54 protein-coding genes (1 of these 54 running past the window's edge) are annotated in these 57671 nt (G+C 66.4%); 40 read left to right on the forward strand and 14 right to left on the reverse strand.

Annotation, left to right across the window (positions count from 1 at the left end):
* Positions 1-112, forward strand: a 112-nt coding sequence (locus BGO47_RS09490) for an integrase core domain-containing protein (protein WP_292711368.1), incomplete at its 5' end; no start/stop codon positions are given.
* 59 nt (positions 113-171) lie between these two features.
* Positions 172-1362 carry a helicase-related protein gene (locus tag BGO47_RS09495; RefSeq protein WP_292711185.1) on the forward strand — a complete coding sequence of 397 codons (1191 nt, stop codon included), beginning with the start codon at positions 172-174 and terminating at the stop codon, positions 1360-1362.
* Positions 1363-1376: 14 nt separating this feature from the next.
* Here the strand turns inward: BGO47_RS09495 and BGO47_RS09500 are convergent, their stop codons facing one another.
* Positions 1377-1841, reverse strand: a complete 465-nt coding sequence (locus BGO47_RS09500; protein ID WP_292711188.1) for a hypothetical protein — start codon at positions 1839-1841, stop codon at positions 1377-1379.
* A 12-nt stretch (positions 1842-1853) separates the two neighbouring features.
* Here BGO47_RS09500 and BGO47_RS09505 point away from each other — a divergent pair, with 12 nt between their 5' ends.
* From BGO47_RS09505 to rpsA, 6 genes are all read left to right on the forward strand, one after another.
* Positions 1854-4139, forward strand: a complete 2286-nt coding sequence (locus BGO47_RS09505; RefSeq protein WP_292711191.1) for a DNA methyltransferase — start codon at positions 1854-1856, stop codon at positions 4137-4139.
* 91 nt (positions 4140-4230) lie between these two features.
* The gene (locus BGO47_RS09510) at positions 4231-5025 is read left to right on the forward strand and encodes a hypothetical protein (protein ID WP_292711194.1); all 795 of its coding nucleotides are present in this window, start codon (positions 4231-4233) and stop codon (positions 5023-5025) included.
* Positions 5018-6124 (forward strand): XRE family transcriptional regulator, encoded by a 1107-nt coding sequence (locus tag BGO47_RS09515; RefSeq protein ID WP_292711197.1) that lies wholly within the window; start codon positions 5018-5020, stop codon positions 6122-6124. Before BGO47_RS09510 ends, BGO47_RS09515 begins: the two co-directional genes overlap by 8 nt.
* Complete coding sequence (locus BGO47_RS09520; RefSeq protein WP_292711201.1) at positions 6121-7584, forward strand: hypothetical protein; 1464 nt, start codon at positions 6121-6123, stop codon at positions 7582-7584. Before BGO47_RS09515 ends, BGO47_RS09520 begins: the two co-directional genes overlap by 4 nt.
* Positions 7581-8759: a TIGR02391 family protein gene (locus BGO47_RS09525; RefSeq protein ID WP_292711203.1), complete on the forward strand. Its 1179-nt coding sequence runs from the start codon at positions 7581-7583 to the stop codon at positions 8757-8759. Before BGO47_RS09520 ends, BGO47_RS09525 begins: the two co-directional genes overlap by 4 nt.
* A 201-nt stretch (positions 8760-8960) precedes the next feature.
* A complete protein-coding gene (gene rpsA / locus BGO47_RS09530; protein WP_292711206.1) occupies positions 8961-10436 on the forward strand; it encodes a 30S ribosomal protein S1 in 1476 nt (491 codons plus the stop codon).
* A 509-nt stretch (positions 10437-10945) separates the two neighbouring features.
* Here rpsA and BGO47_RS09535 read toward each other — a convergent pair.
* Positions 10946-11419: a DUF6326 family protein gene (locus tag BGO47_RS09535; RefSeq protein ID WP_292711209.1), complete on the reverse strand. Its 474-nt coding sequence runs from the start codon at positions 11417-11419 to the stop codon at positions 10946-10948.
* 85 nt (positions 11420-11504) lie between these two features.
* On the reverse strand, positions 11505-12491 hold the full coding sequence (locus BGO47_RS09540; protein WP_292711211.1) for an NAD(P)-dependent alcohol dehydrogenase: 987 nt from the start codon (positions 12489-12491) through the stop codon (positions 11505-11507).
* 132 nt (positions 12492-12623) lie between these two features.
* Here BGO47_RS09540 and BGO47_RS09545 point away from each other — a divergent pair, with 132 nt between their 5' ends.
* The 5 genes from BGO47_RS09545 to BGO47_RS09565 all read left to right on the forward strand — a co-directional run bounded on the left by BGO47_RS09545 (position 12624) and on the right by BGO47_RS09565 (position 16111).
* Positions 12624-13322: a DUF2306 domain-containing protein gene (locus BGO47_RS09545; RefSeq protein ID WP_292711213.1), complete on the forward strand. Its 699-nt coding sequence runs from the start codon at positions 12624-12626 to the stop codon at positions 13320-13322.
* Between the two features lie 4 nt (positions 13323-13326).
* The gene (locus tag BGO47_RS09550; RefSeq protein ID WP_292711216.1) at positions 13327-14442 is read left to right on the forward strand and encodes a histidine kinase; all 1116 of its coding nucleotides are present in this window, start codon (positions 13327-13329) and stop codon (positions 14440-14442) included.
* Entirely contained in the window at positions 14439-15128 is a 690-nt protein-coding gene (locus BGO47_RS09555; RefSeq protein ID WP_292711219.1) for a response regulator transcription factor, read from the forward strand. The genes BGO47_RS09550 and BGO47_RS09555 overlap by 4 nt, the downstream gene beginning before the upstream one ends.
* A 124-nt stretch (positions 15129-15252) precedes the next feature.
* Complete coding sequence (locus BGO47_RS09560) at positions 15253-15687, forward strand: hypothetical protein (protein ID WP_292711222.1); 435 nt, start codon at positions 15253-15255, stop codon at positions 15685-15687.
* Positions 15688-15754: 67 nt separating this feature from the next.
* Positions 15755-16111 (forward strand): VOC family protein, encoded by a 357-nt coding sequence (locus BGO47_RS09565; RefSeq protein ID WP_292711225.1) that lies wholly within the window; start codon positions 15755-15757, stop codon positions 16109-16111.
* Positions 16112-16120: 9 nt separating this feature from the next.
* Here the strand turns inward: BGO47_RS09565 and BGO47_RS09570 are convergent, their stop codons facing one another.
* Positions 16121-16969 carry a helix-turn-helix transcriptional regulator gene (locus tag BGO47_RS09570; protein WP_292711227.1) on the reverse strand — a complete coding sequence of 283 codons (849 nt, stop codon included), beginning with the start codon at positions 16967-16969 and terminating at the stop codon, positions 16121-16123.
* A gap of 100 nt (positions 16970-17069) precedes the next feature.
* Between BGO47_RS09570 and BGO47_RS09575 the strand changes: the two genes are divergently transcribed.
* Entirely contained in the window at positions 17070-17840 is a 771-nt protein-coding gene (locus BGO47_RS09575; protein ID WP_292711230.1) for an SDR family NAD(P)-dependent oxidoreductase, read from the forward strand.
* A gap of 89 nt (positions 17841-17929) precedes the next feature.
* On the opposite strand, the gene BGO47_RS09580 is transcribed toward BGO47_RS09575, so the two are convergent.
* Positions 17930-18790 (reverse strand): helix-turn-helix transcriptional regulator, encoded by an 861-nt coding sequence (locus BGO47_RS09580; protein WP_292711233.1) that lies wholly within the window; start codon positions 18788-18790, stop codon positions 17930-17932.
* A gap of 112 nt (positions 18791-18902) precedes the next feature.
* Between BGO47_RS09580 and BGO47_RS09585 the strand changes: the two genes are divergently transcribed.
* Positions 18903-19841 carry an SDR family oxidoreductase gene (locus BGO47_RS09585; protein WP_292711236.1) on the forward strand — a complete coding sequence of 313 codons (939 nt, stop codon included), beginning with the start codon at positions 18903-18905 and terminating at the stop codon, positions 19839-19841.
* 69 nt (positions 19842-19910) lie between these two features.
* Here BGO47_RS09585 and BGO47_RS09590 read toward each other — a convergent pair whose 3' ends face one another.
* A complete protein-coding gene (locus BGO47_RS09590; RefSeq protein WP_292711239.1) occupies positions 19911-20849 on the reverse strand; it encodes a DUF1214 domain-containing protein in 939 nt (312 codons plus the stop codon).
* 139 nt (positions 20850-20988) lie between these two features.
* Here BGO47_RS09590 and BGO47_RS09595 point away from each other — a divergent pair, with 139 nt between their 5' ends.
* Entirely contained in the window at positions 20989-22578 is a 1590-nt protein-coding gene (locus BGO47_RS09595; protein WP_292711241.1) for an MFS transporter, read from the forward strand.
* Between the two features lie 323 nt (positions 22579-22901).
* Here BGO47_RS09595 and BGO47_RS09600 read toward each other — a convergent pair whose 3' ends face one another.
* The 3 genes from BGO47_RS09600 to BGO47_RS09610 all read right to left on the reverse strand — a co-directional run bounded on the left by BGO47_RS09600 (position 22902) and on the right by BGO47_RS09610 (position 28188).
* Positions 22902-25262, reverse strand: a complete 2361-nt coding sequence (locus BGO47_RS09600; protein ID WP_292711244.1) for an excinuclease ABC subunit UvrA — start codon at positions 25260-25262, stop codon at positions 22902-22904.
* A 200-nt stretch (positions 25263-25462) separates the two neighbouring features.
* Positions 25463-26170, reverse strand: a complete 708-nt coding sequence (locus tag BGO47_RS09605; protein ID WP_292711247.1) for an SDR family oxidoreductase — start codon at positions 26168-26170, stop codon at positions 25463-25465.
* Positions 26167-28188 (reverse strand): FAD/NAD(P)-binding protein, encoded by a 2022-nt coding sequence (locus BGO47_RS09610; RefSeq protein WP_292711250.1) that lies wholly within the window; start codon positions 28186-28188, stop codon positions 26167-26169. The genes BGO47_RS09605 and BGO47_RS09610 overlap by 4 nt, the downstream gene beginning before the upstream one ends.
* A gap of 248 nt (positions 28189-28436) precedes the next feature.
* Here BGO47_RS09610 and BGO47_RS09615 point away from each other — a divergent pair, with 248 nt between their 5' ends.
* The 10 genes from BGO47_RS09615 (at position 28437) to coaE (ending at position 38972) form a co-directional block, all read left to right on the forward strand.
* Positions 28437-29597, forward strand: coding sequence for an ABC transporter substrate-binding protein (locus BGO47_RS09615; protein ID WP_292711253.1), 1161 nt, complete (start codon positions 28437-28439; stop codon positions 29595-29597).
* Positions 29598-29690: 93 nt separating this feature from the next.
* Entirely contained in the window at positions 29691-31640 is a 1950-nt protein-coding gene (locus BGO47_RS09620) for an ABC transporter permease (protein WP_292711256.1), read from the forward strand.
* The gene (locus BGO47_RS09625) at positions 31637-32572 is read left to right on the forward strand and encodes an ABC transporter ATP-binding protein (protein WP_292711259.1); all 936 of its coding nucleotides are present in this window, start codon (positions 31637-31639) and stop codon (positions 32570-32572) included. The genes BGO47_RS09620 and BGO47_RS09625 overlap by 4 nt, the downstream gene beginning before the upstream one ends.
* Entirely contained in the window at positions 32569-33327 is a 759-nt protein-coding gene (locus BGO47_RS09630) for an ABC transporter ATP-binding protein (protein ID WP_292711262.1), read from the forward strand. The genes BGO47_RS09625 and BGO47_RS09630 overlap by 4 nt, the downstream gene beginning before the upstream one ends.
* A 17-nt stretch (positions 33328-33344) precedes the next feature.
* Positions 33345-33989, forward strand: coding sequence for a CMD domain protein (locus tag BGO47_RS09635; protein ID WP_292711265.1), 645 nt, complete (start codon positions 33345-33347; stop codon positions 33987-33989).
* Positions 33986-34594: an alkylhydroperoxidase domain protein gene (locus BGO47_RS09640; protein WP_292711268.1), complete on the forward strand. Its 609-nt coding sequence runs from the start codon at positions 33986-33988 to the stop codon at positions 34592-34594. The genes BGO47_RS09635 and BGO47_RS09640 overlap by 4 nt, the downstream gene beginning before the upstream one ends.
* Positions 34595-34675: 81 nt before the next feature.
* Positions 34676-35305 carry a hypothetical protein gene (locus BGO47_RS09645; RefSeq protein ID WP_292711271.1) on the forward strand — a complete coding sequence of 210 codons (630 nt, stop codon included), beginning with the start codon at positions 34676-34678 and terminating at the stop codon, positions 35303-35305.
* Between the two features lie 174 nt (positions 35306-35479).
* The gene (locus BGO47_RS09650) at positions 35480-37132 is read left to right on the forward strand and encodes a PAS domain-containing sensor histidine kinase (RefSeq protein WP_292711274.1); all 1653 of its coding nucleotides are present in this window, start codon (positions 35480-35482) and stop codon (positions 37130-37132) included.
* Positions 37129-38349 carry a hypothetical protein gene (locus BGO47_RS09655; protein WP_292711277.1) on the forward strand — a complete coding sequence of 407 codons (1221 nt, stop codon included), beginning with the start codon at positions 37129-37131 and terminating at the stop codon, positions 38347-38349. Before BGO47_RS09650 ends, BGO47_RS09655 begins: the two co-directional genes overlap by 4 nt.
* A gap of 2 nt (positions 38350-38351) precedes the next feature.
* Positions 38352-38972, forward strand: coding sequence for a dephospho-CoA kinase (gene coaE / locus BGO47_RS09660; protein WP_292711280.1), 621 nt, complete (start codon positions 38352-38354; stop codon positions 38970-38972).
* On the opposite strand, the gene BGO47_RS09665 is transcribed toward coaE, so the two are convergent.
* Positions 38912-39541, reverse strand: a complete 630-nt coding sequence (locus BGO47_RS09665; RefSeq protein WP_292711283.1) for a DUF4126 domain-containing protein — start codon at positions 39539-39541, stop codon at positions 38912-38914. The two genes, coaE and BGO47_RS09665, sit on opposite strands and share 61 nt — an antisense overlap.
* 176 nt (positions 39542-39717) lie before the next feature.
* Between BGO47_RS09665 and uvrB the strand changes: the two genes are divergently transcribed.
* The 3 genes from uvrB to BGO47_RS09680 all read left to right on the forward strand — a co-directional run bounded on the left by uvrB (position 39718) and on the right by BGO47_RS09680 (position 42618).
* Positions 39718-41799: an excinuclease ABC subunit UvrB gene (gene uvrB / locus BGO47_RS09670; RefSeq protein ID WP_292711285.1), complete on the forward strand. Its 2082-nt coding sequence runs from the start codon at positions 39718-39720 to the stop codon at positions 41797-41799.
* Between the two features lie 10 nt (positions 41800-41809).
* Positions 41810-42235: a VOC family protein gene (locus BGO47_RS09675; RefSeq protein WP_292711288.1), complete on the forward strand. Its 426-nt coding sequence runs from the start codon at positions 41810-41812 to the stop codon at positions 42233-42235.
* Between the two features lie 122 nt (positions 42236-42357).
* Complete coding sequence (locus tag BGO47_RS09680; RefSeq protein ID WP_292711291.1) at positions 42358-42618, forward strand: hypothetical protein; 261 nt, start codon at positions 42358-42360, stop codon at positions 42616-42618.
* A gap of 330 nt (positions 42619-42948) precedes the next feature.
* Here the strand turns inward: BGO47_RS09680 and BGO47_RS09685 are convergent, their stop codons facing one another.
* A complete protein-coding gene (locus BGO47_RS09685) occupies positions 42949-43395 on the reverse strand; it encodes a MarR family transcriptional regulator (protein ID WP_292711293.1) in 447 nt (148 codons plus the stop codon).
* 37 nt (positions 43396-43432) lie between these two features.
* Here BGO47_RS09685 and BGO47_RS09690 point away from each other — a divergent pair, with 37 nt between their 5' ends.
* The 11 genes from BGO47_RS09690 to BGO47_RS09740 all read left to right on the forward strand — a co-directional run bounded on the left by BGO47_RS09690 (position 43433) and on the right by BGO47_RS09740 (position 55444).
* Complete coding sequence (locus BGO47_RS09690) at positions 43433-43675, forward strand: hypothetical protein (RefSeq protein WP_292711295.1); 243 nt, start codon at positions 43433-43435, stop codon at positions 43673-43675.
* Between the two features lie 177 nt (positions 43676-43852).
* Positions 43853-46759: an excinuclease ABC subunit UvrA gene (gene uvrA / locus BGO47_RS09695; RefSeq protein ID WP_292711298.1), complete on the forward strand. Its 2907-nt coding sequence runs from the start codon at positions 43853-43855 to the stop codon at positions 46757-46759.
* Between the two features lie 2 nt (positions 46760-46761).
* Complete coding sequence (uvrC, locus tag BGO47_RS09700) at positions 46762-48720, forward strand: excinuclease ABC subunit UvrC (protein ID WP_292711301.1); 1959 nt, start codon at positions 46762-46764, stop codon at positions 48718-48720.
* 71 nt (positions 48721-48791) lie between these two features.
* A complete protein-coding gene (gene rapZ, locus BGO47_RS09705) occupies positions 48792-49670 on the forward strand; it encodes an RNase adapter RapZ (protein WP_292711371.1) in 879 nt (292 codons plus the stop codon).
* A 95-nt stretch (positions 49671-49765) separates the two neighbouring features.
* Positions 49766-50743, forward strand: coding sequence for a DNA-binding protein WhiA (gene whiA / locus BGO47_RS09710; protein ID WP_292711304.1), 978 nt, complete (start codon positions 49766-49768; stop codon positions 50741-50743).
* A gap of 148 nt (positions 50744-50891) precedes the next feature.
* A complete protein-coding gene (locus tag BGO47_RS09715; RefSeq protein WP_292711307.1) occupies positions 50892-51518 on the forward strand; it encodes a superoxide dismutase in 627 nt (208 codons plus the stop codon).
* 152 nt (positions 51519-51670) lie between these two features.
* Positions 51671-52681 (forward strand): type I glyceraldehyde-3-phosphate dehydrogenase, encoded by a 1011-nt coding sequence (gene gap, locus BGO47_RS09720; RefSeq protein WP_228179022.1) that lies wholly within the window; start codon positions 51671-51673, stop codon positions 52679-52681.
* A gap of 22 nt (positions 52682-52703) precedes the next feature.
* Positions 52704-53921: a phosphoglycerate kinase gene (locus tag BGO47_RS09725; RefSeq protein ID WP_292711313.1), complete on the forward strand. Its 1218-nt coding sequence runs from the start codon at positions 52704-52706 to the stop codon at positions 53919-53921.
* Positions 53909-54697 carry a triose-phosphate isomerase gene (tpiA, locus tag BGO47_RS09730; protein WP_292711316.1) on the forward strand — a complete coding sequence of 263 codons (789 nt, stop codon included), beginning with the start codon at positions 53909-53911 and terminating at the stop codon, positions 54695-54697. The genes BGO47_RS09725 and tpiA overlap by 13 nt, the downstream gene beginning before the upstream one ends.
* 145 nt (positions 54698-54842) lie before the next feature.
* Positions 54843-55091: a preprotein translocase subunit SecG gene (secG, locus tag BGO47_RS09735; RefSeq protein ID WP_292711318.1), complete on the forward strand. Its 249-nt coding sequence runs from the start codon at positions 54843-54845 to the stop codon at positions 55089-55091.
* Complete coding sequence (locus BGO47_RS09740) at positions 55091-55444, forward strand: RNA polymerase-binding protein RbpA (protein WP_292711320.1); 354 nt, start codon at positions 55091-55093, stop codon at positions 55442-55444. The genes secG and BGO47_RS09740 overlap by 1 nt, the downstream gene beginning before the upstream one ends.
* A 77-nt stretch (positions 55445-55521) precedes the next feature.
* Here BGO47_RS09740 and pgl read toward each other — a convergent pair whose 3' ends face one another.
* The 3 genes in view from pgl to zwf are tightly spaced (each overlapping or abutting the next) and all read right to left on the reverse strand, a layout consistent with a single transcriptional unit that may run on beyond the window.
* A complete protein-coding gene (pgl, locus tag BGO47_RS09745) occupies positions 55522-56301 on the reverse strand; it encodes a 6-phosphogluconolactonase (RefSeq protein WP_292711322.1) in 780 nt (259 codons plus the stop codon).
* Positions 56294-57241, reverse strand: a complete 948-nt coding sequence (locus BGO47_RS09750; protein ID WP_292711324.1) for a glucose-6-phosphate dehydrogenase assembly protein OpcA — start codon at positions 57239-57241, stop codon at positions 56294-56296. The genes pgl and BGO47_RS09750 overlap by 8 nt, the downstream gene beginning before the upstream one ends.
* On the reverse strand, positions 57238-57671 hold the 3' end of the coding sequence (zwf, locus tag BGO47_RS09755) for a glucose-6-phosphate dehydrogenase (RefSeq protein WP_292711326.1). 1117 nt of this gene lie beyond the right edge of the window; the window shows 434 of its 1551 coding nt (coding positions 1118-1551); its start codon lies off the right edge, out of view; its stop codon occupies positions 57238-57240. Before zwf ends, BGO47_RS09750 begins: the two co-directional genes overlap by 4 nt.

A 57671-nucleotide genomic window follows, 5' to 3' on the forward strand; every position in this document is an offset into this window, starting at 1 on the left:
AGCCCTGCCCGCCTGGCTGCACTTCTACAATCACCACAGGCCCCACACTGCGATCGGGAAGCTCCCGCCCATCAGCCGGATCTCAAACAACCTGCCTGGGCAGTACAGCTAGCTGCGCTCCTCTACACGTACGGGCCCTGGGAAATCGGGCGTGACTCGAAGCTTGCGGCATTGGCCACGCTTCTCACGGAGGAGCACCCGAACGAGAAGGTCTTGGTCTTCACGGAGTACAAGGACACCGCAAACTACGTCGCTACCGCGCTTCGATCGCTCGGCATCGATGCGGTGGACTCGGCGACCGGCGATGACGAGGACCCGACTCAGCTTGCGCGTCGGTTCTCGCCGCACTCCAACAAGCTGCGAGGAAAAGCCGAGGCGCCGGGCGTCGGCGACGAACTCCGGGTGCTCATCTCGACGGATGTCCTCAGCGAAGGTCAGAACTTGCAGGACGCGCACATCGTGGTCAACTACGACCTGCCGTGGGCCATTGTGCGTCTGATTCAGCGGGCTGGCCGTGTCGACCGAGTCGGTCAGGAGTCGCCCGAGGTGCTGCTCTACTCGATCTTCCACGGTTCGCTGAACAACGTCTTGTCGCTTCGTCAGCGCATCGCCGACCGGCTGCAGCAGAATGCGCAGGCCTTCGGCTCCGATGAGCAGTTCTTCGGTTCGGAGGACGAAGTGCGGACGATTACTGACCTGTACGACGGCACGCTCGACGAAGCCGACGACGTCGAGGACATCGACGCCGCGAGCCTTGCGTTCCAGTACTGGAGCAACGCGTTGCAGCAGACACCGGAAGCTGCTGAGCGTGCGCGACGATTGCCGGATCTCGTCGATGCGACCAGAGGGCGTCGCGTTACCGATGTCGAAGACGGCGTTGCGTGCTACGTCCGCACCGAGGCCGGCATCGACGGATTCGGCTGGACGACGTCGGACGGCGAAACGCGACTCCTCACAGGCTTCGAGACCCTGCGTGTATTCGAGAGCACGCCTGATGAACCCTTTGTCGAGCGCCTTGCGAATCATGACGAGCTTGTGGGAGCGCTGGTGCGCGGCCCGCTTGCGAACCCCGCGGTCGCTGCGGGGCGGCTTCGCGGTGTGCGGCGCCAGATCTGGAAGCGCCTCGGCGAGAGCGTATTCGACTTTGGCCCTGAGGCTTCGGCGGCGCTCGATCTGCTGTACCAGCACCCGCTCACCAATGAGTCCGATCGTCGGCTGCGGAACGCCGTCCGTAACGGCGCCTCGGACGACGAGCTCGCCAACCGTCTCGCCGCGCTGGCGCGGGAAGACAAGCTTGTTATCGAGCGTCGTTCCGGCAGCGACTCGATCCGAATCGTCAGCACCATGGGAGTGAGTCAGTAATGGATAGCGCAGTGCTACTTGGGCTGGTCGATCGCCGTGAGTTCCGCGATCTCTTCGTCGATCATCTCGGCTGGAGCAACCCCGATCAGGGCGACTTCGAGGTGGCAACGGAGAACGGCGTTTACACGCTGACTCAAGTCGCAGGGTTCAAGGGCCTGCGTGTGTGGTTCCACGACGGGGTGCCGCCGCGTTCCGAGCAGCGCCTGATCGATCAGACCATCGGTGCGAGGAACCTCGAACGCCTCGTCATCTTTGCTGACGAGCACGACCAGGCCTGGCGCTGGCCGCGGCGAGCCCAGATGGGCGGCGCGAACGCGAAGCTCGTGCTCCACGAGCGTCGGGTCGGAGACAGCGATAATCGTCTCGTGCGCCAGCTCGAGGCGATCTCCATCGACTTCGACGAGGACATCACGCTCGTAGACCTCTTGTCGCGGATGCGTGGAGCCTTCGACCATGAAGCCGAGACCACCGCGGCTCAAGCGGCTCGCCTCATGAGCACGCTCTACGCCGAGCTTGAGGCGTCCGGATGGGACCAACACAACTCGACGCTTCTTCTCGCTCGCCTGCTCTTCCTCTACTTCGCTGACGACTCGGGCATGTGGAAGCATCCGGGACGACCGGATCAGTTCCAGCAGTTCTTGCTCGACGGCACCACCGACGAGACGCTCGCGAGCGACTTGAGTGCGCTGTTCGAAGCGTTGAGTCACGAACAGCGTCGTGCAGACCTTCCGGAGGAAGTTCGTGCATTCCGTTACGTCAACGGTGGCCTCTTCACAGACGAGTTCACCATGGGGCTGCTGACCGAGACATTCCGCGCCGAGCTGATCAACGCTGGCGACTTTGACTGGTCAGTGATCTCGCCTGCCATCTTTGGGTCGATGTTCCAGACCGTGAAGGACAAGAAGTCGCGGCGACACGGTGGTGAGCACTACACAACCGAAGAGAGCATCCTTCGGACAATCGATCCCCTTTTCCTCACGGAGTTTCGGCAGCGTCTATCCAGTGGATGGAACGATCGCTCTCAGCTCACCAAGCTCCACAACGACCTTGGACGGGTGCGGGTGCTCGATCCGGCCTGCGGGTGCGGGAACTTCCTGATCGTCGCTTACCGAGAACTCCGCGCCCTTGAGCTCGACCTGCTACTGAGGCAGCGCGAGCTCGATCTGCAGGACAAAGGCAAGGACTATGCCCAGCTGTCGTTCGATGTAACCGGCGACCTCAAAGTACGTCTCGATCATTTCTACGGCATCGAGATTGAAGAGTGGCCGGCGCGCATCGCGGAGACTGCGATGCTCCTCGTCGACCACCTGGCGAATCAACGCATGGAGCAAGATTTCGGGCAGGCGCCGGATCGGCTACCGATTCAGATCGCACCGAAGATCGTGAACGGGAATGCTCTGAGGACTGAGTGGCGCGAGTTGATCGAGCCAACTCCCGACGTCATCATCGTCGGAAATCCCCCGTTCATTGGCCAGTACACCAAGACTGCTGAGCAGACGGCTGACGCCCGTCGCATCTGGGGAGCTCGCTACAACGGATACCTTGACTACGTCACCTGCTGGTACGCCCTTGCCCTTCAATACTTCGGTGACGTTGCAGGTAGGTGGGCATTCGTCTCGACGAACTCTATTTCCCAGGGCGAAGCCGCGGAGTACCTGTGGCGCCCTATCTTCGAGGCGGGTTGGCGCTGCCGTTTCGCGCATCGCTCGTTTCAGTGGGTCACGGAGGCGCCTGATGGTGCTGCGGTTCACGTGTCGATCATCGGCTACGACAAGCGGAGCATGCCGAAGGCGACCTTGTGGACCTACCCCGAGAGTGGGAAGGGTGACGGGATGCCGGCCGAAGTGCCGAACATCAACCCATATCTGCTCCCCGCGCCGAACACGTTCGTGTCCAGCTCAACTCGCCCACTCGTTTCGGAGCTCCCACCTGTGACGAAGGGTAGCCAGCCAACGGATGGCGGGAATTTCTTCGTCGACGCAGATCAGCTCGCTCGAGTTCGTGCCGATTCGGTGGCCGTTCGATTCCTGCGACCATTCGTTGGAGCGAGGGAGTTGCTTCACGATATTGAACGCTGGTGCATATGGCTGGAGGGTGTTGATGCGGCCGAGATCGCTCGAAGCGACTTCCTCACCGAGCGAGTTGAGGCCGTTCGGGATCTTCGTCTCCGCAGCAAGAAGGCCGCAACTCGTGCCAAGGCCGCAACCCCACATCTCTTCGACGAGAGGCGTCAACCTCACGCCAGCTATCTGGGCATCCCGAGACACGTGGCTCAGACGCGGGAGTTCTTTACCGCGAAGCGGCTGCCGCCAGAAGTGATCTGTGGCGACGCCAACTTCATGGTCGAGGACGCCGACGGATTCGCGCTCGGTGTTTTGTCGTCGTCGATGTTCATACTCTGGATGCGCGGCATCGGGGGGCGTATCAAGTCCGACCTGCGTTTCTCCAACACGTTCGTCTACAACTCCTTCCCGCTACCACCGATTAGCGATCAGCGACGACGCGCGCTCGTTCACGCCGCTGCGCAACTAATCGAAGCACGCGCGGAGTTCCCGCGCGAGTCACTTGCGGACCTCTACGAAGTGGATCGAATCCCAGAGCCGATCCGAAGAGCTCATGCCGCTATCGACTCGGTCATTGACGCGGTCTTTGGAGTGCGTCCGGATGCGACAGTGGAGGCGCGTCAGCGCCTAATGCTGAGGCGGTACTCCAAGCTCACGCGGCAGGACGCTCCGGATTCGACGCTCTTTGACGACAGTGAGTTTGTAGAGCAGTAGCCCTCGGCAGGGAGGGACGCTTCAAGTCCGAGCGACACGCCGAGAGTAAAAACAAGCACGCGTTATACTGACCTTCGCGTATTGTGGTCTCATGACCGCAGAAGATGATGCTCTCGCCGCTCTCCAGGCTTTTGGGCTGCTCGATGTCCTGAAATGGGGAGCGCCGGTGGCGTTCGCTGCGACCGATCAGCTTTACGACGAGGACCAGGGCCACGATCAGGGTGTCGTGGGGTACCTCAACTTCAAGCACTTGAAAGACCTCATCGACCGAGCGACTGCGAATGGCCGCTTCAAGCTGGGCGAGGGGCTCGAGAGCCTCGGCGGTGATGTCCTCGAGCGTGGCATCACGCCGGAGGCATTCAGCGCGATGCCGGGCCTCCCGATCGACGCGGTCGCTCGCAGGGACTACAAGCAGTCTCCCGGATGGGCCATCGAGGGTTACCGCGTGCTGCTGCAGTCCTACCCGTTCGGCAAGGTCGATGAGATCAAGTGGGGGCAGCGCAGCACGGCGAAGAAGCGGGTGGCGGATCAGTTCTTCGACGATGGCAACGCGCTCTTCTCGCCCGAGGACTTCGGCCTGGAGACGATCCCGGGCATTCCGGACGACGACAACTTCGAGGGCGTCACCTTGATCGCGGCACACGCATTCAACCCGACGACTAAGCAGTACGAGCTCTATATCGGTCAGAGCAAGAACCCGGTGTCTGCCGACGACGAGTGCTGGTACTGGAAGGAGCTGCTGCTCTCCGGTGGCGCTCCGATCGGCGGGACGAGGCCGGTTACGCCGCAGATGCCGACCGGTGGCGCGTCAACGGACGTCGAGGACGTGCCGGTGCGGATCAAGCGGACTGGTGCGGGCGAAGGGTCGGGCACTGCGAATGGCTGAGGTGCGTCGACCGTCCCAGACGCTCGCCGCCGCCGCTTCCTTCTTCAACGGTGAGCGCCTCACCATGGCCCGTCAGCTGAAGGGACTCAAGAAGTCGCATCTGGCGTCGCTCATCGAGATGTCGCCGGCCTCGGTGACCGCATGGGAGAGCGGCGCCAAGCAGCCCAACCGTGCGACTGTGGCGAAGTTGGCATTGGCCCTGCAAGTCGAGCCTCAGTTCTTCGGGGGAGGCGCACCGCCGAAGACAGATAAGCCGAACTTCCGGTCGCTGCGCTCGACGCCACAAATTGCTCAGGATGAGGCAGAGGCGTATGGCAGGTTCGTCGCTGAGATCGCTGGGATGCTCGAAAACGCGGTTGAGTTCCCCGAAGCGCTCCTGCCTGACCTCCCTGTCGACCCTGACGAGCGTTCGATGACGCCGGAGCAGGCCGCGCGAGAAGCGCGCGAGTTCTTTGGTGTCGCACCCGGTCCTGTACAGCACGTGGTGCGGCTCGTCGAGCGCAACGGTGTCGTCGTCGTGTTCAGCGAGCCAGGGGTGGCCTCGATCGACGCCTACTCCCTGCACTCGGTGACGCGGCCGATCATCGTCCTGAACCCGGTGAAGGACGACTACTACCGACAACGCTTCGACGCCGCTCACGAGCTCGGCCACCTGATCATGCACCACGACGCCGAGCCCGGTGGCAAGGTCGCGGAAGAACAGGCCAATCGGTTCGCGTCTGAGTTCCTGATGCCGGCCGAAGAGATCGCGCCGTCCCTTCCCACCTCCACTGCAGGCAAGGCGTGGGCGCAGCTCGCCGAGCTGAAGGAGTACTGGGGCGTCAGCCTCGCCGCGCTTCTCTACCGCGCGCGGGCGCTCGGGATCATGAGTGACGTTTCGTACCGCAACGCGGTCATCCGCATGTCGCAGAACGGCTGGCGCCGGTCGGAGCCAGGGCGAATCTCATCGCTAGAGATGCCGTCGATGCTGCCGCGCGCACGTGAGGTATTGCGCGAAGCGGGCATCGACGAGGGATCCTTCCTCGCTGGCTCGGGGCTGCCGGTGGGGTTGTACGAGATCGCGGCGTCGCGAGTGCCGGTCGTGGGAGTTAGGTCGTGAGGTTCACGGAGACGTTCGGCATCACGCGCGTTGCGGAGGACGACTGGTTCGACCCACATCTAACGGTGGACACCAAGCTGTTCATCGACCCGCTTCTTCTCCTTGAAGGGGGCGGCATCTGGTCTACGGCACACGACGAGCTGATCGCGCATTTCGTGCACTGCTACGGCCTCGTCGCGAAGGCAACGAGCTCCAAGTCGGTGTCCGCACAAGCCGCGCGCAGACTGCTCACGTTTCCTGAACCGTTCGAGCTGGGGCTGGGCTACACCGCCATCGGAACCCGGGGCTCTGGGGCCGGAGATCGGTTCGCTGCACGGATGGCGGACGGCATAGCGGTTGCGATCGCCGCGGGACTCACTCAACCAGAGCACATCGAAGAGATCGGCATCCTGAACGAAGGTATCGGTGCTGATCGGATCTCTGATGCGACTGCCAACGTCATCAAGGGGCGCTTGATCGCATATACGCAGGAAGTTGCGCGCCGTCACCACGTTCCTCTGGATACGCACAAGGTCCGGCATTCCCGAGTTTCGCTCGATGCCGCCCGGTGGCACGACGAGGAGGTGGAGCTGCCGACGAACCCTGCGACCGGAAGGCCAATCATCCTGGTGCCCGAGTTCATCCTCGGTGGACTTCCGACGTTGAATGCTGACGACTGGTTCGATTCGCACTTCAACGACGACATCCGTCTGTCGCTCAACCTCAAGGTCGGGCAAGCCGTATCGAAGTCGAGCATCGTGGCGTTCGCCCGCCAGAGACCAGAGCGCGTTCGCGAGTGGGCTCGTGCCCAGACCAGCCGAGAAGATCTGATGAGTTACGACTTCGGCGGTGACCCGCTCGGTGTCGTCCAGTGGGATCGCGAGCCTGCGCGTTTCGCCGCCGAGCATCCCCTGCGGATGCGCGTCGTAGCGACCACGAAGGACCTCGTAGAGCTTGTGGCGGAGGTCGTCGACCAATTCCGACACTTCGTTGAGGAGCAGCGCGGATGGAGCCTGCTCTGGAACGACGATGGGTCTGAGAAGCCCGAAGAAGCGATCCAGCTACTGCTCCTCGGCCTCGCCCAGCCCTATCTCCGCCAATTCAATGTCGAGCTCGATCGAGAGGTGGAGCTCGGACGCGGCCCGGTCGATTTCAAGGCGTCATCTGGGACGTCGGTGCGCCTGCTCATTGAGGTCAAGAAGCTCCACAACGGTAAGTTCTGGAACGGGCTTCGGCATCAGCTCCCGAGTTACATAAACTCCGACGGAGCAAGCGAGGGGTGGCTCATCGCCGTCCAATACCGCAGCAACCGTGCTGCGGTATTGCGGCTCAAAGCACTTCCCGCCGAGGTCGCCGCGGTGGCTGACGCCACGGGCACATCCCTGTACTACTCGGCGGTCGACGCGCGACGACCCCTGTCCGCCTCGAAGATAGAGGACATCCAACCGGGCGAAGCGCCGGAGGAGGAGGGTTCGGAGTGAGCGGCCTTAGCGTGTCGGACAAGGTCGTGCTGGAGGCAGTCTTGGGTATGTCCGGCGGGCATGTGCTCGACTTCAGCAACGAGTCGTTTGGCGCGTTCTTCCACGATCTCGGGATCGACGTCTACGACGCCGAGCGATACCCAGGGTTTGGTGATTCGAAGGCGAATCGCCTTCGGGCGCTCTGGCGCGGCGGCACCGAGGACGAGGTTGGCAGGTCGCTCCAAGCCCTCATCGAGTACATCGAAGCGAAGCGCCTCACCGGGTTTCTGAGCTACGAGGTCAACGATGAGAGCATGGACCGGGCGCGCGCTGTCGCCGGACGTCTGGCAGAGTCCGCGAAGCGTCCTGCGGATACGCCGCCGTCGAGCGTGAGCTTCACTACGGAAGCGACGGTCACCAACAACAAGATACAGATCGAGATCCACGAGGACATCTATGCCCATATAAGCCGATACCTCGAGACCGAAGACAACTTCCACGCGGTCGAGGAGTCGTACAAAGTTGTGCGGGAAGCGCTGCGCGAGAAGACAGGGAGTGAGAAGGCGACGGATGCTTTCAAGCCCGACAACATCCCGGCCCTCTTCGGCCACGAACCCTCGGGGCAGGCAGAGAAGGACTTCTTCGATGGCGTGAAGTACCTCAATATGGCTATCCAGTTCCTCCGGAACGAGAAGTCCCATACGCTCGCGACCTCTATGGAGCGGAACCTCGCCCTTCACTACATCTCGCTTGCGAGCCTGGCCTATGACCTGATCACGAGGTACGTCAGCGACGATCTGATTCAGGAGGTCGAGGACCTCATCACCGCCGAACGGCGCTCGTACTCGGCAACTCGCTTCTACGGAGTCTTCCGGGACGGACGATGGCTCGACCGACTCAGCTTGCCGAGCGACCTGTCGTCGGCGTCGGTGCGTCGTGTGCTGAAGGACAAGTGGCTCGGCGAGGCCGACTTCACCCGGAGCTACGACGACAGCAACATCGTATTGATGCGCCTCCAGATGGTGGCCGATGCGTTGAGTAAGTCCGACATTGAATTGTTGCTCGCCTTGCCTATTGTCGACGGCAACGGGTTTACCCAGGAGGCGGGCCTGACCACGTTCCTTGAGTACATGCAGCAGAAGTACCCGGCGACGATCTCCGCCAAGGCAGAGGCGCGCATCGCAGGACGCCATTGATCCAGCGCCGGACGCGCCATCTCTGATATCCTGAACTGTCTCTCGAAGGCATAGCTTCTGTGCGCCTGCCCGCGAAACGGCGGGGGAGTGACATCGCACAACCCCATCCACCTGGCCTGGAAACAGGCTGATGCGTGTGTTTCGACATCCGTGTCGGCATCCTGGCCCCGACTACAACACCATCCAAGGACAACCCACTACATGACTACTGCAACGACCGCCCCGGCCACCAAGCAGGTTGCGATCAACGACATCGGATCTGCTGAGGACTTCCTGGCCGCGGTCGAAGAGACCCTCAAGGGCAAGGACTTCAACGACGGCTCGCTCATCGAGGGCACCGTCGTCAAGATCGACCGCGACGAGGTGCTCCTCGACGTCGGATACAAGACCGAGGGTGTCATCCCCTCCCGTGAACTTTCCATCAAGCACGACGTCGACCCCAACGAGGTTGTCAACGTCGGCGACCAGGTCGAGGCGCTGGTTCTCCAGAAGGAGGACAAGGAAGGCCGCCTCATCCTCTCGAAGAAGCGTGCCCAGTACGAGCGTGCGTGGGGCGACGTCGAGAAGATCAAGGAGAACGACGGTGTTGTCACCGGTTCCGTGATCGAGGTCGTCAAGGGTGGACTCATCGTCGACATCGGCCTGCGTGGATTCCTCCCCGCATCGCTGATTGAGCTGCGCCGCGTCCGCGACCTGACCCCCTACCTGGGTCAGGAGATCGAGGCGAAGATCCTCGAGCTCGACAAGAACCGCAACAACGTCGTGCTCTCGCGCCGTGCGCTGCTCGAGCAGACCCAGTCGGAGTCGCGCTCGAACTTCCTCAACAACCTGCACAAGGGCCAGGTCCGCAAGGGCACCGTCTCGTCGATCGTCAACTTCGGTGCGTTCGTCGACCTCGGCGGCGTCGACGGTCTCGTGCACGTCTCGGAGCTCTCGTGGAAGCACATCGAGCACGCATCCGAGGTCGTCGAGGTCGGCCAGGAAGTCACCGTCGAGATTCTCGAGGTCGACCTCGACCGCGAGCGCGTGTCGCTCTCGCTCAAGGCCACCCAGGAAGACCCATGGCAGGTGTTCGCCCGCACCCACGCGATCGGCCAGATCGCACCGGGTAAGGTCACCAAGCTCGTTCCGTTCGGTGCGTTCGTTCGCGTCGCAGACGGCATCGAGGGCCTCGTGCACATCTCCGAGCTCTCGGGCAAGCACGTCGAGCTCGCCGAGCAGGTCGTCTCGGTCGGCGAAGAGGTCTTCGTCAAGGTCATCGACATCGACCTCGAGCGTCGCCGCATCTCGCTCTCGCTGAAGCAGGCCAACGAGTCGATCGACCCCTTCGGTGTCGAGTTCGACCCGGCCCTCTACGGCATGGTCACGGAGTACGACGAGAACGGGGAGTACAAGTACCCCGAGGGCTTCGACCCCGAGACCAACCAGTGGAAGGAAGGCTTCGACGAGCAGCGCGAGAAGTGGGAGCAGGAATACGCTGCAGCCCAGGCGCGCTGGGAAGCCCACAAGGCTACGGTTGCCAAGGCCGCCGAAGCCGAGGCTGCCAAGGAAGCCGACGACAGCTACAGCGGTTCGTCCACCTCGGGCTCCGGCTCGTACTCGAGCGAAAGCCCCGTCGGCACGCTCGCGGATGACGAGGCACTCGCGGCTCTTCGCGAGAAGCTCTCGGGCCGCTAAGACCCGGCACCACCCGCGTCACAGCCGGTAGCATCACACAGCAACGGAAGGCCGGGATCCCTCAGGGGGTCCCGGCCTTTCAGCGTTCGTCGGGCGCCGAGGAAAGCTGCTAACGATGCGCTTCGACGACCTCGACCGTGCCGCTGCCCGTGAGATCCGTATCGACCTGGGTTGGGTCTTCGGAATAGGTGAGTCCGCCACTGCGGGCGCAGTCGGTCTCCGTTGAAGTCGCCCAGAACCAGAGTGCCCTGGGCCACGTCTGAGGTCAGCGCCGAGATCACGCTGCGCGATGCGGTTATCGTCAGAGACTCCTCCTCGCCGATGGTGATGGCGAGGAGGAGTCGCTTGTTCGCAGACCTGCGGCATCGACATCGGCGATGTCGCGGGTCTGCGTCGTCATTGTTCCCGTCAGGTGAAGCTGCCCGCAGGATGCAGCGGCAGGACAAGCGCGAGCGCTACGCCGAAGAGCGTGGCGCGGGTGAGAGGTCGTTGCCGGATGTTCATCGTGCTCACTGTCGACTCGTGGTCGACGCCGCATCGGCCATCGCCGCGATCGTTCGCGGCATCATCCAGGCCGAGCGCAGGATGTACGCCAACAGCGCCAGCTCAATGCCGATGGAGACGACGTAGAAGGGAGCCCACTCCCACGTCTCGCCGACGGCGTTGAAGACCGTGACGGGGACGTAGACGGCACCGGCAACGAGGTTCGTGATGCGGTTCGCGCGGGCAGGAAGGACCGCGGAGAGGACCACCATCACCGACGGGATCGCCGTCAGCGTGAGGAACCCGGTCATCAGCGCAGGCGTGATCGGGAACTCGAAGACGACACCTGCCTGGATATTGTCGATCACGTTCGGCTTGTGGAGGTGGTAGTAGTCGACGTAGATGTACAGGAACATGAAGCTCGTCCAGGCGGCAGCGAGCTTCGCCTGCACCGGGACCTGCGGGTGGGAGAGCGGTTTCGGGGTGCGTGAAGTGGTCATGTGGCCTTCTCTCTGTTCAGGGATTTCCCTCCGCCTGGGTGGCGGCGGGGAGGTGCATGCCGGGAGCCTGAGCGACCGGGAGCCGTCAGGGCGTGACGACAACCTTTCCTCGCGTGTGGCCGGTCGCGACGTGGTGAAGAGCTTCGGCTGCGTCATCCAGCGAGTAGACGCGGTCGATGACGGGTGTGACCTGGCCGGCCGACAAGAGCGCCGCCAGAGTGAGAAGGTCTTCGTGGTTGCCGACAGAGGTGAACGGTCGCAACCTCTGCTGTGTGAAGGCCGACAGCACACGCGATCGTGCGATGCGTACAAGGGGACCTAGCCAGCGTCCACCGCGTCCGCTGTTCGGAATCAGGGTGCCGGTGCGGGTTAGTGCCCGGCGCATGACGCTGATCGGCTGAGCCTCGACGTTGTCGAGGATGACGTCGTAGCGCGCACCGGTGCTGGTGATGTCGGATCTCTCGTAGTCGACGACGTGGTCGGCGCCGAGAGCGGCGACAAGGTCGGTGTTGCGGGCGCTGCACACGCCCGTGACCTCGGCGCCGAGCGCCTTGGCGATCTGGACGGCAAACGACCCGACACCACCCGATGCCCCCACGATGAGAACCTTCTGTCCGGGGGACACCCGTGCGACATCGCGCAGGGCCTGCAGCGCGGTCATCCCCGAGGTCGGCGCCGCGGCGGCATCGGCCAGCGACAGGTTCGCGGGCGCGGGAGCGAGGTTGCGCGCGGGCACGCAGGCGAACTCGGCGAGCGTGCCCGTCGAACACCACCCGAACACCTCGTCACCGGGCTCGATGCTCGCGACATCCTCACCGACCGCAGTGACGACGCCCGCGAGATCCGTGCCGCGGATGGCCTGGCGCGGCCGACGCAGTCCGAAGGCGAGCCGAATGACGTACGGTTCGCCGGCCATGATGAAGCAGTCGCCGGGGTGCAGCGAGGCAGCACGCACCCGGACACGCACGCCGCCTCGCCCGAGACGAGGGAGCTCGACATCCGCTGTCTCGAGAACGGTGGGCGTACCGTACCGACGCTGAATGACGGCGCGCATGGTCGTTGTCGTTTCCATGACTTGAGAATGGGCCGCGACACGGATACCCGTCATCGGCCGGAAGGCCGCGACCGCAGGGGCCGAAAGTACGATTCTCAGTCCGTACCGCGGGCCGATGTGGGGAGAGGTCACGCACGCGAACATCGAGCTATGTCGACTGACCTGAACCTCGCCCCGCACGCGCAGACGAGCACTGACCCACGGCCCGCACCCCGGAGCGGATGGCTCGCGATCAGTGGCCTGCTCCTGCTGAGTGCGCTCCCGATCATCGGAGGAGCACTCAGCCTGCGGGAGGCGAGTGTTCCTTCGGGTGACGCATTTGCGTGGGCATCGACGGTCGCGATGGTCGCGCACATCGTGTCGATGAGTGTGTACTGCGTGGTTGGCGCATTCCAGTTCTCGCCCGCGCTGCGCGCTCGACGCGGATGGCACCGTCGGGCGGGTCGGGTGCTGCTTCCGCTGGGGTTCCTGGCGGCGGTATCCGGCGCCTGGCTCGCGGTGTTCTTCGGCGGACCCGCAGACGAACTGCCGCTGGCGATGGTGCGGCTGTTCTTTTCCGCCGTGATGATGGCGTTCCTGGCGATGTCAGCGATCGCGATCGTGCGCCGTGACTTCGCAGCGCACGGCGCGTGGTCGACGCGGGCATTCGCGATCGCCGTCTCTGGCGGCACCCAAGCGCTCGTCTCGGTGCTGTGGTCGCTTCCCTTCGGCGAACCTGACACGGCTGGCGAGACCTGGGTCGTCGCGGCGGGCTTCACCATCAACTGGCTCGTGGCCGAGCTGATCGTTCGGCATCGCGCGAACGGTCGATCGCGGAAGGCGACGGAGCGCGGTGCGCTTGTATCCTGACCCGGTGACTGGGCTGTGGCGTTCCGCGTGGGATGCGCCGAGCGCCGCGCCGCCTCCGCCGCGTCGGGTGTGGCGGGACTGGCTCCTCCTCGTTTTCATCGCGGTGCTGGCGGTCGTCGAGGGTCTGCTCCGGTCCGATCTGACGAACCCTTGGCTCTCCGTGGGCGTGGTCCTCGCGGTGACGCCGACTGTGTTGTGGCGTCGCACCAAGCCGCTGTGGATGCTGTGCATCGTGCTCCTACCGATCGACGTGCTCCTGCCCGTCTCGAGCTTGACGACCAGCCTGTTCATCCTGGTGATCGTGTACGCCCTCTTCCGTTGGGCCTCCGGTCGCGAGCTCATGATCGGTTCCCTACTCCTGATCATCAGCCTCGGACTCACGTTCCTTCGTGGCGGAGGACTCGTCGAACTGATCGGCGGGTTCGCTCTCCTGCTCACAGCGGTGTTGCTCGGCATGGCCTTTCGCTACCGCGCGAGCTCCCGCGAGCGACTACTTGACCGCATCCGGATGCTCGAACGCGAGCATCTTGCCCGCGACCTGCACGACACCGTCGCGCACCACGTCACGGCCATCGCGATCCGCGCGCAGGCAGGACTCGCCGTTGCGCCCCACGACCCGACCGCGGCGCAGAGCGCGCTGCGGGTGATCGAAACCGAAGCGGCCAAGACGCTGCGGGAGCTGCGGTCGATGGTTCGGGTGCTGCGTGTCGGCGACATCGGAGATCTCGCACCGAACCCCGGCCTGGGCGACATCGCACAGCTCGCGGGCACGAGGCCCGGCGGCACTGTCGTGGAGGTCACGGTCAGCGATGGCGACATCAGCATCCCCCCGCCCGTTGCCGCCGCCGTCTTTCGCCTCGCCCAGGAGTCGGTGACCAACGCGCTTCGTCACGCGCGCCACCTGACGCGGGTTGACGTGGTCGTGGTCGCGGACGACGTCGGTGTTCGATTGAGCGTCGTCAACGACGGTGACCTGGCCTCGCCGCCCGCTCCCGGTTTCGGCATCATCGGCATGAGGGAGCGCGCGGCACTGTTGGGCGGCTCGTGCGAGGCCGGGCCTGCGCCGGGCGGAGGGTGGACTGTCACGGCGACCCTCCCTCGTGTTGGATGGGCTCCGTGACCATCCGAGTGCTCATCGCCGATGACCAGGAGCTGGTGCGCACGGGCCTGAGCATGATCCTCGACGCGCAGCCGGATATCACGGTGGTCGGGCAGGCATCCGATGGCGCCGAAGCGGTCGAACTGGCGCGGCGCCTGCGGCCCGATGTGTGCGTCTTCGACATCCGCATGCCCGACGTCGATGGCATTGAGGCGACCCGCCTGCTTGCGGGCCCCGACGTGGACGACCCGATGGCGATCGTCATCATCACGACCTTCGACCTCGACGAGTATGTGTTCGCCGCGCTGCGGGCCGGCGCCAAGGGCTTTCTGCTCAAGGATGCCGGGACGGAGTTGCTTACGGAGGCGGTTCGTTCGGCCGCGAACGGCGACGCCCTCATCGCCCCGAACATCACGGTTCGTCTGCTCGAGGCATTCAGCCGCGCAGAGCCCGCTTCACGGCCGCAGCCGGCCGAGCCTCTCACCGACCGCGAAGAGCAGGTGCTCATCGAAGTCGCACGGGGGCGCAGCAACAGTGAGATCGCGGCCAGCCTGTACATCACCCTCAGCACCGTGAAGTCGCACATCGCGAGTCTCATGACCAAACTCGGCGCGCGCAATCGCGTCGAGATCGCGATCTGGGCACACCAGGCGGGACGGATGACGCCCGCTCCGAGACCGGGGGTGGGTGACCGGGCAACTCGCTGAACTGCGGAATGTCGAGCGCCGCCGCCAGCAGGCGCAGGCGGCTGTCGGCATCCGTGCCCGGGAGCTCTCGCGTCGTTCCACCCACTCAATGACCGGGGCTTGCGCGCTGTGCCACACTGGGCGCATGCATCGGGGGATCGCACGACTTGCTGTTGTTTTTGTTGGCATGCTCGCGCTGGTCGGGTGCACCGAGGTGTCACCCGAGCCGACCAACTCGCCGCGCACCTACACGTACAGCATTTTCGACACTGGGGCCGAAGACATCGACACGCTGCCCGATGCCGCGGGTGACCTGTTCGCAGATCTCACGCAGAGCATGTCGCGGTACGCGGGCGACGACAACGGAACGCAAGTCTGGGCCGTACACGGAATCGGAACCGAGGGACCCAAGGTCTGCCTGGTGTTGGTCGCCCACGACGTGGCGTCGACCGGATGCGCATCTCGGGGGGTCCTCGAGGTCGGCAGAGGGACCTCCGCTGCGTACCAGCTCGTTCCCGACGGCGACCCCGCGCCGGACAGTTCCGTCAAGCTCGCCGAGAACGTCTACGTCGTGCGGTGAACGGTGGCGCACGGCCCGGCGTCGATGATCGCTTGCTGACGGCATCCGTCGCGCGTACGGTCAAGCCATGCTGACCGTCGGATCCATCGTCATCCGTGTCGACGACCTCGCCGCGCAGCTGCAGTTCTGGACGCAGGCACTGGACTACGAGCCGCGACAACCGATCGCCGCCGACTTCGCGCTGCTGCACCCGCGCTCGGGGGACGGCCCGAATATCTCACTCGACAAGGTGCCCTCGCCCCGGATGCTTCCCCCACGCATCCACCTGGACCTGTACGCCGACGACCAAGCCGCCGAGGTCGAGCGGCTCACCGCGCTCGGCGCGCGCGAAGTGCACTGGAGCAAGCGTCCCGCCGACGCCGACTACATCATCATGGAAGACCCCGAGGGTAACCGCTTCTGCGTCATCGACGCCGCCCGGTAGTCGGCGTAATCAGCGGTCGACGTCGCTGAACTGCTGCGTGCCGAGCACCGAGAGCAGGCGCAGGCGGCTGTCGGCATCCGTTCCCGGGGGAGCGGTCAGCACGACGAGGGTCTGCGAGGCATCCTCGGTGAACAGGGCCTGGCAGTCGACCTCGATCGGGCCGATCTCGGGATGGATGACGACCTTGTGGTCTTCGAACCGGCGACCGACCCGCTGACTCCGCCACAGCTCGGCGAACTCGGCGCTCTGGGCATCGAGTGCACGGGCGATCTCGCCGGCCCGCGAGCGCGGACCCATCGCACCATACGCTGCCCGGAGCGACGAGACCAGGGCGAGCGATTGGCGAGCGTGATCACTCTCGGGATAGACCGCGCGCGCCGTCTCGGGATGGGCGAACCAGCGGTAGATTCCGCTGCGCTCGAGTCCCGTGTAGACGGATGCATCGCCGAACAGCGCGCGCCCGGGCGCATTCTGCACGAGCGTCTCATCGATCGCCGTGATGATGAACGCCGGCACGTCGGAGAGGCGGTCCATCATCCGCAGCAAGCCCGGCGACACGAAGTCGCTCGCGGCGCGGTCGGGAGCGCTATGCCCGGCGACGCGGAACAGGTAGTCGCGCTCCTCGGCGCTCAGGCGCAGTGCCCGCGCGAGCGATGAGAGCATCTGTGTGCTCGGCTGCGGTCCGCGGCGTTGCTCGAGACGCGTGTAGTAGTCGGTCGACATCGCCGCCAGCTGCGCGACCTCCTCACGCCGCAGGCCCTGGGCGCGGCGGCGGGATCCTGCCGAGAGGCCCACATCCTGCGGCTGCAACGCGGACCGGTGATGCACGAGAAACTCAGCCAGCGCGTCACGGTCCATCCCGCCAGTATGCGCGGCTGTCGGCATCCGTTCCAGGGATCGCGAATCCCTGGACATCCGCTCTCTGCCGCGGCCTCGCACCCCGGCGCAGGGTGGAGACATGAACATCACCGGAAACACCATCTTCATCCCGGGTGCCACCAGCGGCATCGGACTCGCGCTCGCCCTGCGCCTGCACGAGCGCGGCAACACCGTCATCGTCGGGGGCCGGCGCACGGCGCTGCTCGACGAGATCCGCGACACGCACCCCGGCATCGACACGGTGCAGATCGACACAGCGGATGCCGACAGCATCCGTTCCGCCGCCACTACCGTGCTCGAGAACCACCCCGAGCTGAACGTGCTGATCACGATGGCCGGCATCATGCGGGCCGAAGACTGGACGCGGGCCGACGGCTTCGTCGCAAGCGCCGAGTCGATCATCACGACCAACGTGCTCGGGCCCATTCGGCTGATTGGCGCGTTCATCGAACACCTGCAGACCCGGCCGGATGCCACGATCATGACCGTCTCGTCGGGCCTGGCGCACGCGCCGCTGCGGGTGACGCCGAGCTACAACGCCTCGAAGGCGGCGATCCATATGCTGAGCGAGTCGCTGCGGCTGCAGCTGGAGGGCACCTCGGTGTCGGTCGTGGAGCTCGTGCCGCCGGCCGTGCAGACCGAGCTGATGCCGGGGCATGACGTGAACCCGATGGCGCTGCCGCTCGATGACTTCATCGACGAGGTGATGACCCTCATCGAGACCCAGCCCGAGGCATCCGAGATTCTCGTCGAGCGGGTGAAGTTCCTGCGGTACGGCGAGGCGCGCGGCGACTACCCGCAGGTCGTGGCCGCGCTCAACGCCTCTGACCCGCACGCCGCGGGGGAGTAACGCCGGCGCTGTGTGGCTAACTCCTCAGATCCGAGGGCTGCGGGCGGTAGGTCGCGGCGGATGCTGCGTCGGGCGGCGGGTTTCAGGAGTTAGCCACGGCCCGCGCCGGGATACCGGGTGCCGGCGCGGGCGAGCACGCCGAGAAGCTGCAGCTTCTCGGCGCTCTCGCTGCCGGGAACGGCTGTGTAGACGAGCAGACTGTGCGACGTCTCGGCATCCGTCAGTACTTGACAGGTGAGTTCCAGAAGCCCGACCTCGGGATGGACATACCGCTTCAGGTCCCGGGGACGGATGCCGATCTCATGCCGATCCCAGTACTCGCGGAACTCCGCGCTCTCGGCCCGGAGCAGCTCGACGTAGCCCGCCGCGCGCGATGTCGGCCCACGCTGCGCGGCGATCGCGCGGAGCCCAGCCGCATACATCCGGGAGTAGAACTCGTGGTCTTCTTCCAAATGGATGCCGCGGGCATCCGGATCGGTGAACCAGCGGTAACCGATGCTACGCGCGGGGCCGGTGAAGCGCATGAGGTCTCCGACCAGTGCGACGCCCTGGGGAGTTTGCCGCAGCGTCTCGCCCAGCTCGGTGACGACTTCGGCGGGGGTGTCGGTGAGGCGGTCGAGGATGCGCAGCATCCCGGGACTGACGTGCTCGGATGCCGTGCCACGCTCGGGCGGACGATGGCCGGCGAGGCGGAAGAGGTGATCGCGCTCGTCGGTTGACAGGTGCATCCCTTGCGCGATGGCGGCGACCATCTGCTCCGACGGCTGCGGACCCTTCTCGCGCTCGAGACGGGAGTAGTAGTCGGTCGACATGTGGCACAGGGCCGCGACCTCCTCACGCCGCAAGCCGCTTGTGCGCCGGCGAGCGCCCCGAAAGAGCCCGACATCCTCGGGCTGCAGCGCCTCGCGGCGGGTGCGCAGAAAGTGCGCGAGTCCGGGTCGATCGATCATGTAGGCATCCTCTCCCAGATCGCCTCGCGCAGCCTCGGATCGTCAGGCCGTGGATACGGTTCGCCCGGCGACGGATGCTGAAGCCATCCCTCCGGACGAAAGAAGAATCACGATGCCTCGAACCTACGATCTGCCCCTGCCCGACCTCACCGGCCGCCGCGCCGTCATCACCGGCGGCAGCGACGGCATCGGCCTCGTGATCGCCCGGTCGCTCGCTGGTGCCGGCGCCGAGGTGGTGCTTCCGGTGCGCAACCGCACGAAGGGCGAGGCGGCGATCACGACGATCCGTGCCGTGCACCCGGGCGCCCAGGTGACGCTGCGCGACCTCGATCTCTCGTCGCTCGCGTCTGTCGCCGCCCTGGGGGAGACCCTTGTCGCCGAAGGCGCGCCGATCCACCTGCTCATCAACAACGCCGGCATCATGCGCCCGCCTGCCCGGCAGACGACCGCTGACGGCTTCGAGATGCAGTTCGGCATCAACCACCTCGCTCATGTGGCGCTGACGGCGCAGCTCATGCCGCTGCTGCGAGCGGGCCGCGCCCGCGTCGTCACGCAGACGAGCGTTGCCGCGCAGCGCGCCGCCATCAACTGGGACGACCTGAACTGGGAGCGCAGCTACGACGAGATGCGCGCGTACGGGCAGTCGAAGCTCGGCTGCGGACTGTTCGGACTCGAACTGCACCGCCGCAGCGCGGCATCCGGCTGGGGGATCACGAGTTCGATCTCGCACCCGGGTGTCGCCCCGACGAGTCTGCTGGCGGCCCGCCCCGAGATCGGCAGGACAGAAGACACGCGCGACATCCGGTTCGTGCGACGGATGTCGGCTCTCGGCCTTGCCGGGACGCCGGAGTCTGCCGCGCTCCCGGCGCTCATGGCAGCGACGACCGGGACCGGTGGCGAGTTCTTCGGACCGCAGGGCCTGGGGCAGGTCGGCGGGCGACCCGGGCGCCAGAAACTCTGGAAGCCGCTGCGCAGCCAGACGGATGCCGCGCGCCTATGGGATGCATCCGAAGAGCTCACGCGCGTGAGGTTCGCCACCGCGGCGGCGTGACGCGGACGGTAGTCGATCACCATCTCGCCCGCGCCCGAGATCACCGCTCCGGGAGTGTCGGTCCTGCGCTCAGGTGGTGAGCGACGGGAAGGTCCACCCTCCCGTCGTGATCTCGGCGCGCGGGCGATACAGGCGCACGACGTAGTTCCAGCCCTCCGTCAGCGGCAGGACGTTCGGAACGTCGTCGGGGAAGTCGCCGAAGCGCACCGTGATCGACCCATCGGGATTGCGTGCCGCCATCACATTGTTGATCGAATTCGCGCCACGCTCGTTCGGTTCGAAGAAACCATCCGCGTTGTACATCGATATCGACCAGAAGCCATCGACCGGAACATCGCCGACCGTCAGCTCGTATTGACCGACCGGCAATCCGGGTTCGGCGTTGACATACTTCGCCTCGCTCCCGGGAAGCCCGCCCCATCCTGCGGCGGTCCCGATCAGGTGCCGCACGGGATCGACCTCGTCCTGTGATCCGAACGCGCCATCGAAGTCGGTCATGTTGCGTGCAAGAGCGAGCAGTGCTGTGCGCGTCTCATCGAGGCTCGAAGCGTCGTAGTCGGCTGGCTCAAATGGGGCATCCGACGCGCTCTCGATCTGGATCTGATCTTGCAACGCCACGACGGCTGCGATGTCGTCGGGGTCGTTCGCGTCGACGAGGATGCGCAGCGCGACCACAACGTGCGGGCTGCCGAAACGCTCCATCGACATCGGATGCTGCCCGGCGGCGTGGAACACCGCGTCAACGTAGTGGTCCTCGTTTACCACCATCGCCGAGACATAGCGATCGCCCGCGTCGGGAAGCGTGAGCGTTGCGCCCGCGGTGATGTCGACGACGGCGAAGCTGTAGAGCGTGTCGCGGTTCATGCGGATCACCGGCTGATTGTCGATCGGCGTGGGTGCGCGCAGATGATTCAGGCGGTTCACCCCGCCGCCCTGGGCCTGCAGAGTCGCCATCATGCGGTGGGTCTCGGCTCGGGTGAAGTTGTCGACGTTGACGCGAATGCTCACGAGCCGATCCTCTCGCCCTGCCCGCACGCGCCGCAAGGGACCTTGGTGGGGCGCTTCCGTTCCGCGTCGCTCGCGAGGCCGAACGGGGAGTGGGGGCGGGGTACCACGCTCGGTGGGCGGGGGTCGCTAGTGTTATCGCGTGACCGACGCTGCAGCATCCGTGCCCGCCGCCCCCGCCGCACCAGCCCGCCCGAAGCTCGTGCTGACGGCGCTGATCCTCGGCGCGCTGGTGTGCAACATCAACCTTGCGGCGGCGAACATCGCGCTCCCCGACATCGGCGACGCGTTCGGGGCCGGGCAGACCGCGCTGAACCTCGTCGCCGTGGGCTGCTCGCTGGGCCTCGCGATGTCGGTGCTGTACCTCGGCGCCGTCGCCGACCGTTATGGGCGCAAACAACTCCTCGTGCTCGGTCTCGGCCTCACGGTCATCATCAGCTTTTTCGCTGCCTTCGCGGCATCCATCGAGATGCTCGTCGTTGCGCGCATCTTCACCGGTATCGCCGCGGGCATGGCATACCCTGTCACTCTGTCGCTCATCACGGCGCTGTGGGGCCCTGGCAAGCAGCGCACCCTCGCGATCGCACTGTGGTCGGCGGTCAGTGCCACCTCGACCGTCATCGGATCGGTGCTTGCCGGCATCCTGCTGCTGTGGTTCTGGTGGGGTGCCGCGTTCCTGCTCGCGGTGCCGTTTGCGATCGCGGGATTCATCCTGGTGTGGCTCTATGTGCCGTCGCACGTGGCAGAGAGCAACGACAGGGTCGATCACCTCGGTGGCGTGATCTCGGTGTTCATGATCGGGTCGATCGTGCTCGGCCTTTCGACAGTGTTCGTGCCGACCACGCGCACGTTCGGCGTCATCCTGCTGATCTCAGCGGTGGTCCTGATCGCCCTGTTCGCGTGGCGCCAGCTGACCGCCAAGAGCCCGCTCTACGACCTGAAGGTCGCCCGGCGCCGGATGTTCTGGGCACCCGCCACGGGCGGTCTTGTCGTCTTCGGGTCGCTCATGGGCGCGATGTTCGTGGGTCAGCAGTTCCAGCAGAACATCCTCGGATACTCCACGCTAGAGGCATCCCTCTCGATCGTTCCCGCCGGTATCGGTCTGCTGCTGGTCGCCCCTCACTCGGCAAAGCTCGTCCTCACCCGTGGCTCGCGCTTCACCATGATGCTCGGCTACGTCTTCGTGCTCGTTGGCTTCATCATGGCGTTGTTCTGGAACGAGACCACGCCGTTCTGGTACGTCTCGCTCGGCTACATGGTGATCGGTATCGGCGCGGGATTCGCCATGACACCGGCATCCCGCGCCATCACCGAATCGACTCCGGTCCGCCGCGTCGGGATGGCATCTGCCACCGCCGACCTGCAGCGCGACCTCGGCGGATCCGTCATGCAGGGTGTGCTCGGCGCCATCCTCGCTGCCGGCTTCGCTCACGCGTTCGGCAAGCTCATTTCTGAGTCGTCCGAAGCCTCGAGCATCAGCGATCAGGTCACCGCGGCGCTGCAGGCCTCGTACGCATCGGCGCTGCACGTGGCCGACCAGTACCCGCAATACAAGGACCAGATCATCCAGGCCGCGCAGCAGTCGCTCGAGACCGGCGCGATCGCCGCCTACGCCGTCGGAGCCGTCGCTATCGCGATCGGCGCCGCGGTCGTCTGGATCTTCCTGCCCAAGAAGTCCAAGGAACTCGAACTCGTCGCGTCCTACGAGAAGGTTGACGCCGACAAGGCCTGAGTGTCGTGGGGGCGCGAACTCCGCAGTTTCGCGCGTACCTCGTAGTACCGGTGGCGCAACCTGCGAACTTCGCGCCATTCTGCGAACGTGGGTCGTGCCGGGGTCGGCACGCGACACACCCTGCCGCGGACGAGACACCGCGCGCGGGCTGAGACACCCCTCCTCGCGCAGTGCCTCACCGGGCGCACGGTGTCTCGCGGCGCGCGGGGTGTCTCGCGGCGCGCGGGGTGCGCTACGCGGGCACGGATGCTGCGCGCAGCGCGCGGGCACGGATGCTGCGCGCAGCGCGCGGGCACGGATGCTGCGCGGCGCTCGCGTGTACGTCAGGCGCCGACGTACTCGGCGAGGTGCTGGCCTGTCAGCGTCGAGCGGGCCTTCACGAGATCGGCGGGGGTGCCTTCGAAGACGACTCGGCCGCCGTCGTGGCCCGCGCCCGGGCCGAGGTCGATGATCCAGTCGGCGTGAGCCATCACCGCCTGGTGGTGTTCGATCACGATGACCGACACACCCGAATCAACGAGCCGGTCGAGCAGGGCGAGCAGGTTCTCGACATCCGCGAGGTGCAGGCCCGTCGTGGGCTCGTCCAGCACGTAGACACTGCCCTTCTCGCCCATCTGCACGGCAAGCTTCAGCCGTTGCCGCTCACCGCCTGAGAGCGTCGGCAGGGGCTGGCCGATCCGGATGTAGCCGAGTCCGACATCCACCATTCGCCCGAGGACCGCCGCAGCCGCCGGTACCTTAGCCTCACCCGAACCGAAGAACTCGAGAGCCTCGGATGCCGCCATGTCGAGCACCTCGACGATGTTCTTGCCGGCCAGTCGAAACTCCAGAACGGTCTCGGCGAAGCCCTTGCCGTCACAGACATCGCACGGCGACTCGAGCTGCTCCATCGGACCGAGTTGCGTCACGATCACGCCCGACCCGCCGCACACCGGGCAGGCGCCCTCGGAGTTCGCGCTGAACAGGGCCGGCTTGACGCCGTTCGCCTTCGCGAAGGCCTTGCGGATCGGATCCAGCATCCCCGTGTACGTGCCGGGGCTCGACCGGCGCGAACCCTTGATGGCGCTCTGATCGATCGCGACGACGCCCTCACGCCCGGCGACCGGCCCGTGGATCAGCGAGCTCTTGCCCGACCCCGCGACCCCGGTCACGGCAACCAGGACGCCCAGCGGGATGTCGACATCCACGTTCTGCAGGTTGTGCGAGTGCGCACCGCGAATCTCGATCGCACCCGTCGCGCGTCGCCCGGCGGGCTTGAGGTGGGCGCGGTCGTCCAGGTGGCGGCCGGTCAGCGTCCCGGAGGCACGCAAACCCTCGACCGTGCCCTCGAACATGATCTCGCCGCCGCCTGAGCCGGCGCCGGGCCCGAGGTCGACGACGTGGTCGGCGATGGCGATGGTCTCGGGCTTGTGTTCGACGACCAGCACGGTGTTGCCCTTATCGCGCAGCTGCTCGAGGAGCCGGTTCATGCGCTGGATGTCGTGCGGGTGCAGCCCGACCGTCGGCTCGTCGAAGACATACGTGACATCTGTCAGCGCCGAACCGAGGTGGCGGATCATCTTCGTCCGCTGCGCTTCGCCGCCCGAGAGCGTCCCGGAGGCGCGGTCGAGCGAGAGGTAGCCGAGCCCGATGTCGACGAACGAATCGAAGAGCGCGCCGAGGCTTCGCAGCAGGGGAGCGGCGCTCGGTTCATCGATGCTCTTCACCCACGTGGCAAGGTCCGAGATCTGCATGGCGCAGGCATCCGCAATGCTCGTGCCGGCGATCTTCGACGACCGCGCTCCCTCGTTCAGCCGCGTGCCGCCGCACTCGGGGCACGGCTGAAACGCGACAGCGCGCTGGACGAACGCCCGGATGTGGGGCTGCATGGCCTCGACATCCTTCGAGAGAAACGACTTCTGGATCTTCGGTACGAGCCCCTCGTAGGTCATGTTCATGTTCTCGAACTTGACCTTGCGCGCCTGGCCGTAGAGAAAATCGTGGCGCTGCTGCTCGGTGAAATCGCGGATGGGGAGATCCAGCGGCACGACGGCGCCGAAGATCTTCACGTACCACCCGTCGGCCGAATAGCCGGGGATGGTGAGCGCGCCGCCGGCAAGCGACTTCGATTCGTCGAACAGCTGCGCGAGGTCGACGTCGTTGATCTGGCCCATGCCCTCGCATCGCGGACACATGCCGCCGGTTACGGTGAAACTGCGCCGCTCGACCTTCTTGCCCTCCGCCGTCTGCATCGTCACCGCGCCCTTGCCGCTGACCGAGGCGACGTTGAACGAGAAGGCCTGCGGGCCACCGACGTGGGGCTGGCCGACCCGGCTGAACAGGATCCGCAGCAGGGCGTTGGCATCCGTCGCCGTTCCGACCGTGGATCGGACGTTTGCGCCCATCCGTTCCTGGTCGACGATGATCGCCGGCGTCAGTCCCTCGAGCACATCGACGTCGGGGCGCGGCGGCGTGTTCATGAATGCCTGGATGAACGTCGAATACGTCTCGTTGATCATCCGCGACGACTCGGCCGCGATCGTGCCGAACACGAGCGAGCTCTTGCCCGAGCCGCTCACCCCGGTGAAGACCGTGAGCCGGCGCTTGGGCAACTCGACGTCGACGTTCTTGAGGTTGTTCTCACGCGCACCCTGCACCCGGATCAGGTCGTGAGCGTCGGCGGCGTGCGGCGTCGGTGCAGGCATGAGCACACGTTAGCCGGATGCCGCGACATCCGTCTTCTCGATTCGTGACGGCATCCGGTCTCTGTTGCCGCCGTGTCGCGTGCGGCCGACGTCACGAACCTCGCAGTTTCGCGCGTATGTCGCAGGCATTGCGGGCAGGAGTGCGAAGTTCGCGCGATTCTGCGAACTTGGACGCGACGCCGGGCCGGCCCCACCCCGGGCTACAGGCGCGCGATCTCGACCCGGGGGCGCACGGCGATGTCGGTGAGGTGCACGTCGGGGAAGGCATCCACGAGGAACCGCACGGTCGCCGCGACCGACGAGGGCTTGATGTAGCGCTCGGGCTCGTAGGGCGTTCCCATCTCGGCCGACTGCGTGCGCAGCATCCCGGTGTCGGTCTGTCCCGGGGCGAGGGTCACGACGCGCACCCGGTGGCGCTGCTCGTCGATGCGCAGCACGTCGGCAAATCCCCGAAGCGCGTGCTTGGATGCCGTGTAGATGGCGTGCCCAGGAACCGGGCGAGTCCCGGCTCCTGACCCGATGAACACGACGGTTCCCTGGCTTTCGCGCAGCAGCGGCAGCACCTGGCGTGTGAGCTCGGCCGGCGCGAACACGTTGATGGCGAACTGGCGCTCCCAGTCCTCGGGAGTTGCGGTCTCGGTGGTGTGGACCGCGGCGATCGCTGCACCGTGCACGAGAACGTCCAGGCGCGTGAGCTCGGCGGTGCGGGCGGCGAGGCCCTCGGCATCCGTGATGTCGAGGATCCACGGGGTGGCGCCGGTCTGCGCCGCCAGCTCGCTCAGCGCGTCGGCGCTGCGCCCGACGGCAATGACGTCGTGCGTGCGCGCGAGCTCGCGCACGATCGCGCCGCCCATGCCGCCGGTTGCGCCCGTCACGAGGGCCTGGGGGCGAACACTGGATGCGGTCATGCGGAACTCCTTGCGAGTGGAACGGTGTGTGAGACGGATGCCGCGCGCAGCGCGATCCGCACGGCACTGCGCGCGACGCGATCGGTCTCACGCAGCATGGTCGGGTTGGTGCCGGGCATCGGGCTGATGATCGTGTCGTGCACGACCTCGTCGACGGGAATGCCGGCGACGTGGATGGCCGTATCGAGCGTGCCATCCGACCCTACGAGCAGGCCGGTGTCGGGGTCGATGTCGATGCCGCCGGTCGTGCCCAGCCCACCGTCACGGTCGGCGACCTGGAAGACGCGCAGGCGTCCGGCATCCGTCAGCGACCGCACCAGCGGATCCGCGCTGGAACCGGCATCGTGCATGTGCATCCAGGCGTCGATCAGGGTACGGGCGGTGATGTCGGCATCCGGGATCTGCGCCGACACGACGCGGAAACCGGCGTCGGTGATGCTCAGCTGCGGCCGGGGACCGAGAAACCGCACAATCCCCGCGGCGTGCAGCGCAAGAAGCTGCCGGTTGCGAAAAGCCGGCGGGCCCGAGCCGAACATCCCGCCGATCGAGAGGAGGCGACCGAAGGCTCCGCGCCGGGCCGCTGCATCGAAGCCTCCGAATGCGCCTGCGAGGCTCACCGGCTGCCGAGCCGATCCGATCGACCACAGGGCAGCCTTCAGCGGTGAGTCGGCGCCGCGCTCGGCTTCGCGCAGGTCATCGGCCAGGAAGCCAGCAACCCAGGTGTCGAACTCCTCACGATTCGCGAAGAATCGGTTCGACGGGTCGAGTGCGGCTGCCAGATCGAACAGGTCTGAGGAGTTAGCCACAAACGGCGCGACAGCTGCGGCCAACGAATCCGCGTCTCCGGAATCCGCGGCGATCGTCTCCCGCAGGTCATCCAACGAGCCCGTCAACGCCTCGGGACGGATACGGTGCAGCGTCTCGTAGTACGCCTCGAACGCATCCTTGCGGATCGCCGGCCAGAGGAGGCCCTCGACGTCGATCGGTCGCGCAACTCCGGTCTCCAGCAGCGCGCGCAGGTGTCGCTGCCGGGAGCGCGGCGGCAGGCTGCCGTAGAGCGTCTTGGCCCGATACGGCACACCACGCGGGGAGGTCGCCCACAGGATCGGCTCGGCCCCGGACGCCTCATAGCGCAGACCGCCGGGGGAGGCGGCATCCGCGACGAACCGCCCGCCGCGCCCGAGCGTGAGCAGCGTGACGGTGTCGAAGAAGCCCATCCCAAGACCCCGGATGATGACGTCCTCGCCCGCGGGAACCCGCGACAGGTCCTGGTCGACCGGGTTACCCGGCGCCACCCACACGAGGTCGGGTCGCGCCGACACGGATGCCGCGAGTGCGCTCTCCTCGGCGGTGGGTAGGTTCGCGAGCCACCCGGTCGCCAACACCACGGCATCGACGGCGATCTCGGATGCCGCGCCCTCGGCATCCGTGACCTGCAGTACCTGGCGTCCGCCGCGTTCGACGATTGCCGTCACGCGTCCGGTGCGTGGATGCACGGTGACGCCGCCCGGCGCCACCCGAATCGACCGCGCGAGCGCCCAGGCGATGTACTCGCCATACAGTGATCGGCTCGGATGGGATTCCGGGCGCAGGGTGGCGAGTTCGTCGCGGTAGTCGGCAACGAAGCCCGCGCGGACCGGAGCCTCGCCGAACCCTGCTTGCCGTGGCGCCGGAATGGCGGCCACGATCTCGGCCGTCCGGTCATCCGGCGCGGCGGCATGCGCGGCAAGAATCGCCCACTCATACAGCGTCGGGCCCGGCCGCACCGTGCCGGCCATCTGCACCGAGTCGTCAGTGAACAGCGTCACGGCATCCGCGAGCGTGTTCATGCACAGCTCGCGTGTCTGGTCGGTGCGCCAGACGCGACCAGCGCCCACCTCGACATCGTCGATCAGATACACGTCGACGAGCGTCGTGTCACCCGCCGGCAGGTCGGCCAGCGCCGACACGAGACGCTCGAGCAGCGAGACGCCGCGAGGGCCCCCGCCGACGAGCGCTATGGCGGAGGCGGCAGACATACCTTCGTGTCTAGGCATTCCCGGCCCCAAACGCGAATTCGAGTGTCACAAACTGTCGTTTGGGCAGCGCAGAAACCGCAATCTGTGACACCGGAAGCGGGGCATTGTGACGAAATGCTTCGCTTCATGACGGCCCGGCTGCGTGATTCTGGCGCCCCGTGCGCAAGATAGCCGGGTCGCTTCGACGAAAGCGGCAGCATCCGGCCGTACCTCACGGCACCACAGCACCCTTCTCACCAGGAGTCAGCATGAACCTGCGCACGCGCACCCTTGCGGCAGCCGCCGCCCTCACCGCGACAGCCCTCGTCGCGGCAGGCTGCGCCTCCAGCAGCGGCGGCAGCACGGATGCCGACAGCACCGAACCGATCGTCTTCGGCGTCTCCGGGCCCCTGACCGGCAACCAGGCCGAGTACGGCGAGAACTGGCAGGAGGGCTTCGCGATCGCCCTCGACGAGATCAACGGCGCCGGCGGCATCAACGGCCGCGAGGTGCAGATCGACTTCCAAGACAGCCAGGGCGAGGCAAGCCAGGCCACCACGATCGCGCAGCGCTTCGTCAGCGATGACTCGGTCCTCGCGGTGCTGGGCGACTTCTCGTCGGCGACCTCGATGGTCGCGAGCCCGATCTACCAGCGTGCGGGTCTGCTGCAGCTGGGCATCACCAACTCGCACCCCGAGTTCACCGCGACCGGCGATTACATCTTCAGCCCGTCCGTGACGCAGGCCGTCGAAGCGCGAGTGATCGAGGATGCCGCGCACGAGATCGGCTCGAACATCGCCGTCTTCTACCTCAACACCGACTGGGGCAACACGGCGTTCGGTGTGCTGCAAGACCAGGCAGCGGCCAACGGCGACACGATCGTCTACAGCTCGCCGGTGGAAGAGGCCTCGACCGACTTCCGCCCGCAGCTCGTGCAGGCTCGCGACGCCAAGCCCGACGTCGTGATCTTCTACACGTACTACGGCACGACGGCGCTCCTCGTACAGCAGGCCGAGCAAACGGGCCTGGACGTTCCGTTCCTCGCCGTCGGATCGAACTACTCGGCCGAGTTCCTCGACCTGGCACAGGATGCCGCCGAGGGCGTGTACGTCGACACGACGTTCTACCCCGAGTCTGACGACCCGGCAGTCGAGAGCTTCGTGACCGCCTACACCGACGAGTTCGGGCACGCGCCCAACCTGTTCGCCGCGTACGCGTACGACGGACTCAAGCAGCTTGCCTGGGCCGCCGAGAACGCCGAGACCCTCGACCGGGAGGGCATCCGCAATGCCCTGCGCGACGGAACCGACATCCCGTCGATCATCTACGGCACGGCCACCTACAACGACGAGCGTCGTATCGACAGCCCACGCTTCCAGTGGCTGGTCGTCGAAGACGGACAGTTCGTGCTGACCGACCAGGTCGGCTGAGAACGCACCGGATGACCGGGACTCTAGGGCCTCGGTCATCCGGGCACCCGCATTTCAGCATCCGCTTCCTCCCGTCCCAACCCCTGGAGCCTCGTGTTCGACCTGCTCATCGCCGGCCTCATCAACGGAAACGCCTACGCCCTCGTGGCGCTGGGCCTTTCGCTCGTGATCGGCGTTGCGAACGTCGTCAACTTCGCGCACGGGTCACTGTTCGCAGTCGGCGCCATGGTCGGGTGGCTCGTGACCTCGAGCCTCGGGATGCCGCTGTGGCTCGGTGCCCTAGCCGCGATCATCGTGACCGCGGCGCTCGGGTGGCTCATCAATCTCGTGGCCGTCCGTCCGTTCGCGGGCAAGGCGCCGATCGCGGCGGTGCTCGCGACGATCGCGGTGATGATCATCCTCGACAACCTCACGCAGATCGTCTTCGGGCCTGAGGTGCGCCGCTTCGACTCGGGCCTTCCCGACATCACGTGGCAGATCGGGGGCATCACGCTGCGGCTCATCGATGTCGTCATCCTGGTCACGAGCGTGACGCTCATGCTCGTGCTCGCCGGCGTGCTGCGCTGCTCCAAGATCGGACGCGCGATCCGGGCTACCTCACAGGATCGCGAGGCGGCGGCGCAGATGGGCGTGCCCGTCGCGCGGGTGCAGTCGATCGCGTTCATGGTCTCGGCCGCCCTCGGCGGGCTTGCCGGCGTGCTCGTCGCCGCATACTTCACCACGATCGCCCCGACCCAGGGCTTCCAGATCGGGCTCGCCGGTATCGCCGCGGCCGCGATCGGTGGACTCGGGTCGCTCCTCGGCGCCGTCATCGGCGGACTCGTGCTCGGCGTCGCCGAAGCCTTCGGTGTGGGCCTGTGGGGCGATTCGGCACGCCAACTGATCACGTTCGGCGCGCTGCTGCTCGTGCTCTGGATCCGACCCGAGGGCATCCTCGGCAAGAAGACGGTGCGCCGTGAGCCGCTCACCGGAACCTTCTTCGCGCAGGCCCGCCCCGTCGTCATGCGGCGATGGCAGATCGCCGTGCTCATTGCTCTCGCGCTCATTCCGACGATCCCCGGCGTCTTCGACGGCTACGCCGTGCAGATCGGCGTACAGATCCTCGCCTTCGCGATGATCGCCCTGTCGATGACGGTCATCGGCGGCGCCGCGGGGCAGCTCTCGCTCGGTCAGGCGGGGCCCGTCGCCCTGGGGGCGTACGCGGCGGCGATGCTGACGAAGGATGCCGGACTCCCGTTCCTGGTCGCAGCCCCCCTCGCAGGCCTCGTTGCCGCCGTGCTGATCGCGCTCCTGAACGCCCCGTCGTGGAAGCTCTCCGGTCACTATCCCGCCATTGCGACGCTCGCCACGGGAGCGGCGATCTCGGCAGTGCTGCTGGTGGCGACGCCGATCACCGGTGGCGGCAGCGGGATCGCCCAGATTCCGCTTCCCGACATCTTCGGCATCCAGATCTCGTCGACCACGCAGTTCTACGCGCTGGGGCTTGGCATTCTGCTGGTGCTCATCCTGCTCGTGCACCGTCTCGGCCGCTCGCACCTCGGGCTGACGTGGCGCGCGATCCGCGACGACGAGGTTGCAGCACGCTCTGCCGGAATCGCGACCCCGCAGTACAAGTCCCTCGCGTTCGGGATCGGCGGGTTCATCGCCGGTGTCGCCGGCGCGTTCTGGGCTGCCCAGTTCGGGTTCGTCGAGCCCAAGATCTTCAACCCCAACCTGTCGTTCCAGATCGTCATCATCGCCGTGCTCGGCTCGATGCTTCGGCCCTTCGGTGCCGTGCTCGGCTCGATCGTGCTCGTCGGCGGGCTCGAAGTGTTCCGGGTCGCCAGCGAGACCCGACTGCTCATCTATGGCGTAGTGCTGTTGCTGCTGATCTGGTTCCGCCCGCAGGGTATCTGGACTCTTCCGCTGCCCTTTGCCAGACTGTTCCGCCGCAAGGATGCCGGTACTCCCGTCGTTGCCGAGCAGTCGGCATCCGCGGGGCTCGTCGGCACCCTCGCCGGCCCGGGAACGGATGCCGCCGGGGGAGAGGGGGCCCGCTCATGAGCATTCCGAGCCAGCCCCTCCTGCAGGTCAGCGACCTCGCCAAGTCTTTCGGGGCGCTCACGGCCGTCGACGGCGTCTCGTTCGCGATCGCGCCCGGCGAGGTCGTCAGCATCATCGGCCCGAACGGTTCGGGAAAGACCACCACGATCAACCTGCTCTCGGGCGAACTCCGCCCCGACCGGGGCCGCATCGCGATCGGCGAGACCGTCATCACAGGACGCACACCCGACGCCATCGCCCGCGCCGGCATCCGCCGCACGTTCCAGAACGGCCGCGTCTTCGGCAACGCCACCGTGGAAGAGAACGTGCTCGTCGGTCAGACGCCGCTCGTGCGTGCGTCGGCGCCCCTTGCCCGCATCCGCACCCTCCCGGTGCTGCGCTGGATCGCCCTCATCGCCGAAACCGTGCTCGCCATTGTCGGCACCCCTGCCCAGCGTCGTGAGGAAGCCGACCTCCAGGCCCGGGTCACGACCCAGCTCGAGCGGTTCGCGACACGGCTCACTGCGCGCCGTAACGACCCCGCCGCGACCCTCTCATACGCGAACCGGCGACGCACCGAGATCGCCCGGGCCCTGGCATCCGACCCGCGCCTGCTGCTGCTTGACGAACCCACCGCCGGCATGAACGTCTCGGAGACCAAGGAGGTCATGCATCAGCTACTGGACCTCAAAGCCCAGGGCCAGACCATGGTCGTCGTCGAACACAAGCTCGAGCTGGTCATGACGATCTCCGACCGCGTCATCGTGATGGACGGTGGCCGCATCATCGCCGAAGGGACGCCGCACGAGGTGCAGAACGACCCCGCGGTCATCGAGGCCTACCTCGGTTCGCGCCGCGCGAGCGTCGTGGCGCGCACGCACCACATCGAAGACGTGATCGGGTCGCCTGAGCCGAGCGATCCCACCGATGACGGGCAGGGAGGCACGCGATGAGCGCCGAGATCATCGACACGGATGCCGCGCAACCTCTTCTGGACGTGCAGGGCATCAACGTCTACTACGGCGAGTTCCACGCCCTCCAGGACGTGAGCTACCGCATCCACGAGGGCGAGATCGTGTCGCTGCTGGGCGGCAACGCGTCGGGCAAGTCGACCACCATGAAGGCGATCCTGCGCCTCGTGAAACCTCGCAGCGGCGAGATCAGATTCGCTGGCCGCAGCGTCCTGGGCGACACGACTGCCGATGTGGTTCGGGCGGGAATCGCGAGTGTTCCGGAGGCCCGGCGGGTCTTCCCGGAGATGACGATCGAAGAGAACCTGCTCGTCGGCGCCCACACGCGCCGAGGCGGCGCCCGCGCGCTGCGCGAAGACCTCGACGCGCAGTACGACCTGTTCCCGCGTCTGGCCGAACGGCGCCGGCAAGAGGCCGGCACGATGTCAGGCGGCGAACAGCAGATGCTCGCCTTTGCGCGCGCCCTGATGTCTCGGCCACGCCTGATCTGCATGGACGAGCCCACCATGGGGCTCGCGCCGATCATCGTCGATCAGGTGCTCGACACCATCCAACGCATCAACCGCGAGCGCGGGGTCGCCGTCTTCATGGTTGAGCAGGCGGCGGAACTCGCGCTCTCGATCGCGCATCGCGGGTACGTGCTCGCCGGCGGCACCGTGCGCCTGGAAGGCACGGCATTCGATCTGATCGCCAACCCGCAGGTGCGGGAGGCCTACCTCGGCCAGAGCGTCGTCTGACCACTGAAAGGACACCCATGCCGACGACCGATGTCATCGACGTGCTCGCGGGAATCGAACCGGACTCCGCGATCGACCGGCTCCGCGCGCGGCGCCCCGAGTCACGCCGTCACGCGCAGGGGAGCTACGACGCGCTTTTCGCTCCCGCCGACACCGCGCACGCGAGCGTTGCCGAGCGCGCCGCAGTCGCCACCTTCGTCGCGGCGCTGCACCGGCAACACGGCGCTGTTGCGCACTATCGGGCGCTGCTAGAGCACGAGGATGAGCGGCTCGTGCCGAGCGTGCTCGACCTCGCCGCCGCCGCGGTGACTCTCGCGCCCGAAGGCCCCTACGGGGAGTTCGCCGGAGAGAACGCGCCCGAGAGCGCCCCCGGTCCTCGCTTCGTCATCACGGATGTCGCGTCGACCTACATCCTCGGTGATCGGCTCAGTGCGGCACTCGAACACGCCCACCTGCTGACCCTGCACCCGCGGGACGCGGCACCCGCTGACCTGCAGCGACTCGAGGATGCCGGGTGGAGCGCCACCGGAATCGTCACGCTCTCGCAACTCGTCGCGTTCCTCGCCTTCCAGCTGCGCGTCGTCGCGGGGCTTCGTGCGTTGCAGGATGCCCGCGCTGCCGTCGATCCCGCCGTTTCGATCACGGAAGGAGCCGGCCGGTGAGCGCCGTCATCCCCGCACCCGAGGGTCTGGTCCCTCCGACCCGATTCACGCAAGAGACCCTCGACTGGGTTCCGTGGGTGGAGCCGCTGCCGATCGAAGAGGTCACCGAGCACCACTACGAGGCGCTCGTGCAGCGATCGCGGGTCAAGAACCCCTACTTCCGGCTGCTGGCACGCGACCCCGACATCCTGCGGGAACGCACCAAGGCCGACCTCGACATCTTCTTGAACACGGATGCCGGGTTGCCGCGCGCCGAGCGCGAACTTGCCGCGACCGCGGCATCCCGGGTCAACGGATGCGTGTACTGCGCGTCGGTGCACTCCGCGTTCACGACCCAGCAGTCGGGCAGACGCGAGGACGTGCAGCGCATCCTGGACGAGGGAGTATCGGCCCGCATCGACCAGCGCTGGGACGCGATCATCGACGCGAGTGTCGCGCTGACGCAGACTCCCTCCGCGTTCGGCGCTGCCGAGCTGGCTGGGCTGGATGCTGCGGGTCTGGATGACCTCGAGGTGCTCGACGCGATCCTCGCGGCGTCGTTCTTCAACTGGGCCAACCGCCTCATGCTCTCGATCGGGGAGCCGGGAGTGCCGCCGAGCGCCTGAGAACTCCCGCAGCTCACAGCCCTCCCAAAGCTGCGCTGTATAGCGTCAGGAGTCCCCGAACTCGACCCCACGGAGGACACCATGGGTTTCCTTGACCGACTCTTCGGCACCGAGCCCCAGAACCCGCGGCAGGCGCAGCCCTACGGGCAGCAGCCCGCCGCGCCGCGTCCCGCGGGTTATCCGTCCACGACGCCGCCGAAGTCCGAGGACGAGATCGCGATCGAGCGGTACCGCTACCTTCTGCGCACAGCGCCGCCCGAGACGATTGAGCAGGTTCACGCCGAGGCTTTCGCGAGGCTCACCGAGCAACAGCGGCAGCAGGTGCTTGCCGACATGACAGCCACCCTCCCGGCATCCGAGCAGCCCCGCTCCACCGACCCGAACGAGATGGCCCGTGCCGCCACCCGAGCCGAGTACATGAATCCCGGCTCGATGGAGCGCACGCTCGGCGGCCAGCGTCAGGGGCCGTCTTTCGGCTCGATGGTCGGCTCGTCGCTCCTCGGAACCGTCGCCGGGTATGTCATCGGGTCCGCGCTGGTGTCCGCGTTCATGGCTCCGGTTTTCGCTGCCGACGCCGGTGCCACGGATCCGGGAACAGCCGACGCCGGAACCGACACGGGGGGCGACCCTGGCTGGGCCGACGCATCCGGAGCCGGAGACACGGGCTTCGCGGACGGCGGCTTCGGAGACTTCGGCGACTTCGGTTTCTGATCGGGCAGCGCGCGGAGGACTCCACCCGCCCCGCCTGCGCGATAACGTTCATCTATGGGGAAGGTGGAAACCGGCTCTGCACGCCGCGGTGCGAGCCGCGCAGCAGGTCGAAGTACTTTGTGGCGCTCTCTCGCTGACGACTTCGCCCTGCGCCGCGACGGCACCGAAGCACGCATGGCAGTGCTGCAGCAGGTGATGCTCGCCGTCGTCGTTCTGGTCATCACCGCGTTTGCGATCATCGCCGCCATCCCGGGGGATCTCACGCTGTTCTTCGTCGGTGTCGCGATGGTGTTCGTCATGACGATCGTGACGATGCTCGTTCCGTGGAACGCGATCTCGCCGTGGGCCGTGGGTATCGTCCCGGTGATCGACGTCGTCGCGATCCTGTTCATGCGGGCCGCCTTCCCCGAGTCCGGTATTGCGTTGCTGTGGCTCTTTCCCGTGATGTGGCTGTCTGCGTCATTGGGATTGGCGGGGTTCCTCGCGGCGAATCTGTTCGTCTGGGTCTCGTATGGGTGGGTGATCACCGCCGGCAAGGAGTCGGCGTTCAGCTTTGCGCTGATTCTCCTACCGATCGTGACCCTTGCTGTCTCGGCCGGGGCGTACTTCAGTCTGCGCCGCTTCGCCGCGCAGCGGACGCTGCTCGACAAACAGGCACTGGTGCTCGGACAGAGCCTGAAACGCACCCAGCATCAGGAGCAGCTGGTCACCCAGGTTCTGGACTCGGTGGACTTCGGCGTCATCCGAATCTCACCGGACGGTGCAGTCACGGTCACGAACGAGGCTCACGCGCGGATGCAGCACGCGCTCATCAGCGCCGACGGACACAACCGCCTCCCGGCATTCGACGCCGACGGCCAGACCCCCCTCGTCCCGGAACGGATGCCGGTTGCTCGCGCGCAGCGGGGCGAGGTCTTCGACAACCAGATCGTCTGGTTCGGTGCTCCCGACACCACGCGACGGGCCCTGAGCGTGACGGCGCGGCGCCTGCGAGACACCCAGGGAGCGGATGCCGGCACCGTCGTGATCTCGCGAGATGTCACCGCCGAGCGCACCGCACTCCTCGCTCGCGACAACGTGGTTGCATCGGTGTCGCACGAGCTGCGCGCGCCGCTGACCGCCATCGTCGGCTATCTCGACCTGGCGCTGGAGACGGAGGGCATCCCCGAGAAGGTACGTGGCGACCTCGACGTGGCCACGCAGAACGCCGAACGGATGATCCAGATCATCTCCGACATCCTCTCGGCCACGTCGTCGTCGAAATCGACAGTCGATGTGACGGTGTCGCCCGAGAACGTCGACCTTCAGCAGCTCGTGCTGGCGTCCGCCGAGGCGTGGGAACCCTCCGCGCTCGAGCGGCGGATCACGATCTTCACCGACGACGTGCAACCCACGCATGCCTACGTGGACCCGGCGCGGATGCGCCAAGTCGCCGACAACCTCATCAGTAACGCCATCAAGTACGGGCGCGAAGGAGGATCGGTGCAGCTAGCCGTCTACGGCGATGGCGTCGCGTCCTACCTGCTGGTGCGCGATGACGGGATCGGCCTGTCGCCCGATGACCAGAGCCGCCTCTTCCGGCGATTCTTCCGGGCGCGAACCGACGTCGGCGGTACGGGCCTCGGTCTTGCGATCTGCCGCGACATCGTTCGCGCGCACGGCGGAGAGATCATCGTCGGCAGCGAGCAGGGCGTCGGTTCTGTCTTCCTCGTGCGGGTTCCCGCCCAGGTCGACGTTCCGCTGCCGCCGATCGACCCCGAAGAGGCACTCAACATGTCGGGCGCGATCACCACAGCGGGCCGCTCCGACATGGAGGCGACGAGATGACTCTCGACCTCTACTCGGTCAGCGTCATGACGGCAGCGGTCGTGCTGATCGTCGGGATCATCTACATCTCCGAAACCCTCATTCGCCGTGACGAGGTGTCGGGTCGGCACTGGTCGATCGCCTTTCTGGCCGGCATCCTGACCACCATCGCCTACGCGATCTGGGCAGCCGGTGGGGGATGGATCGCGGTAGCCGCCGGAAACGCGGCATTCGTGGCGGCCACGGGGTTCATCTGGATCGGATGCCGTAGCTACAACGGACACCGCATCGGCTGGGCCTACGGCACGGTCGGTGTGGGCATGGCTGTTGCGTTCATCGCCGTCGTTGTCGAGGGTCCGCAAGGCGGCGACTGGGCAGGGGTTGTCTGGATGTATGCCGCGCTGGCGGTGCTGGCATCGTTTGGCGTATGGGAGACCGCACGCGGTCGATTGGCGCAGACCCGCACGACCATTGCCCTCGCCATCGTGCTCGTGATCGAGGCGCTCTATACGGCCGCGAGGGCCCTCGTCTTCCTCCTGCGTGGACCCGATGATCCCGTGTTTCAGGCGTGGTTCTCCACAGTCCCGGCGAGCTTTGTCACGATCACGCTCGTCATTACTGCGGCGGTCGTCACTTCCATCCTGCGTGCGGGCCGCGCAGGGATGCGGGGGTACACCAACCTCGTGGCAGTTGACGGAAGCGACCGCATCCTGACCGAACCGCAGTTCCGTGCGACGGTCACTGACGTGCTTGAACGCGCCGAAGAGAAGGGCATCGGGGTCGGCGTCATCGCGATGCGCATCGATGACCTGCCGTTCATCGCGAAGGCCTTCGGTAACGAGGTCGGACGCCACGTCGCCGTCGCAGCCCGCGATGCCGTGCGGCGCACTGTCGAACCGCTCGCTGTCATCGGCGATGACGGCGCCACGGTGTTGTGGGTGTGCGACACATCCTGGGACGCGAGCGAGGCGCGACGGCAGGCATCCCGACTCGCCACAGCCGTGTTCGAAGCTCTGCGCACCGTCCCCGACGCCGTGGTCCCGGTCGTCGGCATCGGCGTCGCCGTGACCCACGACTTCGGCTACGACGCCGGCGCGCTCATCGACGCAGCGGATGCGGCATCCACCCGTTCGGCCAAGACCGGAGACATCTCGGTGTTGATCGCAGAACCGCCGCGCTCGAACCCGCCTGCCTCCGTGGGTCCCGACGCGCCGACGTCAGCACCGGCGGAGAGCTGATCATGCCCCTCATCGCACTCACCGGGGGAATCGCGGCGGGCAAATCCACCGTGGCATCACGGCTGTCCGAGCTCGGCGCCGTGGTCGTGGACGCCGATCAGGTCGTCCGCGAAGTGCAGAGCGTCGGGTCGCCGGTGCTCGACCGCATCGCCGACGAGTTCGGTGACGGCATCCTCACGGTCGACGGAGCGCTGGATCGCGCCGCGCTCGGCTCCCTCGTGTTCGGAGACGCGGACCGGCTCGCCGTGCTCAACGCGATCGTTCATCCCGCCGTGCGGGAGGAGTCGGCTCGCCGCTTCGGGCAGGCCTTTGCCGCCGATCCCGACGCCGTCGTCGTGTACGACGTGCCGCTGCTGGTGGAGGCGCGGGTGGATGACCCGTGGGAACTGGTCGTCGTCGCACACGCCCCCGCCGAGCTTCGCGAACAGCGCCTTGTAGAGCTTCGGGGCATGAGTCTGCAGGAGGCTGCATCCCGAATCGGATCGCAGGTTCCCGACGATGCGCGACTTGCGATCGCCGACGTCGTGATCGACACGGCGGGGACGCTCGCGCAGACCCGAGATCAGGTCGACGTGCTCTGGGAGGCGTTGCCGTTGCGGATCGCGGCCCGCCGGTCCCGCTGACGTCGCCAGCGCGGGATCACCACGACCGCAGCCACGATCGCGCCGATCAGCAACAGGAACCCGAGAATCGGCAGCACGATCGCGAAGATCGAGAGTGCGAGGCTCGAGACATCCTCGACGGTGCTCACTATCGGCGCTGCGACTCCGGCCGTCGCCGCGTTCGCGACCGGGCGAATGGATGCCTTCACCACGTGGATGGCCAGCGCGATCGCAACCCCGATGCCGATGGCCACCCAATTCTGGTTCGCGAAGAACGCGCTCGGGTCATCCACCCGAACGGTCTCGGCGCTTGCTCCGGCGCCGAACGCAATCCCACCGGATGCGGGGCGGATCACGGTCTGCACGGCATCGTTGATGGAGTCGACCACCGGCACTTTGTCGGCGACGATCTCCAGCACGAGCAGCGCACCGATGATCCAGAGAGCGATGTCGCTCGACAGCCACGCCCACCCTGCTGGCAGCTCGATCGCGTCGAAGAAGCGGTTCGCGAGCCCGAGCACGAGCAGCGGCATCCACGCGTTCAGCCCCGCCGCTGCGGCAAGACCGGATCCCACGAAGAACTCGAGCACCCCTCCAGGGTAGGCATCCTTCTTCGCGCCCGCAGCGTCTTTGCTGCCGGACTCTCACGCGAGGGGTCGCAACACGCCGCAACCGTCGCAGGGTGTGCGGCATGTTGTGACCCCTCGCGCTGGAGTGCGGATGCAGCGACGGCCTCGATGTCGGAGGGCACGCCTACCCTGGAAGGGTGCAAACCACACGATCCGTCAGGCCCTTCGAAGTCGTCAGCGAGTACGCGCCGTCGGGTGATCAGCCGCAGGCGATCGCCGAGCTCGCAGCGCGCATCAACGCGGGCGAGACGGATGTCGTGCTGCTCGGTGCTACCGGAACGGGCAAGTCCGCGACCACGGCCTGGCTGATCCAGCAGGTGCAGCGTCCGACCCTCGTCATGGCACACAACAAGACGCTGGCCGCGCAGCTTGCCAATGAGTTCCGCGAGCTCATGCCGAACAACGCCGTCGAGTACTTCGTTTCGTACTACGACTACTACCAACCCGAGGCCTACGTCCCGCAGACCGACACCTTCATCGAGAAGGACTCCTCGATCAACGCCGAGGTCGAGCGCCTGCGCCACTCGACCACGAATTCGCTCCTCTCTCGCCGCGACGTGGTCGTCGTCTCGACGGTCTCCTGCATCTACGGCCTGGGTGCGCCCGAGGAGTATCTGCGGGCGATGGTCGCGCTGCAGGTGGGGGAGCGGTACGACCGCGACGCCCTCATCCGCAAGTTCATCGCGATGCAGTACAACCGCAACGACGTCGACTTCTCGCGCGGCAACTTCCGTGTTCGCGGCGACACGATCGAGATCATCCCGGTGTACGAGGAGTACGCCATCCGCATCGAGCTGTTCGGTGACGAGATCGAGGCGCTCTACCTGCTGCATCCGCTCACGGGCGATGTCATCCAGAAGATGGATTCGGTGCCGATCTTCCCGGCCTCGCACTACGTGGCCGGAACCGAGACGGTGCAGCGCGCGATCGGCACGATCGAAGACGAGCTCGCCGCGCGGTTGAAGGAACTCGAGTCCCAGCAGAAGCTGCTCGAGGCTCAGCGGCTGCGGATGCGCACCACCTTCGATCTCGAGATGCTGCAGCAGCTGGGTTTCTGTTCTGGCATCGAGAACTATTCGCGTCACCTCGACGGTCGCCAGCCGGGAGAGCCGCCGCACACGCTGCTGGACTTCTTCCCCGACGACTTCCTGCTCGTGATCGACGAGTCCCACGTCACCGTGCCGCAGATCGGAGCAATGTACGAGGGGGATGCCTCCCGCAAGCGCACCCTCGTCGACCACGGCTTCCGCCTGCCGTCGGCGCTCGATAACCGCCCGCTGCGCTTCGACGAGTTCAAGAACCGCGTCGGCCAGACGGTATATCTGTCTGCCACGCCCGGACGCTATGAGATGGGAATCGCCGACGGGATCGTCGAGCAGATCATCCGGCCCACGGGCCTGGTCGACCCCGAGATTGTGATCAAGCCGTCCAAGGGGCAGATCGACGACCTGCTCGAAGAGATCCGCATCCGAGTCGAGCGCGACGAGCGCGTGCTCGTGACGACCCTGACGAAGAAGATGGCCGAGGAGCTCACCGACTTCCTGGGCGAACACGGGGTGCGGGTGCGCTACCTCCACTCCGACGTCGACACCCTGCGCCGCGTCGAGCTGCTCAGCGAGCTGCGCGCCGGCGTCTACGACGTGCTCGTCGGCATCAATCTCCTTCGCGAGGGCCTCGACCTTCCCGAGGTCTCGCTCGTGTCCATCCTGGATGCCGACAAAGAGGGGTTCCTGCGGTCGGGAACATCCCTCATCCAGACGATCGGACGCGCTGCCCGAAACGTGTCGGGGCAGGTGCACATGTACGCCGACACGATCACCGACTCCATGCGTGCGGCGATCGACGAGACCGATCGCCGTCGCGAGAAGCAGGTCGCGTACAACAAGGAACACGGCATCGACCCGCAGCCGCTGCGCAAGAAGATCGCCGACATCACCGATGCTCTGATTCGCGAGGGCGCCGACACGAAGGCGATGCTGAACCGCAAGGATGCCGCGGCATCCAAGAACGGCAAGGGCAAGAGCCCCACACCGAACCTGCGCCGCGAGGGGATCGCAGCCGAGGGCGCGACCCAGCTTGAGGCGATGATCGGAGATCTCTCTGACCAGATGCTTGCGGCGGCCGGGGAGCTGAAGTTCGAGCTTGCCGCGCGTCTGCGCGATGAACTGCAGGACCTGAAGAAGGAGCTGCGAGCCATGGAGCGCGCCGGCCACGCGTAGCGGAGGAGCAATGGAACAGCGCCTGAGTCTCATCACCCTGGGCGTCGCCGACCTCGAGAGGGCGATCACGTTCTATCGCGGGCTGGGGTGGGAGCCGCATCCTGCCTCGGTACCGGGAGCCGTAGCGTTCTATCAGCTCGACGGTTCCGCGTTCGCGCTGTGGAGCCGCGCCGAACTCGCTGCGGACTCGATGGTCGACGACGCCGGCGGGGGGGGCGGCGTGACTCTCGCCCACAACGTGCGCTCACCCGCCGATGTGGATTCGATCCTCAGCGCCGCTGTGGCGGCCGGTGCCCGGCTTGGGCGTCCCGGTGCCGCAACGCCGTGGGGAGGCTATTCCGGTGTCTTCATCGACCCCGATGGTCATCCGTGGGAGGTGGCACACAATCCCGGCTGGCCGCTCGACGGCGCCGGCCGCGTCACGATCGGATCATGATGTTCACCGATCCACAGGTGATCCTCTTCGTCGACGACTGCGAGCGCGCCGCGCGATGTTAGGGCGCGTTCGGATTCGTCGAGACCTTTCGCGGCGGGGCAGACCGTCCGGCAAAGATCGAGATGCTGATGGGCGGTTTCGCCCTCGGCCTTGTGCTACCCGGGCCGGCGGCGGAGGCCCACGGGATCGACCCGGTAACGACGGGGCACCGCGCCGTGATCACCCTCTGGACCGATGACCTCGACGCCGCACTCGCCCTGGCGCTTGCATCCGGTGGCCATAGCCCGGGTGACCCGCATGAGTTTCTTGACGGTGCACTTCGGGTCGCCTTCGTCGAGGACCCCGACGGGCACCCGGCGCAACTCGTCCAGCGCATCCGCTGATCCCTCAGTCACCGGCCGATCGACCCCCTGGCACGTCGCAACGGCGCATGCTTGTCGCGACGCGCCGGGGCCGGGGGCGAGATCTCGGCGTGTCGGGTAGATCGTGCGCCGTTGCGACTGTCGTGATCGGTGCGGCATCCGGCCCTGGGCGGGGCTCGACGGATGACCAACTCTCCAACGACCTGACCAGGCCTGTCGCAACGGCGCATGCGTGTCGCGACGCGCCGGGGCCGGGGGCGAGATCTCGGCGTGTCGGGCTGATCGTGCGCCGTTGCGACTGTCGTGATCGGTGCGGCATCCCGGCTGCCGGGGCGGGGCAGGACGGATGCCTCAGCCGGCGAGGTGCGGCATCCGTCCTGCGAACGGCTGCAGCCCGTTGCGGAGCTCCCTGAGTTGCTCGACGCCCAGGCCGGTGACCGCCATGATGCGGCGCGGGACCTCGAGGGCCTGCTCGCGCAGCGCGCGGCCCTCAGCTGTCAGCCCGATGTCGAGCACCCGCTCGTCATCCGTTCTGCGCGTGCGCGTCACACGGCCCTGCGCTTCGAGGCGCTTGACGAGGGGGGAGAGTGTTGCGGGCTCCATGGCGAGTTCGTCGGCTAGTTCGCCGAGTGAACGCGGAGACTGCTCCCAGAGCGCGAGCATCACAAGATACTGCGGATGCGTCAAGCCCAGCGGTTCGAGAATCGGACGGTAGATCGACACGACGTTTCGTGCGGCCGTCACCAGTGCGAAGCACACCTGATTGTCGAGCTTCAGCAGATCTTCCTCGTCGGACATGTGGCCAGTCTAGCAATCCGTTAGTACACTAAACATCATGACACGAACGAATGAGGCGTCGAAGCGACCGCTCCGTGAGCGAGTGCGTGAGGCGGGCGGTTGGTACATCTGGTTCAACACCAACCTCATCCGTGTGGCCGGGCCGCCTCAGGTGAGCCCGCTGGAACCGGGCCCGAGCGCAGAGGAGCGCGCCGAGCGCGCCTGCCCACTGTGTCATCAGCCGATGAATCGCCACACGTTCGACAGGTCAGGCGACAAGCCTCTGATGCACTGCCCGTGAGGCCCTGTGGCCTCTCTTCGGTCGCGCCGTGATGCGGGTGGTGTCCCGCCTTGCCCACGCGAAGGCGCCACCGCAGTTGCTGCGCACGGATGCCGAAACGACTGCATGTGTCAGGGAGAGATGGGCGGGATTGGTGGGGCCGGAGCCGATGTCGGAGGCCACACCTACACTTGACGGGTGCCCATCGTCCCCGTCTCTTCGCATGCCTACAGCAGTGGAACACTGAGTGTTCGCGGCGCCCGCGTCCACAACCTCAAGGACGTCGATCTCGACATCCCGCGCGACTCCCTGGTCGTATTCACGGGGCTGTCGGGGTCCGGAAAATCGAGCCTCGCGTTCGACACGATCTTCGCCGAGGGGCAGCGTCGCTACATCGAGTCGCTGAGTTCCTACGCGCGCCAGTTCCTCGGTCAGGTCGACCGGCCAGATGTCGATTTCATCGAGGGGCTGAGCCCCGCCGTCTCGATCGATCAGAAGTCCACTAACCGCAACCCGCGTTCGACGGTCGGCACGATCACCGAGATCCACGACTACATGCGTCTGCTGTGGGCCCGGATCGGGGTCCCGCACTGCCCCGAGTGCGGTGCGCAGATCCAGCGCCAGACGGTGCAGCAGATCGCCGACCAGCTCATGGAACTGCCCGAACGCACGCGGTACCAGATCGTCGCGCCCGTGGTGAGCCAGAAGAAGGGGGAGTTCGTCGACCTCTTCAAGGAGCTCTCCGCGAAGGGCTACGCCCGTGCCGTAGTCGACGGAGATCTCATCCAGCTCGCCGAGCCCCCCACCCTCAAGAAGAGCTACAAGCACGACATCGCGGTAGTCGTTGACCGCCTCGTCGCAGGCCCCGACATCCTCAGCCGCGTCACCGACTCCGTCGAGACGGCGCTCGGACTTGCCGGCGGCATCATGCAGGTCAACTTCGTCGACGAAGAGGGCGACGACGCGTGGCAGTCCTTCAGTGAAAAGCTCTCGTGCCCGAACGGTCACCCGCTGCAGCTGACTGAGATCGAGCCGCGGACGTTCTCGTTCAATGCCCCGTTCGGCGCCTGCCCGACATGCTCTGGCCTGGGTACCCGGATGTCGGTGGATGTCGAGCTCATGCTGGGCGACCCCGAGCTCTCGATTCGCGAGGGCGTCCTCATTCCGTGGACGACGCAGGGCAAGGGACTGTTCCAGTACTACGAGCGCCTGCTCGAAGGTCTGTCTGACGACCTCGACTTTTCGCTCGACACCCCCTGGCGGGAGCTCACGGCCGAGGTTCAGAACGCGGTCCTGCACGGCGAGAACTTCAAGGTCAACGTCAAGTGGAAGAACCGCTACGGCCGCGAAATGCGGTACACCTCGGGGTTCGAAGGTGTCGTGCCCTACATCGAGCGCCAGTACGTACAGGCCGAGTCCGACACGCAGCGGCAGCGCTGGTCGGAGTACCTGCGCGAAGTTCCCTGCCCCGCGTGCAACGGCGACCGCCTGAAGCCCGAGGTCCTCGCGGTGCTCGTGCACGGGCATTCGATCGCGGATGCCTCACGCCTGAGCCTCGCTGATGCGCAGCAGTACTTCGCGAACCTCGAACTCACCGAGCGCGAGGCGATGATCGCTGCCGCGGTGCTCCGCGAGATCCGGGCGCGCCTCGAATTCCTCATCCAGGTCGGCCTGAACTACCTGAACCTCAGCCGTTCGGCAGGTTCGCTTTCGGGCGGCGAGGCGCAACGCATCCGTCTCGCTACCCAGATCGGATCGGGACTGACCGGCGTGCTCTACGTCCTCGATGAGCCCTCGATCGGCCTGCACCAGCGCGACAACCGACGCCTCATAGAGACGCTCCTCAAGCTGAAGGGCCTCGGTAACACCCTCATCGTCGTCGAGCACGACGAAGAGACGATCCACGCCGCCGACTGGATCGTCGACATCGGACCCCGTGCCGGCGTCGACGGCGGACACGTCGTGCACTCCGGACCCCTGGCCGAACTCCTCGCCGACTCCGACTCGATCACGGGCGATTACCTTGCCGGTCGCCGCAGCATCCCGACGCCACGCAAGCGCCGCAAGATCGACAAGAAGCGGATGCTGGAAGTCGTCGGCGCCCGCGAGAACAACCTCAAGCAGGTCAGTGCCCAGTTCCCGCTCGGTGTCCTCACGGCGGTCACCGGCGTGAGCGGATCCGGCAAGTCGTCGCTTGTGAACGACATCCTCTATCAGGTGCTCGCCGCGAGGCTCAACGGGGCACGAACGGTTCCCGGCAAACACACGCGCGTGACGGGTCTCGACAACCTCGACAAGGTCGTGCACGTCGATCAGGCTCCGATCGGGCGCACACCGCGCTCGAACCCGGCAACCTACACGGGCGTTTTCGACCGCATCCGCACCCTCTTCAGCGAGACGCCGGAAGCCAAGGCGCGCGGCTACCAGCCCGGCCGGTTCAGCTTCAACGTCAAGGGCGGACGCTGCGAGGCGTGCTCGGGCGACGGCACCATCAAGATCGAGATGAACTTCCTGCCCGACGTCTACGTGGACTGCGAGGTCTGCCACGGGAAGCGTTACAACCGCGACACGCTCGCGGTGCACTACAAGGGCAAGAACATCGCCGAGGTCCTCGAGATGCCGATCGCCGAGGCAGCTGAATTCTTCGAGCCCATCCAGGCCATCCACCGGTACATGAAGACCCTCGTCGACGTCGGCCTCGGCTACGTGCGGCTCGGCCAGTCAGCGACGACCCTCTCAGGCGGTGAGGCGCAGCGCGTGAAACTCGCCACCGAACTCCAGCGGCGAAGCAACGGACGCAGCATCTACGTGCTCGATGAGCCCACCACGGGACTGCACTTCGAAGACGTCCGTCGCCTCCTCGAGGTTCTGAACGGTCTGGTCGACAAGGGCAACACGGTGATCGTGATCGAGCACAACCTCGACGTCATCAAGTCGGCCGACTGGATCATCGATCTCGGTCCGGAAGGTGGTTCGGGCGGCGGCGAGATCATCGCGACCGGAACGCCCGAGCAGGTCGCGGCGGTTCCCGAAAGTCACACCGGACAGTTCCTGGCCGAGCTTTTCGACGCCCACGACGCGCCGGCGGCTCGCAAGGCGGGTTGAGCGTGGCTCGCGCCACCCATCCTCAGCTCGCGTACCGGCCGGCACCGGGGGAGATCCCGACCAATCCGGGCGTGTACCGGTTCCGCGACGACGCTGGTCGCATCCTTTACGTCGGCAAAGCGAAGAATCTCCGTGCGCGCCTGTCGAACTACTTCGCGCCGCTACACACGCTCCATGAGCGCACGAGACGCATGGTGACCACGGCCACAGGCGTCGAATGGACGGTGGTCGGAAGCGACGTCGAGGCGCTGCAGCTGGAATATATGTGGATCCAGGAGTTCTCACCGCCGTTCAACGTGCGCTACAAGGACGACAAGTCCTATCCGTACATGGCTGTCACCCTTGCCGATGAGGCTCCGAGGGTCATGGTCACGCGAAACCACAAGATCCGCGGCGCAAAGTACTTCGGCCCGTACCCCAAGGTGTGGGCGGTGCATGAGGTCATCGACCTCATGATCAAGGTGTTCCCGATTCGCACCTGCAGCGACTCGTCATACAAGCGAGCGATGGCCACCGGTCGCCCCTGCTTCCCCGGCCAGATCGGCCGCTGTGGCGGACCGTGCTCGGGCCGCGTGACGATCGAGGAGCACCGCGCGATCGTCGACGACTTCGTCGCGTTCATGTCCGGTGGTGATCAGCGCTTCACCCGGCAGCTGACGGCCCGGATGAAAGAAGCGTCAGCAGCGATGGACTACGAGTCTGCAGCGGTCTTTCGCGACCGGCTCCAGGCCATCGAGGCGGTGCTCAACAAAAGTGCGCTCGTGCTGCCCGATGACACGGATGCCGACCTGTTCGGCATTGCGGAGGACGAACTCGCCGCCGCCGTGCAGCACTTCGTCATCCGCGGCGGGCGCGTGCGTGGAGTGCGGGCAACGACGATCGAGAAGGAACTGGACATCAGCGGGGGAGAGCTCGTCGACCAGATCCTGCAGCGGACCTACGGTCCCTCGGGCCGTGCCGACATCCCCAAGCAGGTGCTCGTTCCCGCGCTTCCTGACGACGCCGCGGAACTAGAGGCTTGGCTTCGCGAGAAGCGTGGCACAAACGTCACGATTCAGATCGCGCAGCGCGGCGCGAAGGCCGACCTCATGAAGAACGCAGCGCTCAACGCGCAACAGGCGCTTCTGCTGCACAAGACACGGCGCACGAGCGACTATGTCGCGCGTTCTCAGGCGCTGACCGATCTGCAGGAGGCGCTGGGTCTCGACGAAGCGCCGCTGCGGATCGAGTGCTATGACGTCTCGCACCTCAGCGGCACGAATGTGGTGGCCTCCATGGTCGTGTTCGAAGACGGGCTGCCACGCAAGGACCAGTACCGAATCTTCGGTGTTGCGCAGACCACCGACGACACCGACTCGCTCTATCAAGTGCTCATGCGCCGACTTGCATATATCGACGACGAGCGGGATGCGGCGCCTGACACCGAAACCGCGACGGGCGAGACGGATGCCGCGACCGAGCCATCCGTCAGCTCGGATCCGACCGCCGAGGGTACCGTCGTGACGGCCCGCAGCCGCCCCCGCTTCGCCTACCGCCCACAGCTGCTCGTCGTCGACGGCGGCAAGCCACAGGTCAACGCCGCGGCACGGGCGCTAGCCGACGCGGGCCATTCCGAGATCGCTCTGTGCGGCATCGCCAAGCGTCTCGAGGAGGTGTGGCTCCCCGGAGAGGACTATCCGGTGATCCTGCCGCGCACCAGCGAGGCGCTGTACCTCCTGCAGCGGTTGCGCGACGAAGCCCATCGCTTCGCTATCACCAAGCAGCGAGGAAAGCGCAAGCGCGACATCCAGACCGTGCTCGCCGAGATCCCCGGGCTCGGCGATGCCCGTATCCGGGCGTTGCTTCGCCACTTCGGATCGGTCACCGCGCTCAAGAACGCAACGCCCGAGGAGATTCAGGAACTTCCCGGCGTCGGACCGAAGCTTGCCGCCACGATCCACGCGCACCTGGCGAGTCGATAGGCTGGCCGTGCTCGGGAGGCCCGGTGCCTGACGAGCCCGCAGACCGCGCCACCACAGGACGAGAGGTCCCGATGGACCAGACGACAGCCACAACGAGTGATGTGCTCATCCTGACCGGAATGTCCGGCGCCGGGCGCTCAACCGCTGCAAACGCCCTCGAAGACCTCGGCTGGTATGTCGTCGACAACCTGCCACCGCAGATGCTCAAGCCGATGCTCGAGTTGTCCGAGATCGCGGCATCCGCGCTGCCGAAAGTCGCCGCCGTCGTCGACGTTCGCGGCCGGGACCTGTTCACCGCTCTTCCGGCCGAGGTCGGGGAGTTGCGCTCCCGCCGCAACGTGCGGATCGTGTTCTTGGACGCCTCGGACGATGTGCTCGTGCGGCGGTTCGAAGCCGTAAGGCGCCCGCATCCCCTGCAGGGCGACGGAACCCTCATCGACGGCATCCGCACCGAGCGAGAGCGCCTTTCGGAGATTCGAGAGCGCGCCGACGTCGTCGTGGACACGTCCTCGCTGAACGTGCACCAGCTCGCGACGCGGATCTTCGAGCTCTTCTCGGACGAGGGGGCAGCTCGGCACATGCTCACGATCATGAGTTTCGGCTTCAAGTACGGTCTGCCGACGGATGCCGACATGGTCGCCGACATGCGGTTCCTTCCCAATCCGTACTGGGACCCCTCGCTTCGGGCTTTCACGGGGCAGGACCCGCAGGTGCGTGAGTACGTGCTCGCCCAGCCCGGGGCCCGGGAATTCGTGGATGCCTACGCCGCAGCCTTGCAGCCGGTGTTGCAGGGCTATCAGCGCGAGAACAAGCGGCACTCGGTCGTCGCTGTCGGATGCACAGGAGGCAAACACCGCTCGGTCGTCGTGGTCGAAGAACTCGCCCGGCGACTGGCCGACGAGGCAGGGGTCGCCGTGCGTGTGAAGCACCGCGACCTCGGCCGAGAGTAGCGCCGAACCGGGAGGCAGCCGAGAATTCGAGGGGTGCGCCCGAGTAGGCTAGAGCGTCATCCGCCGGCCGTGCCGGCACCCTCGAAAGGAGCCCCGTGTCGCTGACGGCCGATGTCAAAGCAGAGCTCATCGCAGTCCGGGATCCGCTTCCCAGCGCCCGGGTCGCTGAGTTGACATCACTGCTCCGCTTCGCCGGAGGCCTCCACTCCATCGCCAACCGCGTCGCTGTCGAGGCCGAGGTCGACTCGGAGGCGCTTGCTCGGCGGGTCGCCCGAGAGCTCATGGAGATCTACGGCGTCCGGCCCGAGATCGTCCAGACGCAGGGATCCGGTTCGCGGGCAGGGGCCCTCTTCGCGGTGCGCGTCATCGACGGGGGAGAGACGCTTGCTCGTCAAACCGGCCTGCTCGACCAGCGGCGCCGGCCCGTGCGGGGTCTTCCCAACAAGCTCACGACGGGTTCGCGCGGCGACCTCGCCGCCGTATGGCGCGGCGCATTCCTGGGCGCCGGCGCCCTGACCGACCCCGGACGATCCGCGTCGCTGGACGTGCTGTGCCCCTCCTCGGAAGCGGCGATGGCCCTGGTCGGGGCAGCGCACCGTCTCGGCATCGGCGCGAAGGCGCGCGAGGTGCGCGGTGCACCGCGCGTTGTCGTACGCGAAGGGGATGCCATCCGCACGGCACTGGCCGTCATGGGTGCACGCCAGGTCGCTGCACACTGGGACGAGATGCGTCAGCGTCGGGAGGTTCGCGCCGGCGTCAACCGGCTCGTGAACTTCGACGACGCGAACCTGCGTCGCTCGGCTCAGGCCGCGGTGGCCGCGTGTGCACGCGTGGAGCGAGCGCTCGAGATCCTCGGTGAAGACATCCCGGATCACCTGCGCGAGGCCGGTGATCTGCGGCTTGCGCACCGCGACGCGAGTCTCGACGAGCTGGGTCACCACGCCGATCCGCCGCTCACAAAGGACGCCGTGGCCGGCCGCATCCGTCGCCTTCTCGCGATGGCCGACAAGAAGGCGGCAGCCGAGGGCATTCCCGGAACGGAATCCGCCGTTCCTGCCAGCGCCCTGGACTGAGTCAGCCGCTAGGTGACCGCGACGTAACGGCTGTTGTCTTCTCGCGCAAGACCCGCCGAGTGGGTGCTCCGCCTCACTAGGATGGCAACTGTCACCCCAGCGACGCCGGGGCATTCCTGGCGCCGCGACGACAGGAAGAGAAGAGCATATGGCCACCTACACCCTGCCTGACCTCCCGTACGACTACGCGGCTCTCGAGCCGCACATCAGTGCGACGATCATGCAGCTGCACCACGACAAGCACCACCAGGCGTACGTGACGGGCGCCAACACCGCTTTGGAGCAGCTTGCCGAGGCCCGCGAGACCGGGAACCTCGCCAACGTCAACAAGCTCGAGAAGGACCTCTCGTTCAACCTCGGTGGTCACACCAACCACTCGATCTTCTGGACGAACATGTCGCCCGATGGCGGCGACAAGCCCACGGGCGAGCTCGCTGCAGCAATCGACGAGTACTTTGGCTCCTTCGACAAGTTCCAGGCTCACTTCACCGCTGCCGCTCTCGGCGTGCAGGGCTCGGGCTGGGCGGCGCTGTTCTGGGATTCGATCGGTGAGCGCCTCATCATCCAGCAGATCTTCGACCAGCAGGGCCAGCTCGCCGCCGCCAGCGTGCCGCTGCTCATGCTCGACGTGTGGGAGCACGCGTACTACCTCGACTACAAGAACGTCCGCGCTGACTACGTGAAGGCGTTCTGGAACATCGTGAACTGGCAGAACGTCCAGGACCGCTTTGTCACGGCTCGTGAGAAGACGGCAGGTCTGCTGCTAGGGTCATGATCAGGTGAGGATGCCGCGGAGCCCTCGCCCGCTCGGGGGCTCCGGCAGCCTCATTTGTCTGCTGGAACACACCACAAATGACACCCCTCTCCGGGTCGTCGATCCGGAGCTGACCCCCGGCGCTTCGGCGCGATAAGAATCAGGGAGACACCGTGTCTGTCAAGATCGGTATCAACGGCTTCGGCCGTATCGGACGCAACTACCTCCGCGCAGCCTTGGAGCAGGGCGCGGACCTCGACATCGTGGCGGTGAACGACCTCACCGACAACAAGACGCTTGCCCACCTCCTCAAGTACGACTCGGTCGGCGGACGCCTGAGCGAAGAGGTCTCGTACACCGAGGACTCCATCACCGTCGGTGGCAAGAGCATCAAGGTCTTCGAAGAGCGCGACCCCGCAAACCTCCCGTGGGGCGAGCTGGGCGTCGACATCGTCATCGAGTCGACCGGCCGCTTCACCAAGGCAGCCGACGCCAGCAAGCACATTGCGGGTGGCGCCAAGAAGGTCCTCATCTCGGCACCCGGCACGGATGTCGACGGCACCTTCGTCATGGGCGTGAACGACGGCGAGTACGACCCGGCCACGATGCACGTCATCTCCAACGCCTCCTGCACCACCAACTGCCTGGCGCCCCTCGCGAAGGTCTTCAACGACAACTTCGGCATCGAGCGCGGCTTCATGATGACCGCCCACGCGTACACCGCTGACCAGAACCTGCAGGACGGCCCCCACGGTGACCTGCACCGCGCTCGCGCTGCCGCCCTGAACATCGTGCCGGCTGCCACCGGTGCGGCCAAGGCGATCGGTCTGGTTCTGCCTGAGCTCAACGGCAAGCTGAGCGGTTCGTCGTACCGCGTTCCGGTTCCCACCGGTTCGATCGTGGACCTGACGATCATCACGCCGGCCGAGGGCCTCACCAAGGAGACCATCAACGCTGCCTACGAGAAGGCTGCAGCCGACGGTGCTCTGGCGGGCTACCTGAAGTACAACACCGACGCGATCGTCTCGACCGACATCGTGCACGACCCGCACTCGTCGATCTTCGACGCCGGACAGACCAATGTCTCGGGCAACCTCGTGAAGGTCTCGGCCTGGTACGACAACGAGTGGGGTTACTCCAACCGCCTCGTCGACCTCACCGAGCTCGTCGCCAGCAAGCTCTGAGCCGCGGCATCCGGTAACAGACATGGCTCTGCGCACCCTCGATTCGCTGGGTTCGCTGGCCGGCAAGCGCGTCATCGTCCGTTGTGACCTCAACGTTCCGTTGAAAGACGGCGTCATAACGGACGATGGCCGCGTGCGGGCCTCCGTTCCCACGCTCAATGCCCTCATCAACCAGGGAGCGCGCCTCGTCGTGTGCTCGCACCTGGGACGCCCCGATGGGGCACCCGATCCGAAGTACAGCCTCGAGCCGGTGGCTCAGCGCCTGTCGGAGCTGCTCGGTAAGCCCGTCGCATTCGCGCGCGACACCGTGGGGGAGTCGGCCCACGACGCCGTCGCCGCGCTGGAAGACGGCGATGTCGCAGTCATCGAGAACCTGCGGTTCAACGCGGGGGAGACGGCGAAGGATGCCGAGGTTCGCGGCGCGTTCGCCCGTGAACTCGCGTCCCTCGGCGACGCTCTGGTGTCGGATGGCTTCGGTGTCGTACACCGCAAGCAGGCAAGCGTCTACGACCTCGCCGAGATCCTGCCGTCCGCGGCGGGCTTCCTGATCGAGAAAGAGGTCGACGTCCTCGACCGCCTCACCGAGAAGCCCGAGCGCCCGTACACGGTCGTGCTCGGCGGCTCGAAGGTCAGCGACAAGCTCGGCGTCATCGAGCACCTGCTCCCGCGGGTCGATCGCATCCTGGTCGGTGGCGGCATGCTGTTCACGTTCCTCAAGGCCCAGGGCTACGAGGTCGGCAAGAGCCTGCTCGAAGAGGATCAGATCGACACTGTCACCCGGTACATGACGACGGCGCAGGAAAGAGGCGTTGAGATCGTGCTTCCGGTGGACGCCGTGATGGCTGCATCCTTCAGCGCCGACGCGGAGCACGTTGTCGCTCCCGCCGATTCGCTCGAGGAGACCCCGTTCGGTGCGACGGGCCTGGGGCTGGACATCGGCCCCGACACGGCGAAGATCTTTGCCGACGCGATTCGCGCGAGCAAGACCGTGTTCTGGAACGGCCCCATGGGCGTGTTCGAGATGCCTGCCTTCGCCGCGGGAACCAAGGCCGTCGCGCAGGCGCTGACCGAGGTGGACGGCCTCAGCGTCGTCGGTGGTGGCGACTCGGCAGCCGCCGTGCGTCAGCTCGGCTTCACGGACGACCAGTTCGGCCACATCTCCACCGGCGGTGGGGCAAGCCTCGAGTTCCTCGAGGGCAAGAAGCTACCCGGACTGGAGGTCCTCGGATGGGAGCAGTGAGAACACCGCTCATCGCCGGCAACTGGAAGATGAACCTCGACCACCTGCAGGCTGTTGCGTTCGTCCAGAAGTTGCACTGGACGTTGAAGGACGCCAAGCACGAGGACGGCTCGGTCGAGGTTGCGGTCTTCCCGCCCTTCACCGATCTGCGGACCGTGCAGACCCTGCTGGATGCCGACAAGATCCCGTTCGCCCTCGGCGCGCAGGATCTGTCGCCGAAGGATTCGGGTGCGTACACCGGTGACATCTCGGGGGTGTTTCTTGCGAAGCTCGACGCGCGCTACGTGATCATCGGTCACTCCGAGCGCCGTGAGTACCACCATGAGACCGACGAGGTCGTTGCCAGCAAGGTTCAGGCTGCGCTGCGACACGGTCTCGTGCCGGTCATCTGCGTCGGTGAGACCGCGGAGGACCTCGAGAAGTACGGCGCTAGCGCTGTGCCCGTCGGGCAGCTGAAGACCGCTCTTGCTGACGTGCCGGCTGACGCCGACATCGTTGTGGCGTACGAACCGGTCTGGGCGATCGGGTCCGGCCAGGCAGCTACTCCCGACCAGGCTCAGGATGTCTGCGCCAAGCTGCGCGCGGTCGTCGCCGAATCGTTGAGCGCAGACGCTGCCGAGCGCACTCGTGTGCTCTACGGCGGCTCGGTGAAGGCCGCGAACATCGCGAGCTTCATGCGCGAGCCGGATGTCGACGGCGCGCTGGTGGGTGGTGCGAGTCTCGTCGTGGATGAGTTCGCCGCCATCATCCGTTACCAGAAGCACGTCGGCGTCTGAGGCTGTTCTGACTACTGCTGTGGCTGGGCAGCCGGAGGACCGGTCGCCCAGCCACAGCGCGGCGGGCCGAGGCGAAGCGCGCGCCTCTTTCCGTATACTGGACGCTTGTGCGACGAGACACCGTCGCGACGAAAGGTTTCACGTCTTGGCGATTCTCGAACTGATCCTGCAGGTGATCCTCGGCATCACGAGCCTGCTGCTCACCCTGCTGATCCTGCTGCACAAGGGCCGAGGCGGTGGCCTGTCCGACATGTTCGGCGGGGGAATGACGTCGGCTCTGGGGTCCTCGGGTCTGGCTGAACGAAACCTCAACCGATTCACCATCGTGCTGGCCCTCGTATGGTTCATCACCATCGTGGGACTTGGCCTCATTACGAAGTTCCAGGTGATCTGATGGCAACCGGCGGCAATGCAATCCGCGGCACCCGGGTGGGTGCCGGACCCATGGGCGAACAGGATCACGGCTATCACGCAGACCGTGTCGCCGTCTCGTACTGGGATGCCCTCGGCAACGAGACTGTGCGCTACTTCGCGGCTGGCATCCCCGACGAGGAGATCCCCGAGACGATCGATTCGCCGCACTCCGGGCTTCCCGCAGGTCGCGACAAAGACAACCCGCCTCAGCTGGCGAAGGCTGAGCCGTATAAGACGCACCTTGCCTACGTGAAGGAGCGTCGCACGGAAGAAGAAGCCGACGCGCTCCTGGATGACGCGCTGAAGTCCCTGCGCGAGCGCCGCGGCCTCTGAGACTTTTCGCAGGGCAGCCTGCATGACAATGGCCCCGGTCTCCCCTGAGGGAGGTCCGGGGCCATTGTCATGAATGGTCAGTATTCCTGGTCGATCAGCTCCGGGGGAACTTGCTCGGCCGCTTCTCGGTCGACGAAGAACACGGTGCGTCGCCGTCCTTTGGCGCCCCCGGCGGGGACGCTCGTGTAGTTGGCGCCGGCGAGGGCAAGGCCGAGAGCTGCGGCCTTGTCAGGGCCGGACATGACCAGCCAGACGCGCTGCGACGCGTTGATCACCGGTCGGGTGAAGGTCACGCGTTCGGGCGGGGGCTTGGGCGAATTCCGGACCGGGAGCACCGCGTGCTCGGTGTCACGGATCTCGGGATGATCGGGAAACAGCGAAGCGATGTGGGCGTCGGGACCGACCCCGAGGAAGCACATGTCGAACGAGGGCCACGCGGGTCCGCCAGGCTGCCCGTAGCGCGCGAGCTCTGCCGCATAGGCGCGCGCAGCTTCGTCGAGGTCCACGCCTTCATCGCTGGCGGCAACGCTGTGGATGTTGCCTACCGGGATGTCCAGTCGGTCGAGAAGAGCCTCGCGTGCCTGCTTGTCGTTGCGCTCGGAGTCGTGACGTGGGACGAAGCGTTCGTCGCTCCACCAGAAGTGCACATTGTCGAAGCGGAGGCCCGCAAGCCGCGGGCTTGCCGCAGCAGCCTCGAGCACCGCGATGCCCATGGTTCCGCCCGTGAGGGAGACATGAACGGCGGGTTCATCAGCCTGCTTCTCGATACGGCGCAGGAACCGGTTCGCCACGTACTCCGCGAGCGCAGTCCGGTCGGGGCTGATGAGCACCCGCTTCTCGTTCGTGATCTCAGCCATGGGTCTCCTGCGACGGTGTCGGGTCGAGCAGCGCCCAGCCCTCGGTGATCACTCGACCATACAAGAGGTCTGCATCGAGTCGGCGCAGCTCCTCGGCGAGGCACTCGCGCAGTGTGCGGCGCGGTAGCACCAGGTCATGCTGCGGTTGCCCGGGCTGCGACAACCGGGCGATCGCGGCTGAGGAACGCTCGAGAACGATGTCTCCGCTGGCGCGTGTGAGGCGGACCGACTTGATGCCGTCGCTCCATTCGTCGGCGGAGAGGTAGTGCCAGTCCACCGGCACGCCGAGAGTGAGACGCAGCCACGCAGCCAACAGGGCAGTCGAGGGCGATGTTGCAGCGCCCCGAACCTCCACGCCGGTGATCGGCTCGTACGGCGGCTGGTCGAGCACGGCGGCGAGCTGCTCGCGCCAGTGCGTGAGGCGCGTCCAGGCGAGGTCGGTGTCGCCCGGCGAGTAGCAGTCGCCGAGGTGTGCGACGCGCGAGGTCTCGTAGGGCACGGTGGAGGCATCCGTGATGCGTCGCTGTGCGATCCGGCCGAGCGGGGAGTGGGAGGGAGTCGCGGGCGGGTTGTCTGGCCACCACACGACGACGGGCGCGTCGGGCAGCAGCAGACCGGTCACGAGGCTCTCGACGTTGGATGCTGCAGCGCCAGAGGCGCGCAACACGACGACCTCGCTCGCGCCGGCGTCGCCGCCCACGCGGATCTCGGCATCCAGCTTCGGCTCGCCCTCGGGGTCGAGGCGCAGGCTGATGACCCGCATGGGATGCTCGCGCGAGGCGTCGTTGGCTGCCTCGATGCCGTCCTCGGTGCCGCCGTTCGTCGTGACGATGATGAGGGTGAGCACTCGTCCCAGCGCTACGGCACCGCCCTCCTCACGCACGTCGATGAGTGCGCGGGAGATTTTGCTGACTGTCGTATCGGGAAGATCGACGATCATGGCCGCCTCCAGGTGCGTCCGTCGCGGGCAAGGAGCTGGTCTGCCGACTTCGGCCCCCACGACCCAGGTTCGTATTGGTCGAGCGGTCCGCCTTGCTGTGCCCAGAACTCCTCGACCGGGTCGAGGATCTTCCACGAGAGCTCGACCTCTTCGTGGCGGGGGAACAGCGGGGGGTCGCCGAGCAGAACGTCGAGAATGAGCCGCTCGTAGGCCTCGGGGCTGGCCTCGGTGAAGGCGTGCCCGTAGCCGAAGTCCATCGTGACGTCGCGTACGTGGGTGCTCGCGCCGGGCACCTTGGAGCCGAAGCGGATCGTGACGCCCTCATCCGGTTGCACGCGGATCACGAGCGCGTTCTCACCGAGCCCGGATGTCTGCGACCGCGTGAACAGGTGCTCAGGGGCGCGCTTGAACACCACGGCGATCTCGGTCA

Origin of the sequence: Microbacterium sp. 67-17 (genome assembly GCF_001898325.1) — a bacterium.
In the GTDB taxonomy this organism is placed as follows: Bacteria; Actinomycetota; Actinomycetes; order Actinomycetales; family Microbacteriaceae; genus Microbacterium; species Microbacterium schleiferi.

Bases quoted from the DNA above. Each gene is read 5' to 3' on its own strand.
- rapZ (WP_292711371.1), top strand. From the start codon at position 48,792: ATGGACCAGACGACAGCCACAACGAGTGATGTGCTCATCCTGACCGGA.
- BGO47_RS09655 (WP_292711277.1), top strand. From the start codon at position 37,129: ATGACTCTCGACCTCTACTCGGTCAGCGTCATGACGGCAGCGGTCGTG.
- BGO47_RS09615 (WP_292711253.1), top strand. From the start codon at position 28,437: ATGAACCTGCGCACGCGCACCCTTGCGGCAGCCGCCGCCCTCACCGCG.
- BGO47_RS09635 (WP_292711265.1), top strand. From the start codon at position 33,345: ATGCCGACGACCGATGTCATCGACGTGCTCGCGGGAATCGAACCGGAC.
- BGO47_RS09725 (WP_292711313.1), top strand. From the start codon at position 52,704: ATGGCTCTGCGCACCCTCGATTCGCTGGGTTCGCTGGCCGGCAAGCGC.
- BGO47_RS09515 (WP_292711197.1), top strand. From the start codon at position 5,018: ATGGCTGAGGTGCGTCGACCGTCCCAGACGCTCGCCGCCGCCGCTTCC.
- pgl (WP_292711322.1), bottom strand. From the start codon at position 56,301: ATGGCTGAGATCACGAACGAGAAGCGGGTGCTCATCAGCCCCGACCGG.
- BGO47_RS09540 (WP_292711211.1), bottom strand. From the start codon at position 12,491: ATGGAAACGACAACGACCATGCGCGCCGTCATTCAGCGTCGGTACGGT.
- BGO47_RS09630 (WP_292711262.1), top strand. From the start codon at position 32,569: ATGAGCGCCGAGATCATCGACACGGATGCCGCGCAACCTCTTCTGGAC.
- BGO47_RS09580 (WP_292711233.1), bottom strand. From the start codon at position 18,790: ATGATCGATCGACCCGGACTCGCGCACTTTCTGCGCACCCGCCGCGAG.
- coaE (WP_292711280.1), top strand. From the start codon at position 38,352: ATGCCCCTCATCGCACTCACCGGGGGAATCGCGGCGGGCAAATCCACC.
- BGO47_RS09560 (WP_292711222.1), top strand. From the start codon at position 15,253: ATGCATCGGGGGATCGCACGACTTGCTGTTGTTTTTGTTGGCATGCTC.
- tpiA (WP_292711316.1), top strand. From the start codon at position 53,909: ATGGGAGCAGTGAGAACACCGCTCATCGCCGGCAACTGGAAGATGAAC.
- BGO47_RS09675 (WP_292711288.1), top strand. From the start codon at position 41,810: ATGGAACAGCGCCTGAGTCTCATCACCCTGGGCGTCGCCGACCTCGAG.
- BGO47_RS09575 (WP_292711230.1), top strand. From the start codon at position 17,070: ATGAACATCACCGGAAACACCATCTTCATCCCGGGTGCCACCAGCGGC.
- BGO47_RS09505 (WP_292711191.1), top strand. From the start codon at position 1,854: ATGAGCACGCTCTACGCCGAGCTTGAGGCGTCCGGATGGGACCAACAC.
- BGO47_RS09610 (WP_292711250.1), bottom strand. From the start codon at position 28,188: ATGTCTGCCGCCTCCGCCATAGCGCTCGTCGGCGGGGGCCCTCGCGGC.
- BGO47_RS09650 (WP_292711274.1), top strand. From the start codon at position 35,480: ATGGCAGTGCTGCAGCAGGTGATGCTCGCCGTCGTCGTTCTGGTCATC.
- BGO47_RS09715 (WP_292711307.1), top strand. From the start codon at position 50,892: ATGGCCACCTACACCCTGCCTGACCTCCCGTACGACTACGCGGCTCTC.
- BGO47_RS09645 (WP_292711271.1), top strand. From the start codon at position 34,676: ATGGGTTTCCTTGACCGACTCTTCGGCACCGAGCCCCAGAACCCGCGG.
- BGO47_RS09510 (WP_292711194.1), top strand. From the start codon at position 4,231: ATGACCGCAGAAGATGATGCTCTCGCCGCTCTCCAGGCTTTTGGGCTG.
- BGO47_RS09585 (WP_292711236.1), top strand. From the start codon at position 18,903: ATGCCTCGAACCTACGATCTGCCCCTGCCCGACCTCACCGGCCGCCGC.
- BGO47_RS09680 (WP_292711291.1), top strand. From the start codon at position 42,358: ATGCTGATGGGCGGTTTCGCCCTCGGCCTTGTGCTACCCGGGCCGGCG.
- BGO47_RS09545 (WP_292711213.1), top strand. From the start codon at position 12,624: ATGTCGACTGACCTGAACCTCGCCCCGCACGCGCAGACGAGCACTGAC.
- BGO47_RS09605 (WP_292711247.1), bottom strand. From the start codon at position 26,170: ATGACCGCATCCAGTGTTCGCCCCCAGGCCCTCGTGACGGGCGCAACC.
- BGO47_RS09535 (WP_292711209.1), bottom strand. From the start codon at position 11,419: ATGACCACTTCACGCACCCCGAAACCGCTCTCCCACCCGCAGGTCCCG.
- BGO47_RS09750 (WP_292711324.1), bottom strand. From the start codon at position 57,241: ATGATCGTCGATCTTCCCGATACGACAGTCAGCAAAATCTCCCGCGCA.
- BGO47_RS09570 (WP_292711227.1), bottom strand. From the start codon at position 16,969: ATGGACCGTGACGCGCTGGCTGAGTTTCTCGTGCATCACCGGTCCGCG.
- BGO47_RS09600 (WP_292711244.1), bottom strand. From the start codon at position 25,262: ATGCCTGCACCGACGCCGCACGCCGCCGACGCTCACGACCTGATCCGG.
- BGO47_RS09690 (WP_292711295.1), top strand. From the start codon at position 43,433: ATGACACGAACGAATGAGGCGTCGAAGCGACCGCTCCGTGAGCGAGTG.
- rpsA (WP_292711206.1), top strand. From the start codon at position 8,961: ATGACTACTGCAACGACCGCCCCGGCCACCAAGCAGGTTGCGATCAAC.
- BGO47_RS09685 (WP_292711293.1), bottom strand. From the start codon at position 43,395: ATGTCCGACGAGGAAGATCTGCTGAAGCTCGACAATCAGGTGTGCTTC.
- BGO47_RS09565 (WP_292711225.1), top strand. From the start codon at position 15,755: ATGCTGACCGTCGGATCCATCGTCATCCGTGTCGACGACCTCGCCGCG.
- BGO47_RS09625 (WP_292711259.1), top strand. From the start codon at position 31,637: ATGAGCATTCCGAGCCAGCCCCTCCTGCAGGTCAGCGACCTCGCCAAG.
- BGO47_RS09740 (WP_292711320.1), top strand. From the start codon at position 55,091: ATGGCAACCGGCGGCAATGCAATCCGCGGCACCCGGGTGGGTGCCGGA.